Annotated in this window: 53 protein-coding genes and 3 tRNA genes (1 of these 56 only partly in view); 29 read left to right on the top strand and 27 right to left on the bottom strand. The window is 72.1% G+C overall.

The annotated features are described in order from the left end of the window. Positions 1-327 carry the 3' portion of a GTPase Era gene (era, locus tag HTZ82_RS21865; protein WP_375540845.1) on the top strand. Its footprint begins 624 nt before the window's first position, so only the last 327 of its 951 coding nucleotides appear in the window; its start codon lies beyond the left edge, outside the window; its stop codon occupies positions 325-327. 19 nt (positions 328-346) lie between these two features. Here the strand turns inward: era and HTZ82_RS21860 are convergent, their stop codons facing one another. Together HTZ82_RS21860 and HTZ82_RS21855 are read right to left on the bottom strand one after the other, a co-directional pair. After that, a complete protein-coding gene (locus tag HTZ82_RS21860; RefSeq protein ID WP_175411146.1) occupies positions 347-613 on the bottom strand; it encodes a protealysin inhibitor emfourin in 267 nt (88 codons plus the stop codon). Between the two features lie 9 nt (positions 614-622). Further along, positions 623-1690: a M4 family metallopeptidase gene (locus HTZ82_RS21855; RefSeq protein ID WP_175411145.1), complete on the bottom strand. Its 1068-nt coding sequence runs from the start codon at positions 1688-1690 to the stop codon at positions 623-625. Between the two features lie 293 nt (positions 1691-1983). Between HTZ82_RS21855 and leuA the strand changes: the two genes are divergently transcribed. Both leuA and HTZ82_RS21845 read left to right on the top strand, forming a co-directional pair. Continuing rightward, positions 1984-3741 (top strand): 2-isopropylmalate synthase, encoded by a 1758-nt coding sequence (leuA, locus tag HTZ82_RS21850; RefSeq protein ID WP_175411144.1) that lies wholly within the window; start codon positions 1984-1986, stop codon positions 3739-3741. Between the two features lie 180 nt (positions 3742-3921). Continuing rightward, positions 3922-4626: a TerB family tellurite resistance protein gene (locus tag HTZ82_RS21845; protein ID WP_309235618.1), complete on the top strand. Its 705-nt coding sequence runs from the start codon at positions 3922-3924 to the stop codon at positions 4624-4626. Positions 4627-4672: 46 nt separating this feature from the next. Here the strand turns inward: HTZ82_RS21845 and HTZ82_RS21840 are convergent, their stop codons facing one another. Beyond that, positions 4673-6040 carry an FAD-dependent oxidoreductase gene (locus HTZ82_RS21840; protein WP_175411142.1) on the bottom strand — a complete coding sequence of 456 codons (1368 nt, stop codon included), beginning with the start codon at positions 6038-6040 and terminating at the stop codon, positions 4673-4675. 120 nt (positions 6041-6160) lie between these two features. Next, on the bottom strand, positions 6161-6523 hold the full coding sequence (locus HTZ82_RS21835; protein WP_175411141.1) for a DUF1304 domain-containing protein: 363 nt from the start codon (positions 6521-6523) through the stop codon (positions 6161-6163). An 85-nt stretch (positions 6524-6608) separates the two neighbouring features. On the opposite strand from HTZ82_RS21835, the gene recO reads away from it, so the two are divergent. The 4 genes from recO to HTZ82_RS21815 are packed head-to-tail and all read left to right on the top strand — an operon-like array spanning position 6609 to position 9224. After that, positions 6609-7355: a DNA repair protein RecO gene (gene recO, locus HTZ82_RS21830; RefSeq protein WP_175411140.1), complete on the top strand. Its 747-nt coding sequence runs from the start codon at positions 6609-6611 to the stop codon at positions 7353-7355. Between the two features lie 28 nt (positions 7356-7383). After that, positions 7384-8289 carry an isoprenyl transferase gene (locus HTZ82_RS21825; protein ID WP_175411162.1) on the top strand — a complete coding sequence of 302 codons (906 nt, stop codon included), beginning with the start codon at positions 7384-7386 and terminating at the stop codon, positions 8287-8289. 48 nt (positions 8290-8337) lie between these two features. Then, the gene (locus HTZ82_RS21820; RefSeq protein WP_175411139.1) at positions 8338-8880 is read left to right on the top strand and encodes a YcxB family protein; all 543 of its coding nucleotides are present in this window, start codon (positions 8338-8340) and stop codon (positions 8878-8880) included. Further along, complete coding sequence (locus tag HTZ82_RS21815) at positions 8877-9224, top strand: hypothetical protein (protein WP_175411138.1); 348 nt, start codon at positions 8877-8879, stop codon at positions 9222-9224. The genes HTZ82_RS21820 and HTZ82_RS21815 overlap by 4 nt, the downstream gene beginning before the upstream one ends. 61 nt (positions 9225-9285) lie before the next feature. On the opposite strand, the gene HTZ82_RS21810 is transcribed toward HTZ82_RS21815, so the two are convergent. The 4 genes from HTZ82_RS21810 to HTZ82_RS21795 all read right to left on the bottom strand — a co-directional run bounded on the left by HTZ82_RS21810 (position 9286) and on the right by HTZ82_RS21795 (position 12532). Continuing rightward, positions 9286-9708 (bottom strand): transcriptional repressor, encoded by a 423-nt coding sequence (locus tag HTZ82_RS21810; protein WP_309235616.1) that lies wholly within the window; start codon positions 9706-9708, stop codon positions 9286-9288. A gap of 91 nt (positions 9709-9799) precedes the next feature. Beyond that, entirely contained in the window at positions 9800-10693 is an 894-nt protein-coding gene (locus tag HTZ82_RS21805; protein WP_175411136.1) for a metal ABC transporter permease, read from the bottom strand. Between the two features lie 2 nt (positions 10694-10695). After that, a complete protein-coding gene (locus HTZ82_RS21800) occupies positions 10696-11460 on the bottom strand; it encodes a metal ABC transporter ATP-binding protein (protein ID WP_175411135.1) in 765 nt (254 codons plus the stop codon). Between the two features lie 49 nt (positions 11461-11509). Then, on the bottom strand, positions 11510-12532 hold the full coding sequence (locus HTZ82_RS21795; protein WP_175411134.1) for a metal ABC transporter substrate-binding protein: 1023 nt from the start codon (positions 12530-12532) through the stop codon (positions 11510-11512). A 142-nt stretch (positions 12533-12674) separates the two neighbouring features. On the opposite strand from HTZ82_RS21795, the gene HTZ82_RS21790 reads away from it, so the two are divergent. The 5 genes from HTZ82_RS21790 to HTZ82_RS21770 all read left to right on the top strand — a co-directional run bounded on the left by HTZ82_RS21790 (position 12675) and on the right by HTZ82_RS21770 (position 20674). Continuing rightward, a complete protein-coding gene (locus tag HTZ82_RS21790) occupies positions 12675-14057 on the top strand; it encodes a glycine--tRNA ligase (RefSeq protein ID WP_175411133.1) in 1383 nt (460 codons plus the stop codon). Positions 14058-14293: 236 nt separating this feature from the next. After that, a complete protein-coding gene (locus tag HTZ82_RS21785) occupies positions 14294-14479 on the top strand; it encodes a DUF6243 family protein (protein ID WP_175411132.1) in 186 nt (61 codons plus the stop codon). Positions 14480-14574: 95 nt separating this feature from the next. Then, positions 14575-15711: a tRNA dihydrouridine synthase DusB gene (gene dusB / locus HTZ82_RS21780; protein WP_175411131.1), complete on the top strand. Its 1137-nt coding sequence runs from the start codon at positions 14575-14577 to the stop codon at positions 15709-15711. A gap of 591 nt (positions 15712-16302) precedes the next feature. Beyond that, a complete protein-coding gene (gene ppdK / locus HTZ82_RS21775) occupies positions 16303-19014 on the top strand; it encodes a pyruvate, phosphate dikinase (RefSeq protein WP_175411130.1) in 2712 nt (903 codons plus the stop codon). A gap of 625 nt (positions 19015-19639) precedes the next feature. Beyond that, a complete protein-coding gene (locus tag HTZ82_RS21770; RefSeq protein WP_175411129.1) occupies positions 19640-20674 on the top strand; it encodes a helix-turn-helix transcriptional regulator in 1035 nt (344 codons plus the stop codon). On the opposite strand, the gene HTZ82_RS21765 is transcribed toward HTZ82_RS21770, so the two are convergent. Further along, positions 20644-21801, bottom strand: coding sequence for an alkaline phosphatase PhoX (locus HTZ82_RS21765; protein WP_175411128.1), 1158 nt, complete (start codon positions 21799-21801; stop codon positions 20644-20646). The two genes, HTZ82_RS21770 and HTZ82_RS21765, sit on opposite strands and share 31 nt — an antisense overlap. A 326-nt stretch (positions 21802-22127) precedes the next feature. Here HTZ82_RS21765 and HTZ82_RS21760 point away from each other — a divergent pair, with 326 nt between their 5' ends. Then, positions 22128-22556: a VOC family protein gene (locus HTZ82_RS21760; protein ID WP_175411127.1), complete on the top strand. Its 429-nt coding sequence runs from the start codon at positions 22128-22130 to the stop codon at positions 22554-22556. 64 nt (positions 22557-22620) lie between these two features. Here the strand turns inward: HTZ82_RS21760 and nirD are convergent, their stop codons facing one another. Genes nirD through HTZ82_RS21745 form a run of 3 tightly spaced genes read right to left on the bottom strand, consistent with a single transcriptional unit; the run spans position 22621 to position 26652 of the window. Next, a complete protein-coding gene (nirD, locus tag HTZ82_RS21755; protein ID WP_175411126.1) occupies positions 22621-22947 on the bottom strand; it encodes a nitrite reductase small subunit NirD in 327 nt (108 codons plus the stop codon). Continuing rightward, positions 22944-25466 (bottom strand): nitrite reductase large subunit NirB, encoded by a 2523-nt coding sequence (gene nirB / locus HTZ82_RS21750; RefSeq protein ID WP_175411125.1) that lies wholly within the window; start codon positions 25464-25466, stop codon positions 22944-22946. Before nirB ends, nirD begins: the two co-directional genes overlap by 4 nt. Before the next feature lies 1 nt (position 25467). Beyond that, positions 25468-26652: an NAD(P)/FAD-dependent oxidoreductase gene (locus HTZ82_RS21745; RefSeq protein ID WP_175411124.1), complete on the bottom strand. Its 1185-nt coding sequence runs from the start codon at positions 26650-26652 to the stop codon at positions 25468-25470. Between the two features lie 140 nt (positions 26653-26792). Between HTZ82_RS21745 and HTZ82_RS21740 the strand changes: the two genes are divergently transcribed. Continuing rightward, positions 26793-27572 (top strand): TSUP family transporter, encoded by a 780-nt coding sequence (locus HTZ82_RS21740; protein WP_175411123.1) that lies wholly within the window; start codon positions 26793-26795, stop codon positions 27570-27572. A gap of 22 nt (positions 27573-27594) precedes the next feature. Here the strand turns inward: HTZ82_RS21740 and HTZ82_RS21735 are convergent, their stop codons facing one another. Continuing rightward, on the bottom strand, positions 27595-28230 hold the full coding sequence (locus HTZ82_RS21735) for a class F sortase (RefSeq protein ID WP_175411122.1): 636 nt from the start codon (positions 28228-28230) through the stop codon (positions 27595-27597). Between the two features lie 280 nt (positions 28231-28510). After that, positions 28511-29089, bottom strand: coding sequence for a hypothetical protein (locus tag HTZ82_RS21730; RefSeq protein WP_175411121.1), 579 nt, complete (start codon positions 29087-29089; stop codon positions 28511-28513). A 219-nt stretch (positions 29090-29308) separates the two neighbouring features. Here HTZ82_RS21730 and HTZ82_RS21725 point away from each other — a divergent pair, with 219 nt between their 5' ends. The 3 genes from HTZ82_RS21725 (at position 29309) to HTZ82_RS21715 (ending at position 30928) form a co-directional block, all read left to right on the top strand. Beyond that, a complete protein-coding gene (locus HTZ82_RS21725) occupies positions 29309-30007 on the top strand; it encodes an NADPH-dependent FMN reductase (protein WP_175411120.1) in 699 nt (232 codons plus the stop codon). A 97-nt stretch (positions 30008-30104) separates the two neighbouring features. Further along, the gene (cutA, locus tag HTZ82_RS21720; protein ID WP_175411119.1) at positions 30105-30455 is read left to right on the top strand and encodes a divalent-cation tolerance protein CutA; all 351 of its coding nucleotides are present in this window, start codon (positions 30105-30107) and stop codon (positions 30453-30455) included. Then, positions 30452-30928, top strand: coding sequence for a gamma-glutamylcyclotransferase family protein (locus HTZ82_RS21715; RefSeq protein ID WP_175411118.1), 477 nt, complete (start codon positions 30452-30454; stop codon positions 30926-30928). Before cutA ends, HTZ82_RS21715 begins: the two co-directional genes overlap by 4 nt. Here the strand turns inward: HTZ82_RS21715 and HTZ82_RS21710 are convergent. The 3 genes from HTZ82_RS21710 to HTZ82_RS21700 all read right to left on the bottom strand — a co-directional run bounded on the left by HTZ82_RS21710 (position 30888) and on the right by HTZ82_RS21700 (position 34592). After that, positions 30888-32969 (bottom strand): molybdopterin oxidoreductase family protein, encoded by a 2082-nt coding sequence (locus HTZ82_RS21710; RefSeq protein WP_175411117.1) that lies wholly within the window; start codon positions 32967-32969, stop codon positions 30888-30890. The two genes, HTZ82_RS21715 and HTZ82_RS21710, sit on opposite strands and share 41 nt — an antisense overlap. A gap of 122 nt (positions 32970-33091) precedes the next feature. Next, the gene (locus HTZ82_RS21705) at positions 33092-33778 is read right to left on the bottom strand and encodes a vancomycin high temperature exclusion protein (protein WP_175411116.1); all 687 of its coding nucleotides are present in this window, start codon (positions 33776-33778) and stop codon (positions 33092-33094) included. A 61-nt stretch (positions 33779-33839) separates the two neighbouring features. Continuing rightward, positions 33840-34592 (bottom strand): aquaporin, encoded by a 753-nt coding sequence (locus tag HTZ82_RS21700; protein ID WP_217624423.1) that lies wholly within the window; start codon positions 34590-34592, stop codon positions 33840-33842. A 286-nt stretch (positions 34593-34878) separates the two neighbouring features. Between HTZ82_RS21700 and HTZ82_RS21695 the strand changes: the two genes are divergently transcribed. From HTZ82_RS21695 to HTZ82_RS21675, 5 genes are all read left to right on the top strand, one after another. After that, complete coding sequence (locus HTZ82_RS21695; RefSeq protein ID WP_175411115.1) at positions 34879-35652, top strand: sirohydrochlorin chelatase; 774 nt, start codon at positions 34879-34881, stop codon at positions 35650-35652. Positions 35653-35791: 139 nt separating this feature from the next. Continuing rightward, complete coding sequence (locus HTZ82_RS21690; RefSeq protein WP_375540844.1) at positions 35792-37093, top strand: deoxyguanosinetriphosphate triphosphohydrolase; 1302 nt, start codon at positions 35792-35794, stop codon at positions 37091-37093. Positions 37094-37279: 186 nt separating this feature from the next. Further along, on the top strand, positions 37280-38548 hold the full coding sequence (locus tag HTZ82_RS21685) for an FAD-dependent oxidoreductase (protein WP_175411114.1): 1269 nt from the start codon (positions 37280-37282) through the stop codon (positions 38546-38548). Between the two features lie 40 nt (positions 38549-38588). Further along, positions 38589-40481: a DNA primase gene (gene dnaG, locus HTZ82_RS21680; RefSeq protein WP_175411113.1), complete on the top strand. Its 1893-nt coding sequence runs from the start codon at positions 38589-38591 to the stop codon at positions 40479-40481. Positions 40482-40664: 183 nt separating this feature from the next. Continuing rightward, positions 40665-41759 (top strand): RNA polymerase sigma factor, encoded by a 1095-nt coding sequence (locus HTZ82_RS21675; RefSeq protein ID WP_375540846.1) that lies wholly within the window; start codon positions 40665-40667, stop codon positions 41757-41759. A 117-nt stretch (positions 41760-41876) separates the two neighbouring features. Here HTZ82_RS21675 and HTZ82_RS21670 read toward each other — a convergent pair whose 3' ends face one another. From HTZ82_RS21670 to HTZ82_RS21655, 4 genes are all read right to left on the bottom strand, one after another. Beyond that, complete coding sequence (locus tag HTZ82_RS21670) at positions 41877-43811, bottom strand: ABC transporter ATP-binding protein (protein ID WP_175411112.1); 1935 nt, start codon at positions 43809-43811, stop codon at positions 41877-41879. After that, complete coding sequence (locus HTZ82_RS21665; protein WP_175411111.1) at positions 43811-45544, bottom strand: ABC transporter ATP-binding protein; 1734 nt, start codon at positions 45542-45544, stop codon at positions 43811-43813. Before HTZ82_RS21665 ends, HTZ82_RS21670 begins: the two co-directional genes overlap by 1 nt. A 190-nt stretch (positions 45545-45734) precedes the next feature. Then, complete coding sequence (locus HTZ82_RS21660; protein ID WP_175411110.1) at positions 45735-47174, bottom strand: FGGY family carbohydrate kinase; 1440 nt, start codon at positions 47172-47174, stop codon at positions 45735-45737. Positions 47175-47229: 55 nt separating this feature from the next. Continuing rightward, on the bottom strand, positions 47230-47529 hold the full coding sequence (locus HTZ82_RS21655; protein WP_175411109.1) for a YtxH domain-containing protein: 300 nt from the start codon (positions 47527-47529) through the stop codon (positions 47230-47232). A gap of 183 nt (positions 47530-47712) precedes the next feature. Here HTZ82_RS21655 and HTZ82_RS21650 point away from each other — a divergent pair. The 4 genes from HTZ82_RS21650 (at position 47713) to HTZ82_RS21635 (ending at position 48551) form a co-directional block, all read left to right on the top strand. Beyond that, positions 47713-47785, top strand: a tRNA-Asn gene (locus HTZ82_RS21650). 5 nt (positions 47786-47790) lie between these two features. Beyond that, positions 47791-47863, top strand: a tRNA-Asn gene (locus HTZ82_RS21645). Between the two features lie 177 nt (positions 47864-48040). Continuing rightward, positions 48041-48114, top strand: a tRNA-Ile gene (locus HTZ82_RS21640). Positions 48115-48404: 290 nt separating this feature from the next. After that, a complete protein-coding gene (locus HTZ82_RS21635; RefSeq protein WP_254712026.1) occupies positions 48405-48551 on the top strand; it encodes a YqhA family protein in 147 nt (48 codons plus the stop codon). Positions 48552-48599: 48 nt separating this feature from the next. Here HTZ82_RS21635 and HTZ82_RS21630 read toward each other — a convergent pair whose 3' ends face one another. After that, positions 48600-49016 (bottom strand): organic hydroperoxide resistance protein, encoded by a 417-nt coding sequence (locus HTZ82_RS21630; RefSeq protein WP_175411108.1) that lies wholly within the window; start codon positions 49014-49016, stop codon positions 48600-48602. A gap of 119 nt (positions 49017-49135) precedes the next feature. Between HTZ82_RS21630 and HTZ82_RS21625 the strand changes: the two genes are divergently transcribed. Further along, on the top strand, positions 49136-49630 hold the full coding sequence (locus HTZ82_RS21625; RefSeq protein WP_175411107.1) for a MarR family winged helix-turn-helix transcriptional regulator: 495 nt from the start codon (positions 49136-49138) through the stop codon (positions 49628-49630). A 33-nt stretch (positions 49631-49663) separates the two neighbouring features. Here HTZ82_RS21625 and HTZ82_RS21620 read toward each other — a convergent pair whose 3' ends face one another. Both HTZ82_RS21620 and HTZ82_RS21615 read right to left on the bottom strand, forming a co-directional pair. Next, on the bottom strand, positions 49664-51010 hold the full coding sequence (locus HTZ82_RS21620; RefSeq protein WP_175411106.1) for a carboxyl transferase domain-containing protein: 1347 nt from the start codon (positions 51008-51010) through the stop codon (positions 49664-49666). Continuing rightward, entirely contained in the window at positions 51003-52496 is a 1494-nt protein-coding gene (locus HTZ82_RS21615; RefSeq protein WP_175411105.1) for an acyl-CoA synthetase, read from the bottom strand. Before HTZ82_RS21615 ends, HTZ82_RS21620 begins: the two co-directional genes overlap by 8 nt. A 44-nt stretch (positions 52497-52540) precedes the next feature. Here HTZ82_RS21615 and HTZ82_RS32785 point away from each other — a divergent pair, with 44 nt between their 5' ends. Beyond that, entirely contained in the window at positions 52541-52672 is a 132-nt protein-coding gene (locus tag HTZ82_RS32785; RefSeq protein ID WP_302852257.1) for a hypothetical protein, read from the top strand. Between the two features lie 7 nt (positions 52673-52679). Here the strand turns inward: HTZ82_RS32785 and HTZ82_RS21610 are convergent, their stop codons facing one another. Then, the gene (locus HTZ82_RS21610) at positions 52680-53213 is read right to left on the bottom strand and encodes a hypothetical protein (protein ID WP_175411104.1); all 534 of its coding nucleotides are present in this window, start codon (positions 53211-53213) and stop codon (positions 52680-52682) included. Between the two features lie 141 nt (positions 53214-53354). Further along, positions 53355-54398, bottom strand: coding sequence for a rod shape-determining protein (locus HTZ82_RS21605; protein ID WP_175411103.1), 1044 nt, complete (start codon positions 54396-54398; stop codon positions 53355-53357). A gap of 291 nt (positions 54399-54689) precedes the next feature. Between HTZ82_RS21605 and HTZ82_RS21600 the strand changes: the two genes are divergently transcribed. Further along, on the top strand, positions 54690-54938 hold the full coding sequence (locus HTZ82_RS21600) for an SCO4226 family nickel-binding protein (RefSeq protein WP_175411102.1): 249 nt from the start codon (positions 54690-54692) through the stop codon (positions 54936-54938). Here the strand turns inward: HTZ82_RS21600 and HTZ82_RS21595 are convergent. After that, positions 54914-55531 (bottom strand): hypothetical protein, encoded by a 618-nt coding sequence (locus HTZ82_RS21595; protein WP_175411101.1) that lies wholly within the window; start codon positions 55529-55531, stop codon positions 54914-54916. The genes HTZ82_RS21600 and HTZ82_RS21595 overlap by 25 nt on opposite strands. Between the last annotated feature and the right edge of the window lie 278 nt (positions 55532-55809).

Raw genomic sequence — 55809 nt, 5'->3', positions numbered from 1 at the left:
GCCGAGCTGATCCGCGAGGCCGCGCTGGAAGGCGTACGGGACGAGTTGCCGCACTCGATCGCCGTCGTCGTCGAGGAGATGCTGCCCCGCGAGGACCGCCCCGCCGACCGCCCGCTGCTGGACATCCACGCCAACGTCTACATCGAGCGCCCCAGCCAGAAGGGCATCATCATCGGCCCCAAGGGCAAGCGCCTGAAGGAGGTCGGCATCAAGTCCCGCAAACACATCGAGGCACTCCTCGGCACACCGGTCTTCTTGGACCTCCACGTCAAGGTCGCGAAGGACTGGCAGCGGGATCCGAAGCAGTTGCGGAAGCTGGGGTTCTGAGGGTCCGCGCTGAGCGGGCTCACGCGCCTTCCTTCAGGACGCGGGTGATCAGGGTGCGCTGGGCCTCGCTCAGGCGGGGGTCCGCGCAGTACACCGTGCGGCCGTCGACCGTGATCGTGTAGCTGAAGCCGTCCGGGACGCCCATGGGCGGGGCCGGGCGGCCGTCCGCGAGGGCCGCCTCGGCCAGCGCGTGCCACGCGCCCGCGTCGGCCCGGCCCGCCGTGTCCACCACCGCCCGCCGCTCGATTCCCGCGAAGCCGCCCGTGCGCCGTACCTCGATCCGCATGGCCACCGCCTACCCCCTGGTGGGCACGCCCACCGTCGACCAGGCCTTCACCACCGCCTCGTCCTCGGCGCCGCCCTCCCCGTACCGCTCGCGCGCCGCCGCGACCGTCAGCCGGGCGAAGGCCGCGAAGTCCGCCGTCTCCTTGAGCTTGCCGCCCGTCAGCACGTCGTACCAGATCTGGCCCGCCCGCTCCCAGGCATAGCCGCCGAGGGCGGTCGCCAGCAGGTAGAAGGCGTGGTTCGGGATGCCCGAGTTGATGTGCACGCCGCCGTTGTCGCGGCCCGTCTCGACGTAGTCGGCCATCGTCGCGGGCTGCGGGTCCTTGCCGAGCAGATCGTCGTCGTACGCCGTCCCCGGGGCCTTCATCGACCGCAGCGCCACGCCCTCCACGCGCTCCGCGAGCAGGCCCGCGCCGATCAGCCAGTCGGCCTCCCCGGCGGTCTGCCGGAGCGCGTACTGCTTGACCAGCGACCCGATGACGTCCGACACGGACTCGTTCAGCGCGCCCGGCTGGCTGAAGTAGGCGAGGTTCGCGGTGTACTGCGTGACGCCGTGCGCCAGCTCGTGCGCGATCACGTCCACCGGGATGGTGAAGTCCAGGAAGACCTCCCCGTCGCCGTCGCCGAACACCATGCGCTCGCCGTTCCAGAACGCGTTGCCGTAGTCCCGGTCGTAGTGGACGGTCGCGTCCAGCGGCAGCCCCGACCCGTCGACGGAGTCCCGCCCGTACACGTCGAGGAGCAGGTCGAAGGTGGCCCCCAGGCCCGCGTACGCGCGGTTGACCGTGGCGTCCTGCGTGGGGTCGTCGCCCTCGCCGCGCACCTTGCGGCCCGGCAGGCGGGTGCCGTGCTCGGCGTCGAAGACCGTACGGCGCGGCATGCCGGTGGCCACCGGCCGGTCGAGCGTACGGACGCCGGTGACCGTGCTCAGCCGGCGGCCGGTGCGGTGCGCGGAGTCGGAGACGAGGGTGCGGCGGGCGGCTTCGGCGATCGCCGGATCGGAGGCCTGCGCCAGCCGGTCGAGGAGATGGGGCGGCACGATCGTGCAGAACACGGGCGGCGTGGGAGACGAAGTCATGCTTCGCAATGTGGCATTGCGTCACCGCACTGTCACTCCCTGCGGCCAGAATTGACGAAAAGGAGTGATAGGTCACTGTTTGGGTGTTACTCACCAGGAATCCCGCATACTGAAACGGCACCCCCGCCCCCGGCGACACTCGGCTACGCTGCTGCACATCATGCGTTTCGGGCTGCTTCTTCTTAGCTGCCGCGGCGAGGGCCTGTAGTCGTAGGCCGACCCCCTCCCCGCGGAGTCTGGTGCTGCTTCGAACAGTCGGCCGTCCCCTAGTCGGACCCGAGGAGCCCTACGCAATGTCCCAGCCCGTTGGCCGTCGCACGCCCGTCACCAACACGACGCACACGCAGAAGCCGTCCGGCATGCCGATCCACAAGTACCGCGGCTACGAGCAGGTCGACCTGGCCGGCCGCACCTGGCCGGACCGGCGGATCACCAAGGCGCCCCGCTGGCTCTCGACCGACCTGCGCGACGGCAACCAGGCGCTGATCGACCCCATGTCGCCCGCCCGCAAGCGCGAGATGTTCGACCTGCTGGTGCGCATGGGCTACAAGGAGATCGAGGTCGGCTTCCCCTCGTCCGGCGAGACGGACTTCGCGTTCGTCCGTTCGATCATCGAGGACGGCGCGATCCCCGATGACGTGACGATCTCCGTACTGACCCAGGCCCGCGAGGACCTGATCGAGCGGACCGTCGAGTCCCTGCGCGGCGCCCACCGCGCCACGGTGCACCTGTACAACGCGACCGCGCCCGTCTTCCGCCGGGTCGTCTTCCGCGGCTCCAAGGACGACATCAAGCAGATCGCCGTGGACGGCACGCGTCTGGTGATGGAGTACGCCGACAAGATCCTCGGCGACGAGACGGTCTTCGGCTACCAGTACAGCCCCGAGATCTTCACGGACACCGAGCTGGACTTCGCGCTGGAGGTCTGCGAGGGCGTCATGGACGTCTGGCAGCCCGAGGCCGGCCGCGAGATCATCCTCAACCTGCCCGCCACCGTGGAGCGTTCGACGCCGTCCACGCACGCGGACCGCTTCGAGTGGATGTCGCGGAACCTGTCCCGCCGCGAGTTCGTCTGCCTGTCCGTCCACCCGCACAACGACCGCGGTACGGCCGTGGCGGCGGCCGAGCTGGCGATCATGGCCGGCGCCGACCGTATCGAGGGCTGCCTGTTCGGACAGGGCGAGCGCACCGGCAACGTCGACCTGGTCACCCTGGGCATGAACCTGTTCAGCCAGGGCATCGACCCGCAGATCGACTTCTCGCAGATCGACGAGATCCGCCGCACCTCCGAGTACTGCAACCAGATGGAGGTCCACCCGCGCCACCCCTACGCGGGCGACCTGGTCTACACGGCCTTCTCCGGCTCCCACCAGGACGCCATCAAGAAGGGCTTCGACGCCATGGAGGCCGACGCGGCCGCCGCCGGCAAGACCGTCGACGACATCGAGTGGGCCGTCCCGTACCTGCCGATCGACCCCAAGGACGTCGGCCGCTCGTACGAGGCCGTCATCCGCGTCAACTCGCAGTCCGGCAAGGGCGGTATCGCGTACGTCCTGAAGAACGACCACAAGCTGGAACTGCCGCGCCGTATGCAGATCGAGTTCTCGCGGATCATCCAGGCCAAGACCGACGCCGAGGGCGGCGAGGTCACGCCGGGCGAGATCTGGTCGGTCTTCCAGGACGAGTACCTGCCCAACCCGGACAACCCGTGGGGACGCATCCAGCTGCGTTCCGGCCAGACCACGACCGACAAGGACGGTACGGACACCCTGACCGTCGAGGCGGTCGTCGACGGCGCCGACACGGTGCTGACCGGCACCGGCAACGGCCCGATCTCGGCGTTCTTCGACGCCCTGAACACCATCGGCGTCGACGCGCGGCTGCTGGACTACCAGGAGCACACGATGAGCGAGGGCGCGTCCGCGCAGGCCGCCTCGTACATCGAATGCGCCATCGACGGCCGGGTGCTGTGGGGCATCGGCATCGACGCCAACACCACCCGCGCGTCCCTGAAGGCGGTCATCTCCGCGGTCAACCGCTCCGCGCGCTGACCCGGCACCGCACGGCCACCGCACAGGCACCGCACAGTCCTGCGAACCCCGTCCACTCCGTGTGGACGGGGTTCGGCCATGTCCGTGGCGTTCTCATGACGAGGTGCTGACGGCACATCACGGATGTGGCTAACATCACGTGCACGTCGGCAAAGTGGCCGAGGCGTCTGGAGGTGCGACGTGCAGCCAGCACGGGGAACACGCGGATCACATGGCCGAAAACTCCGCATTTGCTCCGTACACACCTCTTGGCACACCGTCGGCGACGGAGAGTTCTTCTGCCCCGGCTGCGGCGGCGACCGCAACTACCGCCGGCGCACCGGCCGCCGCCGCTTCACGGTGCTCGGCGTCCCGCTCGTGCCCCGCGGCGCCGTCGGCCCCGTCGTCGAATGCGCCGCCTGCCACGACCGCTTCGGCCTCGACGCCCTCGACCGCCCCACCACGGCCCGGTTCTCCGCGATGCTCCGCGACGCCGTGCACACCGTCGCCCTCGCCGTGCTCGCCGCCGGCGGCACCTCGTCGCCCACCGTCGTACGGACCGCCGTCTCCGCCGTCCGCGCCGCCGGGTACGAGGACTGCACCGCCGACGGCCTCACCGCGCTGATCGAGGCGCTCGCCGCCGACACCGGCCGGTTCCTCACCGACACCGAAGGGCCCTGCGGCGCCGCCCTCGCCATCGAACTGCACGAGGCGCTCGAACCGCTCTCCCCGCACCTCGCCCCGACGGGCCGCGAATCGATCCTCCTCCAGGGCGCCCGCATCGCCCTCGCGGACGGCGCGTACATCCCCGCCGAGCGCGAGGTGCTCGCCACCGTCGGCAACGCCCTGGCGCTGCACCCCGACGACACCGCACGGCTCATGGAAACGGCCCGCGCCCCGTTCTGAACGAACGGGACACGGGCCGGAAACCGTAGCCGAGCGGGGCCGGGCGTCAGACCTCCACGCCGCTCGCCCGCAGCATCTCCTCGCGCTCCACGATCTTCACGCGCTCACGGCCTTCCGCCTCGCCGCGCGCCCGCTCGGCCGCGTCCAGCCTGTACCAGCCGTCCCACGTCGTGTACGCGACGCCCCTGCCGTCCAGGAACTCCACGACCGCGTCCTCACCCGGCGCGTCCGGCGTGTGCAGCCGGCCCTCGCGGTGGTCCTCCAGGAGGTTCGCGACGGTCTCGTTGGCGTCGCCCTTGGTGTGGCCGATCAGACCGATCGGGCCGCGCCGGATCCAGCCCGTCACATACGTCGACGGGACGTGCTCGCCGCCCTGCACCACACGGCCGCCCTCGTCCGGGACGGTGCCGGAGTCCGCGTCCCACGGCAGCTTCGGCAGCTCCTCGGAGAGGTAGCCGACCGCGCGGTAGACCGCCTGGACGTCCCAGGTGGTGAACTCGCCGGTGCCCTTCACATTGCCGGAGCCGTCCAGCTCGGTGCGCTCGGTGCGCAGCCCCACGACCCTGCCGTCCTCGCCGACGATCTCGGCGGGCGACTCGAAGAAGTGCAGGAACAGCTTGTGCGGCCGGTCGCCGACATCGCGGATCGCCCAGTTCTCCAGGGTCTTGGCGACCATGTCGACCTGCTTGTTGGAGCGCCGCGCCTCGATGGAGCCCTGGTCGTAGTCGATGTCCTCGGGGTTGACGATGACCTCGATGCTCGGCGAGTGGTCCAGCTCGCGCAGCTCCATGGGGCTGAACTTCGCCTGGGCCGGGCCGCGGCGCCCGAAGACGTGGATCTCCAGGGCCTTGTTGGCCTTCAGGCCGTCGTAGACGTTCGGCGGGATCTCGGTCGGCAGCAGCTCGTCCGCCGTCTTCGCGAGGATGCGCGCCACGTCCAGGGCCACGTTGCCGACACCGAGCACGGCGACCTTCTCCGCCTCCAGCGGCCAGGTGCGCGGCACCTCGGGGTGCCCGTCGTACCAGGAGACGAAGTCGGCCGCGCCGTACGAGCCGTCCAGCTCGATGCCCGGGATGTTCAGCGCGCGGTCGGCCTCGGCACCGGTCGAGAAGATCACCGCGTCGTAGAAGGCGCGCAGGTCGTCGAGCGTGATGTCGGACGGGTACGAGACATTGCCGAACAGGCGGATCTGCGGCTTGTCCAGGACCTGGTGGAGGGCCGTGACGATGCCCTTGATCCGCGGGTGGTCCGGGGCGACCCCGTACCGGATCAGACCGAACGGCGCCGGCATCCGCTCGAACAGGTCGATGGAGACACCCGGGTCGGTGGCGGCCTCGGACTTCAGCAGGGCGTCGGCGGCGTAGATGCCGGCCGGGCCGGCACCGACGATCGCGACCCGCAGGGGGCGGGGCATGGCAGGTTCCCTTCGAAAGTCAGCACTTCTCGCCTGCCAGACTCACAAGTTCAGGGGCGGAGCAGTACCCGGTTCAGATCTATGACCACATAAGTATGGCTTATGGGCATCCGACGTCTTTCAGTGGGCTGCCACGACGAAACCCAGCGCGACCAGGGCGGGCACGGTCTGTACGAAGACGATCTTCCGGCTCGCCGTCACGGCACCGTACACGCCCGCCACCGCCACGCACACCAGGAAGAACACCCGCGCCTGGAACCCCACGGGGTCCGCCGCGACGGCACCCCACACCAGACCGGCCGCGAGGAAGCCGTTGTACAGGCCCTGGTTGGCGGCCAGCGCCTTCGTCCGCTCGGCGAGCTCGACCGTCGTACCGAACGAGGCCCGCGCCCTGGGCGTGGTCCACAGGAACATCTCCAGGACCAGGATGTAGACGTGGAGCGCGGCGATGAGGAGGACCAGAACGGTCGCGGTGATCGACATGGCGTAAGCATGTCAGCAAGCGTTCTCCCGCAGCGGAAGCCCCTCCCGCACCGGGCGCCCCGTCCCGTACGGGACAATGGAGCCTATGAGCCTGTTCCGTGATGACGGCGTCGTGCTGCGCACCCAGAAGCTGGGCGAGGCAGACCGGATCATCACGTTCCTCACGCGCGGGCACGGGCGGGTGCGCGCCGTCGCGCGCGGGGTGCGGCGGACCAAGTCGAAGTTCGGGGCCAGGCTCGAACCGTTCTCGCACGTGGACGTCCAGTTCTTCGCGCGCGGCAGCGAACTCGTCGGGCGCGGGCTGCCGCTGTGCACGCAGAGCGAGACCATCGCCCCGTACGGCAGCGGCATCGTCAGCGACTACGACCGCTACACCGCGGGCACCGCCATGCTGGAGACCGCCGAGCGGTTCACCGACCACGAGGGCGAACCGGCCGTCCAGCAGTACCTGCTGCTCGTCGGCGGCCTGCGCACCCTCGCGCGCGGCGAGCACGCCCCGCGCCTCGTCCTGGACGCCTTCCTGCTCCGCTCGCTCGCCGTCAACGGCTACGCCCCGTCCTTCGAGGACTGCGCCCGCTGCGGCATCCACGGGCCGAACCGGTTCTTCTCGGTCGCGGCCGGCGGAGTCGTCTGCGGGGACTGCCGCGTCGCGGGCAGCGTCGTACCCTCTGCGGAGGCCGTCGGTCTGCTCAGCGCGCTGCTGACCGGCGACTGGGAGACGGCGGACGCGTGCGAGCCGCGCCACGTCAGGGAGGGGAGCGGACTGGTGTCCGCGTATCTGCACTGGCACCTGGAGCGCGGGCTGCGCTCGCTCCGCTACGTGGAGAAGTAGAGAACTAGGAGAAGTGAGCCGCATGGCCATCGCACGACGCGGAATCCTCGGGCGCTCCAGGCGCGACTACCGGGACCCCGAGCCGCACCCGTCCGGCGCGCGGCCGCCGAAGCTCCCGGGTGAGCTGGTGCCGGGCCACGTGGCGATCGTCATGGACGGCAACGGCCGCTGGGCCAAGGACCGCGGCCTGCCCCGCACGGAGGGCCACAAGGTCGGCGCCGAGCGTGTCCTCGACGTGCTGCAGGGCGCGATCGAGATGGGCGTCGGGAGCATCTCCCTGTACGCCTTCTCCACCGAGAACTGGCGGCGCTCGCCGGACGAGGTGCGCTTCCTGATGAACTTCAACCGGGACTTCATCCGCAAGACCCGCGACCAGCTCGACGCCCTGGGCATTCGGGTGCGCTGGGTGGGCCGGATGCCCAAGCTGTGGAAGTCGGTGGCCCAGGAGCTCCAGATCGCCCAGGAGCAGACCAAGGACAACGACCGGCTCACGCTGTACTTCTGCATGAACTACGGCGGCCGCGCCGAGATCGCGGACGCGGCGCAGGCCCTGGCGGCGGACGTGAAGGCCGGGAAGCTCGACCCGTCGAAGGTCACCGAGAAGACCTTCGCGAAGTACCTGTACTACGCGGACATGCCGGACGTGGACCTGTTCCTGCGGCCGAGCGGTGAGCAGCGCACCTCCAACTACCTGCTGTGGCAGAGCGCGTACGCCGAGATGGTGTTCCAGGACGTGCTGTGGCCCGACTTCGACCGCCGCGACCTGTGGCGTGCCTGCCTGGAGTACGCCCAGCGCGACCGCCGCTTCGGCGGTGCCGTACCCAACGAGCAGCTCCTCGCGATGGAGACGGCGATGAGGGGCCGTCCCGAGGGCTCCGCCGAGGACGTCGCCGAGGACGTCGCCGAGGGCGCCGCCGGGGGCGCGGCCCGCTGACCGACGCCTTACGATCTTGGCCTGTTCCTGTCACAGAGGAGGGGCCCGATGACGGCAGAGGCGCGGGACGTCCGCGAGGCGGTGGAGCTGGTCTACCGGCCCACCGCCCAGGACGCCACCGAGATGCTCACGGCGCGGATGCGCAGGACTCCGTCGGGACGCCGGCTGCGGTGGCTGCTCTGGTCGAGCGGGGTGGCCGGCGCGCTCCTCGCCGTCGTGATGGCCGCCGGCCCCGGCACGGGCAGTCCGGCGCTGGTGGCGGGAGCCGGCGGGCTCAGCGGCGCGGCCTTCGGCCTGCTGTTCCTGTCGCCGCGCCTCCAGGCGCGCCAGGTCCAGCGGCTGGCCGCGACGCACGGCGAGCACCGCGCCGTGGTGGACGACTCGGCGGTGCGGTGGACGACCTACGCGTCGGAGGTCTCCTGCACCTGGCAGGCGCTGCCCCGGTACACGGAGACGCCCCGGCTCTTCGTGCTGTTCTCCGGCGACCGCGTCGGCCTCAACGTGGCCTGCCTGCCCAAGCGGGGGATCAGCGGCCCGGACGGTGCCGACCGGCTCCGTACCCTCCTCGACCGGAACGCGGAACGGGTATGACACCGCGCGGCTGCCTCGGCGCCCTGTTCTTCGCCCCCGCCCTGTGGCTGGCGCTGCTCAGCCTCGGGGGCACCAATGACCTGGACATGCTGGGCATGGACGGGAACAACGGACCGGTGGTCGTCGTCATGTGCGGGCTCGCCGTCGCGCTCGGTCTCGCCGGTTACGCGTCGCTGGGGTGGCGTTCCGTCGTCGGGGCCGCCATGGCGGTGATCCTCTCGGCGGTCGTCTGCCTGAGCCTGTACATCGTCGCGCCGATCCTGCACTGCTGGTCGTACGACACCGTCGCGACGAACGACGACGGCTCGTACTCCTGTCTCAACCGCGACATGAGCATCCACTAGCGCCCCGGCGGGCCGTGCCGCGCCGCCGGGCTCAGCGCCGCCGGGCTCAGCGCCGCCGGGCTCAGTCCTCCGCGGCAGCGGCCGCGCACTCCGCGCAGGTGCCGAAGATCTCGACCGTGTGGGCCACGTTCACGAAGCCGTGTTCCGCCGCGATGGCCTCGGCCCACTCCTCCACCGCCGGGCCCTCCACCTCGACGGCCTTGCCGCAGCCGCGGCACACCAGGTGGTGGTGGTGCTCACCCGTCGAGCAGCGGCGGTACACCGCCTCGCCGTCGCTGGTGCGCAGTACGTCCACCTCGCCCGCGTCCGCGAGCGACTGCAGCGTGCGGTAGACCGTCGTCAGGCCCACCGAGTCGCCGCGGTGCTTGAGCATGTCGTGCAGCTCCTGCGCACTGCGGAACTCGTCCACCTCGTTCAGCGCCGCCGCCACCGCGGCGCGCTGCCGGGTCGACCGGCCGCGTACGCCGGATCCTGCCGTCGCCACAGGTGCCTCCTTGCCCTCGGCCCGCTCAGTCGTACGTCGGGCCATTCTGCCAGGCCCCTCAGCGGGGCCCGACAGCCGTGACAGCCGTGATTCAGACCCTGACGTCGTCCGCGCCGTCCGGGACGGCTCGCACGCGCCGGTCGTACGCCTCCGCGGCAGCCTCGGCCGCCCGGGCGCGGCGCCGGGCCAGTGGCGCGGCGAGGGCGGTCATCACCACGAACACCGCGATGGCCAGCAGTACGATCGTCGCACCCGGCGGCACCTCCTGGTAGTACGTGACGACGGTGCCGGTCAGCGAGACCGCCGTACCGATCACGACCGCCACCGCGAACGTCGCGCGGAAGCTCCGCGTGAGCTGCTGGGCCGCCGCCACCGGCACCACCATCAGCGCGCTCACCAGCAGCAGCCCGACCACCCGCATGGCGACCGTGACGGTCACCGCCGCGGTCACCGCGACCAGCAGGTTCAGGGTGCGCACCGGCAGCCCGGTCACCCGGGCGAACTCCTCGTCCTGGCTGATCGCGAAGAGCTGCCGGCGCAGCCCCAGCGAGACCGCCACCACGAACGCCGCGAGCAGGCAGATCGCCGTCACGTCCTCCTCCGAGACCGTCGCCAGCGAGCCGAACAGATAGCTGACCAGCTTGGCGTTGGACCCGGTGTCGGAGAGGTTCATCAGCAGCACGCCGCCCGCCATGCCGCCGTAGAACAGCAGCGCGAGCGCGATGTCGCCGCGCGTCCTGCCGTACGTACGGATCAGCTCCATCGCGACCGCGCCGACGACGGAGACCAGCGCGGCCATCCACACCGGGTTGGCCGACAGCAGGAAGCCGAGGCCGACACCGGTCAGGGCGACATGGCCGATCCCGTCGCCCATCAGGGCCTGCCGGCGCTGCACCAGGTGGATCCCGACGGCGGGCGCGGTGATGCCGACCAGCAGGGCGGCGATCAGCGCGCGCTGCATGAAGGGGAGGTCGAGGATTTCCATGGTCAGGTCAGCAGTCCCGTGCGGAGCGGCTCGTCGGCCGCGTGCGGATGTACGTGGTCGTGGCCGGGCAGGGCATGCTGCCCGACGGCCTCGGGCGGCGGCCCGTCGTGGACCACGCAGCCGTCGCGCAGCACGACCGCGCGGTTGATCAGCGGCTCCAGCGGGCCCAGCTCGTGCAGCACCAGCAGCACGGTCGTACCGCCCGCGACCTGCTCCCGCAGGGTCGCCGCGAGCACCTCCTGGCTGGCCAGGTCGACACCCGCCATCGGCTCGTCCATGATCAGCAGCTCGGGCTCGGAGGCCAGCGCCCGCGCGATCAGCACCCGCTGGTGCTGGCCCCCGGAGAGCGCCGACACCGAGTCCTTGGCCCGGTCGGCGAGACCGACCAGCTCGATGGCCCGCTCCACGGCGGCCCGGTCGGCGCGGGACGGCCACCTCAGCTTCGTACGGGACAGCCGGCCCGACGACACGACCTCGCGGACCGTCGCGGGCACCCCGCTCGCGGCGGTGGTGCGCTGCGGTACGTAGCCGACCCGCGCCCAGTCGCGGAACCGGCTCAGGTGGGTGCCGAACAGGGACACCGAGCCGCCGGTGAGCGGCACCTGGCCGATGACCGAGCGGACGGCGGTGGACTTGCCCGAGCCGTTCGCGCCGAGCAGCGACACGACCTCGCCGCGGCGGACGGTGAAGTCCACGCCGCGCAGCACGGGGCGGGCGCCGAGCGCGGCCGTCGCCGCCTCGACCGAGATGACGGGCTCGGTGGTCACCGTGCCTCCAGGGGGTGTGCGGGGCGGGAGGGCCGGGCTGTTCCGCAGGTCACTTGGCGCCGAGCGCCTTCTGCAGCGCGACGAGGTTGGACTCCATGACCTCGATGTAGTCGGCGCCCTTGGACTTCTTCGTGATTCCCTCCAGCGGGTCCAGGACGTCCGTCTTCAGGCCGGTGTCCTTGGCGAGGGTCTTCGCGGTCTTGTCGCTGGCGAGCGTCTCGAAGAAGACGGTGCTGACGTTGTCCTTCTTCGCGACGTCCTGGAGCTGCTTGATGCGGGCGGGGCTGGGCTCGGACTCGGGGTCGAGACCGGCGATGCCCTCCTGGTCGAGCTTGTAGCGCTCGGCGAGGTAGCCGAAGGCGGAGTGCGTGGTGATGAACGTGCGGGTGGTGGTGTTCTTGAGGCCCTGGTCGAACTTGGTGTGCAGGGCGTCGAGCTTCTTCACCAGCTCGTCGGTGTTCTTCTTGTACGCGGCCGCGTTGTCCGGGTCGGCCTTGGCGAGGGAGTCGCCGACGCCCTTGGCGACCTCGGCGTACTTCACCGGGTCCAGCCAGATGTGGGGGTCGGCCCCGGCATCCTCGTGCCCGTGTTCGTCGGCGTGTTCGTCAGCGTGCTCCGCGTGCTCGCTCGCCGTCTCGCCTTCGTGGCCCTCGTGTCCTTCGTGGCCGTCGACCTCGGCGCCGTGGTCTTCGAGGGTGGTGAGGGTGGCCGCGTCGACCTTGTTCTTGACGTCCGCCTGCTGGATCGCGTCGTCGACCGCGGGCTGGATGCCCTTGAGGTAGAGAATGTAGTCGGCCTCACCGAGTTCGCCGACCTGTCGGGCGGTGAGTTCCAGGTCGTGCGGTTCGGCGCCCGGCTTCGTGAGGGTGGTGACGGAGACGTGGTCGCCGCCTATCTGCTCGGCCAGGAACTGCATAGGGTAGAACGACGCCACCACGTCCAGTTTGCCGTCCTTGCCGCTCTTGTCCTTCCCGGTCGCACCCGAGGAGCCGCCGCAGGCGGAGAGGGTGACGAGACCGAGGAGGGCGGCGCCGGTGGCGGCGGTGGCGGATATGGAGCGTCGTACGTTCATGACACTCATTTTCAACTTTTCTGGAAACGATTGTCAACAAGGGTCCCAAGTGGCCTGAGCCACCCACCGATTTGATCCGGAGGGTGCACGCGCCGCTAATCTGAGGCATTCGCTTCGCCGTCGTCGTAATGAAGAGAGCACCGTGGCCGCCGACAAGATCGACACCATCGTCAGCCTGAGCAAGCGCCGTGGCTTCGTCTACCCCTGCAGTGAGATCTACGGCGGCCAGCGCGCCGCCTGGGACTACGGGCCGCTCGGCGTCGAGCTGAAGGAGAACATCAAGCGCCAGTGGTGGCGCTACATGGTCACCTCCCGTGAGGACGTCGTCGGCATCGACTCGTCGGTGATCCTGGCCTCCGAGGTGTGGGAGGCCTCCGGCCACGTCGCGACCTTCACCGACCCGCTCACCGAGTGCACCTCCTGCCACAAGCGCTTCCGCGCGGACCACCTGGAGGAGGCGTACGAGGAGAAGCACGGCCGCCTGCCCGAGAACGGCCTCGCCGACCTGAACTGCCCCAACTGCGGCAACAAGGGCACGTTCACCGAGCCCAAGCAGTTCTCCGGCCTGCTCTCCACCCACCTCGGCCCGACCCAGGACTCCGGCTCCGTCGCCTACCTGCGCCCCGAGACCGCCCAGGGCATCTTCACCAACTTCGGCCAGGTGCAGCAGACCTCGCGCAAGAAGCCGCCGTTCGGCATCGCGCAGATGGGCAAGTCCTTCCGTAACGAGATCACTCCGGGCAACTTCATCTTCCGCACCCGCGAGTTCGAGCAGATGGAGATGGAGTTCTTCGTCAAGCCGGGCGAGGACGAGACGTGGCACGAGTACTGGATGGAGCAGCGCTGGAACTGGTACACCGGCCTGGGTCTCCGTGAGGAGAACATGCGCTGGTACGAGCACCCGAAGGAGAAGCTCTCCCACTACTCGAAGCGCACCGCCGACATCGAGTACCGCTTCCGCTTCGGCGGCAGCGAGTGGGGCGAGCTGGAGGGTGTCGCCAACCGCACCGACTACGACCTCTCGGCCCACGCCAAGGCGTCCGGCACCGACCTGTCGTTCTTCGACCAGGACGCCGGCGAGCGCTGGACCCCGTACGTGATCGAGCCGGCCGCCGGTGTGGGCCGCACCATGCTGGCCTTCCTGCTCGACGCGTACGTCGAGGACGAGGCGCCCAACGCCAAGGGCAAGATGGAGAAGCGCACCTCGCTGCGGCTCGACCACCGCCTCGCCCCCGTCAAGGTCGCGGTCCTGCCGCTCTCCCGCAACCCGGAGCTGTCGCCCAAGGCCAAGGGCCTCGCCGCCGACCTGCGGCAGAACTGGAACATCGAGTTCGACGACGCGGGCGCCATCGGCCGCCGCTACCGTCGCCAGGACGAGATCGGCACGCCGTACTGCGTCACCGTCGACTTCGACACCCTCGAGGACAACGCGGTCACGGTCCGCGAGCGTGACTCGATGAAGCAGGAGCGCGTCTCTCTCGACCAGATCCAGGGCTACCTCGCCGCGCGTCTGATCGGCTGCTGACGTACCACGCCGTACCACGCCGTACCCCGAGAAGCCCCCGGTTCCGCAGCGGAACCGGGGGCTTCTCGGGGTGATGTCGGCGGAAAACCGGATGCCCTGACCGGTGAGGGCGCGCTAGCGTCGCCCTCATGTCCTCCTTCCTCCCGATCTACGAGTGAGAGCGCGCCGGGCCTTCTGACGCCCATGGCGCCCTGCAGAGACCTTTCGGACGACTTCTCACCCTTGAGGGAGACCCCATGGCCAAGAGCCGCAACAACCTGCTCGGCGTGGGCGGGCAGCGCAAGAAGCTGTCCCGCGGCGACCGGGGCCAGAGCTCCGCCCCTCCCCGCGCCGCCGGCAGCACGGCAGACGGCGGTGACGCGAAGCAGGAGCTGCTGCGCAAGATGCGAGAGCGCACCCGTGCGCCGGAGCAGAACAGCTGAACAGCTGACATCGACACCCGACCCTGATGTGTGGGCCCCGGCCGCCGCTTCCGAGGCGGCCGGGGCCCACGCGCACGTACGGGACAATGGGGGGCATGACCGCGTTCAGCCCCCTCTCCATCGGCCCGCACACCGTGCAGCCGCCGGTGGTGCTCGCCCCGATGGCCGGTATCACCAACGCCCCGTTCCGCACCCTCTGCCGGGAGTTCTCCGGCGGCAAGGGGCTGTTCGTGAGCGAGATGATCACGACCCGGGCGCTGGTCGAGCGCAACGAGAAGACCATGCAGCTCATCCACTTCGACGAGACGGAGACGCCCCGGTCGATCCAGCTCTACGGAGTGGACCCGGTCACGGTCGGCAAGGCGGTCCGGATGATCGTGGACGAGGACCTCGCCGACCACATCGACCTGAACTTCGGCTGCCCGGTGCCGAAGGTGACCCGCAAGGGCGGCGGCTCCGCGCTGCCGTACAAGCGGCCGCTGCTGCGGGCGATCCTGCACGAGGCGGTGACCAACGCCGGGGACCTGCCGGTCACGATGAAGATGCGCAAGGGCATCGACGACGACCACATCACGTACCTCGACGCGGGGCGGATCGCCGTCGAGGAGGGCGTGACCGCGATCGCCCTGCACGGGCGCACCGCCGCCCAGCACTACGGCGGCACGGCCGACTGGGACGCCATCGCCCGGCTGAAGGAGCATGTGCCGGAGGTGCCGGTGCTCGGCAACGGCGACATCTGGTCGGCGGACGACGCCCTGCGGATGATGCGCGAGACCGGCTGCGACGGCGTGGTCGTGGGCCGCGGCTGCCTCGGCCGGCCGTGGCTCTTCGGCGACCTCGTGGCCGCCTTCGAGGGCACGGGCACGGCGGCGACGCCGACGCTGCGGCAGGTCGCGGACGTGATGGTGCGCCACGCGCGGCTGCTGGGGGAGTGGATCGGGGACGAGTCGCGGGGCGTCATCGACTTCCGCAAGCACGTGGCCTGGTACCTGAAGGGCTTCGCGGTCGGCTCGGAGATGCGAAAGCGCCTGGCCGTCACGTCGTCCCTGGACGAGCTGCGCGCTCAGTTGAGCGAGCTGGACCTGGACCAGCCGTGGCCCACCGGCGCCGACGGCCCACGCGGCCGGACATCCGGAAACAACCGGGTCGTCCTCCCGGACGGCTGGCTGAAGGACCCGTACGACTGCTCCGCCGTCAGCGCGGAGGCCGAACTGGACACCTCCGGGGGGTGAGGGCGGCACGCCGTCGGTCCGCCCCGAGTCGGCGGACGGAGTCCGCCGCAGCCGTCCCGAAGCCTGTGAGGCCCCTGGGCCGAGCAGTGCGAGGGCGGCGTCGAGGATTGGGTCCCGTACGACTGCTCCGCCGTCAGCGCGGAGGCCGAACTGGACACCTCCGGGGCTGATCCCGGGGCTTCTGGGGGCCCTGAGGGGCCCCTCAGGGCGCGTCCGGATCGTGGGATTCCGGGCCCCGCGACGGCGTGATTCTCGCCACCCTTGATCGGGGTTGCGCTCAGATGAGCGTGTAATGGGCGGGTGTACTTCTCAAATGATGGCACTGAGTGCCACTCATTTTGCGTTCAAGAGTTGAAGGCAAGTGTGCGGGGTGCACGCTCAGATGAGCGGTCTTTGGGGGCTTCTTGACCATGTCGGTTCAAGGGGTGAACCTTCCGCCGCCCTGACAGAAACCGCCGCGTAACTTTCGATCTGCTGGCGGACGGGTGGTTAACCCCCTATGACGGGTAGGCGTACGTACCCAGAAGCCTTCGATCTGGGTATGTTCCTCGCCGTCAGGGCAGCCACGTCGTCCTCGAGGAGTCGAGACCCGTGTCGGAAAACAAAGATCAGAAGTTCGTGTACGACTTCACCGAGGGCAACAAGGACCTCAAGGACCTTCTCGGTGGTAAAGGCGCCAACCTCGCCGAGATGACCAACCTCGGTCTCCCGGTGCCTCCGGGCTTCACGATCACCACCGAAGCGTGCAAGGTCTACCTGGAGAGCGGCTCCGAGCCCGCCGAGCTGCGCGACGAGGTGAGTGCGCACCTCGACGCCCTCGAGCGGAACATGGGCAAGAAGCTCGGCCAGGCCGACAACCCGCTCCTCGTCTCCGTCCGCTCCGGCGCCAAGTTCTCCATGCCGGGCATGATGGACACCGTCCTCAACATCGGACTCTCCGACACGTCCGTCGAGGGCCTGGCCAAGCAGTCCGGCGACGAGCGCTTCGCCTGGGACTCCTACCGCCGCCTCATCCAGATGTTCGGCAAGACCGTCCTCGGTGTCGACGGCGAGCTCTTCGAGGACGCCCTCGACGAGGCGAAGCAGGCCAAGAAGGTCACGGTCGACACCGACCTGGAGGCCGCCGACCTCAAGAAGCTCGTCAAGCACTTCAAGAAGATCGTCAAGGCCGAGGCCGGCCGCGACTTCCCGCAGGACCCGCGCGAGCAGATGGACCTGGCCATCAAGGCCGTCTTCGACTCCTGGAACGGCGACCGCGCCAAGCTGTACCGCCGCCAGGAGCGCATCCCGCACGACCTCGGCACCGCCGTCAACATCTGCTCCATGGTGTTCGGCAACCTCGGCCCCGACTCCGGCACCGGTGTCGCCTTCACCCGCGACCCCGCCTCCGGCCACCAGGGCGTCTACGGCGACTACCTGCAGAACGCCCAGGGCGAGGACGTCGTCGCCGGCATCCGCAACACCGTGCCGCTCGCCGACCTGGAGTCGATCGACAAGAAGTCGTACGACCAGCTCATGGGCATCATGGAGACGCTGGAGAACCACTACAAGGATCTCTGCGACATCGAGTTCACCATCGAGCGCGGCCAGCTCTGGATGCTCCAGACCCGAGTCGGCAAGCGCACCGCCGGTGCCGCCTTCCGGATCGCCACGCAGCTCGTCGACCAGGGCCTCATCGACGAGGCCGAGGCGCTCCAGCGCGTCAACGGCGCGCAGCTCGCCCAGCTCATGTTCCCGCGCTTCGACGAGAACGCGAAGGTGGAGAAGGTCGCGCGCGGTATCGCCGCGTCGCCCGGCGCCGCGGTCGGCAAGGCGGTCTTCGACTCGTACACCGCCGTCAAGTGGTCCCGGTCCGGCGAGAAGGTCATCCTCATCCGCCGGGAGACCAACCCCGACGACCTCGACGGCATGATCGCGGCCGAGGGCATCCTGACCTCGCGCGGCGGCAAGACCTCGCACGCCGCCGTCGTCGCCCGCGGCATGGGCAAGACCTGTGTCTGCGGCGCCGAGGAGCTGGAGGTCGACACCAAGCGCCGCCGTATGACGGTGCCCGGCGGGCACGTCGTGGAGGAGGGCGACGTCGTCTCCATCGACGGCTCCACCGGCAAGGTGTACCTCGGTGAGGTACCCGTCGTACCGTCGCCGGTCGTCGAGTACTTCGAGGGCCGGATGCACGCGGGCGCCGACGACGCCGACGAGCTGGTCCAGGCCGTCCACCGGATCATGGCCTACGCGGACCGCGTCCGCCGGCTGCGGGTGCGCGCCAACGCCGACAACGCCGAGGACGCCCTGCGCGCCCGCCGGTTCGGCGCCCAGGGCATCGGCCTGTGCCGCACCGAGCACATGTTCCTCGGCGACCGCCGCCAGTACGTCGAGCGGCTCATCCTCGCCGACACCGACAGCGAGCGCGAGGAGGCCCTGGAGCAGCTCCTGCCGCTGCAGAAGAGCGACTTCGTCGAGCTGTTCGAGGCGATGGACGGCCTGCCGGTGACGGTCCGCCTCCTGGACCCGCCGCTGCACGAGTTCCTGCCCGACATCACCGAGCTGTCGGTGCGCGTCGCGCTCGCGGAGTCCCGCAAGGAGCCGCACGAGAACGAGCTGCGCCTGCTCCAGGCCGTGCACCGGCTGCACGAGCAGAACCCGATGCTGGGTCTGCGCGGTGTCCGCCTCGGTCTGGTCATCCCCGGCCTGTTCACCATGCAGGTGCGGGCGATCGCCGAGGCCGCGGCCCAGCGGATCGAGGCCAAGGGCGACCCGCGCGCCGAGATCATGATTCCGCTGGTCGGCACGGTGCAGGAGCTGGAGCTGGTCCGCGAGGAGGCCGAGCAGGTCATCGCCGAGGTGCAGCAGCGCACCGGCGTCGAGCTGAAGCTGGCGCTCGGCACCATGATCGAGCTGCCGCGCGCCGCCGTGACCGCCGGGCAGATCGCGGAGGCCGCCGAGTTCTTCTCCTTCGGCACCAACGACCTCACGCAGACCGTGTGGGGCTTCTCGCGGGACGACGTGGAGGCCAGCTTCTTCACGGCGTACCTGGAGAAGGGCATCTTCGGCGTCAGCCCGTTCGAGACGATCGACAAGGACGGCGTGGGCTCGCTGGTGCGCAGCGCGGTCCAGTCCGGGCGGGCGACCCGCCCCGACATCAAGCTCGGCGTCTGCGGCGAGCACGGCGGCGACCCGGAGTCGGTGCACTTCTTCCACGAGGTGGGTCTGGACTACGTGTCCTGCTCGCCGTTCCGGATCCCGGTAGCGCGTCTGGAGGCCGGCCGCGCGGCCGCCCAGTCCTCCGGCAGCGACAGCCGCTGAGCCACCGGCCGTTCGAGTCGACGGCCGCCGATCCGGCGGCTGTCCACCGGCCGCTGACGCGGCCCGCCGTATCCGCGGCGTAACCCCCCGGCCACCGGAGCCGCCGTCTGTCACCCGACCCTCACCGATCGGCGGCGGCTCCGGTACCACGAAACGGGGCGGACACCTTGTGCGGAGGTGTCCGCCCCGTGCTCTTTTGTCCCCGGTCGACTTCCGGCGGAAATGTAAGTTCCTGTTGAATCAAGACCGTTTGAATTCCCGGCAAGTTGAAGTCCGGACTTTTTACGGACGGGTCACATCGCGTCAATTCCCGGGCTTGGTGCCCGCAAACAACGGGCGGAGCGCGGCCACCGGATCCCCACCCGCCGACCGCGCCCCATTACCCCTGCCAGACAGGAGAGCCGCAACCTTTCAGGTCCGCCGCCGGGCGCGAGAAGCCCCCCACGGTCTTCCGACACGCCACCTCGGTCCTGAAGGTTTCCTGTCCGACGGCGTACAGCTTTTCGGTTCAGGGCCGCCGCCCGCGACGCGTTTCAAGTGTGGCTGAAATGCCGTGGTAACAACCTGTGATGGCATGCATACTCATCGGTGGGGGGTGATTGCGGATGCAACAGGTGGGGGTTCAGTGCTTCGTATACATTTCACCGGTGCCGATCTGGCCGGGGTCAGGATGGCGGCCCGGCCCGACGTGCTCTGGGAAACGGTTCTCAGCTTTCACCGTTTGCGGGACCGGCGCGGCGCCCTGGTCTACGGGGAATGGCGCTCCCAAACGCGGACGCGGCTGAACGGGGAAACGCGGCTGCTGGGCGCGCTCGTCCCGGCCCGGGGCTATTTCCCGGACTTCCTGACTCCGCCGCAGGGCCTGCACGGCCTCGACACGGCACTCGAAGCCGTACGGGAGACCCCGCCGGCCCGGCTCCACACCGAACTGGCGCTGCTCGCCGCCGAGCGCCCCGCCGCGGCCCCGCTGCCCTCCTGGACGGCGGCACTCGCGGAGGGCCGCCCGGAGGCCCTCAACCGCCTCCTGGGCGCCCTGCGCGGCTACCACCGGGCGGCCGTCGAGCCGTACTGGACGTACATCCAGGCACGCGTGGAGGCCGATCGGGCCGTGCGCGGCCGGGCGCTGCTCGACGGCGGCGCCGACGAACTGCTCGCCTCCCTGCCGCCGATGCTGCGCTGGCGCGCGCCCGTCCTGGAAGCCGACTACCCGGTCGACCGCGACCTGCGGCTCGACGGACGCGGGCTGCTGCTCCAGCCCTCGTACTTCTGCCGCGGCACCGCCGTGATGTACCGGGACCCGGAGCTGCCGCCGGTCCTCGTCTACCCGGTCACGCACACGGACGCCCCGGCCGCGTCCGGGGAGGTCTGCGGGTCGCCGCTCGGCCGGCTCGTCGGCCACACCCGCTCCGCCGTCCTGCGGGCCATAGGCCACGGCGGCACCACCAGCGAGCTGGCCCGCCGCGCCGGCGTCTCCCTCGCGTCGGCCAGCCAGCACGCGGGCGTCCTGCGCGACGCCGGCCTCGTGGTCACCCTGCGGCAGGGCAGCTCCGTGCTGCACACCCTGACGCCACTGGGCGCCGCCCTGCTGCACGGCGGCGCCCAGCCCGAGCTTCGGGAGCGGCCGCGCCGCTACGCGCGGAACGGCCCCGTCACCTCGTAGGTGATGCCGCCGGACGAGCTGCCGGTCGTGCCGCGCTGGCTGGAGAAGTACAGCCGCTTGCCGTCCGGCGAGAACGCCGGGCCGCAGATCTCGGAGCTCGACTGGCCGTTGATCCGCAGGAACGGCGCCACCACGTCGTCCGGCGTGATCAGGCAGATCTCCATGTTGCCGCCGTCCTCGGCGACGTACAGGTCGCCCGAGGACGCGCCGGTGACGTTGTCGACACCGGTGAGCGGGGCGGTGCCCGACACCAGCGAGTCGTCGTAGGCCAGCTCGTACGTGCTGCTCGCGAGGTTCAGCTGCCAGACGCGGTTGTCGCCCTTGGTGGTGAACCAGACGGTGTCGTTGGCGTAGTGGCAGCCCTCGCCGCCGTTGAACCGCTTCGCGCCGGAGACCTGCTTGCGGGTCGCCGTCGGGGACCCGTCCGGGTCGGGCACGGTCGCCCAGGTGAAGCTGCCGGACGTGCCCGAGCCGGCCTTGAGTACCTGGAGGGTGCCGGACGACAGATCGCCCCAGGTGCTCGGGACGAACCGGTAGAAGCAGCCGTCCGACGCGTCCTCGGTCAGGTACACCACCTTGCGGACCGGGTCGGCGGCGGCCGCCTCGTGGTTGAACCGGCCCATGGCGGCGCGGCGGACGGCGGAGTTCACACCCCACGGGTCGGTCTCGTACACGTACCCCGAGCTGACCTCCTCGCAGGACAGCCAGGTGTTCCACGGCGTCGCGCCGCCCGCGCAGTTGCGGTTGGTGTTGGAGAGGATGCGGTAGGCGCTGGTGATGGTGCCGGACGAGTCGAACCTGATGGCGCTCGCCCCGCCGGTGCTGGAGATCTCCGAGTTGGAGACGTAGATCCAGCCCGAGCCGTCGGCGAAGCACGCGCCGCCGTCGGGGGCGCTGTGCCACTTGTAGGAGGTGGAGCCGACGTTCTGGCCGGAGCGGGCTATGACCCGGCTGGTGAAGCCGGCCGGGAGCTGGATGCCGTTGGCGTCCGCGGCGCCGAGCGCACCGTACGGGCCGGGGCCGGGCTGGGCGGGGGCCGCGTAGGCCGCGCCCTGCATCAGGGTGTAGCCGAAGGCCGCTGCGGTGCCGCCGGCGACCGCTCCACGCAGGAAACTGCGACGTTCCACTGTCACTCCAGAGGGGTGTCGTGACGCCCCGCCGCACCGTGCGGCGACGGGGTCGCGCGATGCCGGAACCTATGAGTCCCGGATTGACGGTGCGTCAACGACCGATGAAGGGGAAGCGGCGTGCGTCGGTCAGCTCTCAAGGAGCTCCTTGAGCGCGGCCGGCCGCTCGCTCCAGACCTCCGGCCGGTGGAGCCCATGCGGACGACGCTGGATCGGAGGACCGGGCGTCGCAACGCGGGAAAAGATCTTCCCGGCCGGCGATGAGTTCTGCCGGGGCCCCCGGTCTACCCCTGCGTAAGCGACACACCGGATGGAGAGAACCCGCCATGACCGCTCAGATGATCTTCGTGAACCTGCCCGTGAAGGACCTGGAGGCGTCCAAGGCCTTCTGGACGAAGCTCGGCTACTCCTTCAACCCGGAGTTCACCGACGAGAACGGCGCCTGTCTGGTCTTCAGCGACACGATCTTCGCGATGCTGCTGACCGAGCCGTTCTTCAAGAGCTTCACGAAGAAGGAGGTGGCGGACGCGTCCACCAGCACCGAGGCCATCATCGCGCTCAGCGCCGAGAGCCGCGCCAAGGTCGACGAGCTCGTCGACGCGGCCCTCGCCAACGGCGGCGCCCCGTCCAACGAGCCCCAGGAGTACGGGGACTGGATGTACGGCCGGTCCTTCCAGGACCCGGACCACCACCTGTGGGAGGTCGTCTGGATGGACGTCGACAAGATGCGTGCGGCACAGCAGTCCGAGGGCTGAGCCTCAGCCCGTCCGGCAGGGCGGGGGCAGCGGCCCCCGCCCCGGAACCCGAGCCGTCCGTCGGCTAGGCCGTCCGTACCGGGTACACCGCCACCGTCACCTCGTCGTCGTCCAGGCACCGCCCCGTCTCCAGGTCGAAGCGCTGCTTCAGCAGCGGCGACGCCACGAACGTCCGGCCGTCCGCCGAGCCGATCAGGCCCCGCGACAGCACCTGGGCGCCCGTGAACGGGTCCCGGTTGTCGATCGCGTACAGCTTCCCCGACCGGTCACGGAACAGTGCCGCCTGCCGGCCGTCCGGCAGCAGGGCCGCCATGCCGCGGCCCGGCGTCAGCGCGTCCATGTCGCACACCGTCAGCCAGCTCCCGTCGACGGGGGAGAGTTCGAGCTTCATCGGGCGGTGACCCCTTCCAGGGTGAGGACCGTCAGGTCGGGCTTGATCTGGTCCCGCTCCGGCATGAACCGCACCGACGGGTCCGGTGTCTCCGGGGCGTTCACGAAGGACACGAACCGGCGCAGCCGCTCCGGGTCCTGAAGCGTCTCGGCCCACTCGTCGCGGTACCGCGCCACATGCCGGGCCATCAGCGCGTCCAGCTCGTCGCCGATGCCCAGAGAGTCCTCGACCACGACCTCCCGTACGTGGTCGAGACCGATCCGCTCCACCCACGGCGCCGTACGCTCCAGGCGCTCCGCCGTGCGGATGTAGTACATGAGGAACCGGTCGATCAGCCGGATCAGCTCGGCGTCGGACAGGTCCTTGGCCAGCAGGTCCGCGTGGCGCGGCGTCGCGCCGCCGTTGCCGCCGACGTACAGGTTCCAGCCGTTGGCCGTGGCGATGACGCCGAAGTCCTTCGACTGGGCCTCCGCGCACTCGCGCTGACAGCCGGACACCGCCGACTTCAGCTTGTGCGGCGCCCGCAGCCCCCGGTAGCGCAGCTCCAGGTCGATCGCCATGCGCACCGAGTCCTGCACGCCGTACCGGCACCAGGTCTGCCCCACGCAGGACTTCACGGTCCGCAGCGCCTTGCCGTACGCGTGCCCCGACTCGAAGCCCGCGTCCACGAGCCGCGCCCAGATCGCCGGGAGCTGCTCGACGCGCGCTCCGAACATGTCGATCCGCTGACCGCCCGTGATCTTCGTGTAGAGCCCGAAGTCCCGGGCCACCTCACCGATCACGATGAGCTTCTCCGGCGTGATCTCACCGCCGGGGATGCGCGGCACGATCGAGTACGAGCCGTTCTTCTGCATGTTGGCGAGGAAGTGGTCGTTGGTGTCCTGCAGCGCCGCCTGCTCGCCCTCCAGGATGTAGCCGTGCGACAGGGACGCCAGGATCGAGGCGACCACCGGCTTGCAGATCTCGCAGCCCTCGCCGCCCCTGGCCGCCTCCCGCCCGTACCGGTCGAGGAGTTCGGCGTACGACGTGATCCGCAGCACCTGCACGATCTCGTACAGCTCCTGGCGCGTCTTGGCGAAGCACCCGCACAGGCCGCCGTCGCCGCTCTTCGGCAGGAGCTGCTGGATGACCTTGACGCAACTGCCGCAGCCCGTACCGGCCTTGGTGCACTTCTTCACCTCGGGCAGCGTGGTGTGCTCGCAGATCGCGCCCTTGGTCACATTGTGGCAGGAGCAGATCACCGCGTCGTCCGGCAGCGCCTCCGGGCCCAGCGCCACCGGCGCGCCCGCGCCCGCCGGCAGCACCAGCTGCTCGGGCGAGACCGGCGGCACCGACCCGGTCAGCGGCCGCAGCATCCCGTACGAGTCGGCGTCGCCGACCAGCACACCGCCCAGCAGCGCGCCCTCCGGCGACACGACCAGCTTCTTGTAGATCCCGGCCCGCGAGTCCGCGTACACGACGTCCAGGCAGCCCTCGGCCGTGCCGTGCGCGTCACCGAACGACGCCACGTCCACGCCCAGCAGCTTCAGCTTCGTCGACAGGTCCGCACCGGTGAACGCCGACTCCTGCCCCGCGATCGTGTCCGCCGCCGTCAGCGCCATCTCGTAGCCCGGCGCCACCAGGCCGTACACGCGGCCGTCCGCCGCGAGCGCGCACTCGCCGATCGCGAACACCGCCGGGTCCGACGTACGGCACTGCTCGTCGACCTTGACGCCGCCGCGCTCCCCGACCTCCAGGCCGCAGTCGCGGGCGAGCTGGTCGCGGGGGCGGACACCGGCCGAGAACACCACCAGGTCCGTGGCGAGCTCGGAGCCGTCCGACAGCCTCATCCCGGTGACCGCGCCGTCCTCACCGACGACGACCTCCTGCGTGCCGACACCGGTGTGGACCTGGAGGCCCATGCCCTCGATGGTGCGCAGCAGCGCCGCGCCGCCGCCCTCGTCGACCTGCACCGGCATCAGCCGGGGCGCGAACTCCACGATGTGCGCGTCCAGGCCGAGGCCCTTGAGCGCGCCCGCCGCCTCCAGGCCCAGCAGACCGCCGCCGACGACCGCGCCGGTCGTCGAGTTCTTCGCGTACTCCTCGATCGCGAGGAGGTCCTCGATCGTGCGGTAGACGAAACAGCCCGTCGCGTCCTTGCCCGGCACGGGAGGCACGAAGGGGTACGAGCCGGTCGCCAGGACCAGCGTGTCGTACGCGAACGTGGCGCCCGACCGAGCCGTCACCGTGCGGGCCGCGCGGTCGACGGCGACCGCCGGGTCGTCGGTGTGCAGCTCGATGCCGTGCTCCGCCATGAAGCCGTCGGGCACCATCGACAGGTCGTCGGGCGTCCTGCCGGAGAAGTACGAGGTGAGCTGGACCCTGTCGTACGCGGGACGGGGCTCCTCGCACAGGACGACCACCCGCGCCCGCTCGGTCGTGCCGCGCTCGGCGAGTGCCTCCAGGAAGCGCTGGCCGACCATGCCGTGGCCGACGAGGACGATGGTGGGCGTGTTCGCAGCCCCGGGCGTGTTCGGCATGTCAGGAGCCTCCGTCATGGGTGAGCAGGTGGAGCAGGGGCGCGTCCGGGAGGGCCTCGTCGCCCTCCCACGCCCGGGCGAGCGTCCCGACCGCACCGAGGTCGCCCAGCAGGACGCCGCCGACCAGGCGGTCGCCGCGGACGACGACCTTCCGGTACGCCCCGCGGGTCGCGTCGGCCAGCTGGACCGTGTCGTCGCCCGGCTGCGGTACCGCGTCGCCGAACGCGGCGAGTTCGAGGGCGTCCAGGCTGAGGCGGGTCAGGGCGCGGGTGCCGCGGTAGGCGGCGGTGCCGCCCGTCAGCAGGTCCGCGAGGACGTCGGCCTGCTCCAGGGCGGCACCCGCCAGGCCGTAGAGCCGGCCGTCGTGCTCGGCGCAGTCACCGACGGCGTGGATGTACGGGTCGGAGGTGCGCAACTCGTCGTCCACGACGATGCCGCGCCGCACGTCCAGGCCCGCCTCCAGGGCGAGGCCCACCCGCGGGCGCACCCCGCACGCCACCACGACGAGGTCCGCGTCCAGCACGAACCCGTCGGCCAGTTCGACGGCCCTGACGGCGCCGTCCTCGACCTTCAGGCCGCGCACCCGGCACTCGGTGTGCACCTCGACCCCGAGGTCGGCGGCCAGGTGGTGGCGGAGCAGTCGCGACGCGTTCGCGTCGAGCTGGCGCTCCATGAGGTGCTCGCCCTGCTGGGCCAGCATCACGTCGGCGCCTCTGGCCGCCAGGGCGCGGGCGGCGGAGACCCCGAGGAGGCCGCCGCCGATCACCACGGCCCGCGCCCCGGGGCGTACCAGCGCGTCCAGGGCCAGACAGTCGTCGAGCGTGCGGAACGCGTGCACCCCTGCGGGCAGCCTGCCGGTGCCGGCCAGGCCGCGCAGGGGCGGCAGCACCGGGTTGGAGCCGGTGGCCAGAACCAGCCGGTCGTATGCGACCCGGGTGCCGTCGTCGCAGTGCACCTCGCGGGCCTCCCGGTCGACGCGGGTGACGCGTACACCGCGCCGCACCGCCGCGCCCCGGGGTGCGGGGAGGGCGATGACCTCGGGCCCGTACCGGCCGGCCAGGACGTCCGCGAGCAGCACCCTGTTGTAGGGGGCGTGCGGCTCCTCGCCGAGCAGGGTGACGGGCAGCCGCTCGGCGAGGCGTGCGCCCGCCGTACCTCCGCCGACCACCACGATCCGTGAACTCATGTCCAGCAGCGTGCGTCGGCGGTGTTACCCGGCGGGATCCCGTTTGTTTCACGGGAGGAAAGCTGACCTCAGCGGGGAGCGGCGGGGGGCGTGAGGGGCTGCCGCCCACGCCCCCGCGCTCGGGTCATAGGGTCATGCGCATGCCGGACATCTCGCTCACCGCCCTCGTGCTGCTCTGCCTCGCCGCGCTCCTGGCGGGCTGGATCGACGCCGTGGTGGGCGGCGGCGGGCTGCTGCTCCTGCCGGCGCTGCTGCTGGGCGTGCCGCAGGTCCCGGCGGCCCAGTGCCTCGGCACCAACAAGGCGGTGGCCATCGTCGGCACGACCGGCGCCGCCGTCACATACGTGCGCAAGGCGCCGGTGCAGGTGTGGACGGCCGTACGGATCGGGCTGGCCGCGCTGGCCGGGTCGATGGGCGGGGCGTTCTTCGCGGCGGGGATCAGCAGCGAGGTGCTGAGGCCGGTCATCCTGGCCGTCCTGGTGGGCGTCGCGGCCTTCGTGCTGCTGCGGCCCTCCTTCGGGACCGGGCACGCGCCCGACGGGCCGGTGCGGCGGGCCCGGGTGGTCACCGCGATCGTGCTGGTGGGCGGCGGGATCGGCTTCTACGACGGGCTGTTCGGGCCGGGCACGGGTACGTTCCTGGTGCTGGCGCTCACGGCGGTACTCCACCTGGACCTGGTGACCGCGTCGGCCACGGCCAAGGTCGTCAACGTGTGCACGAACGCGGGGGCGCTGGCGATGTTCGCGTACCAGGGCAACGTGCTGTGGCGGCTGGCGGCGCTGATGGCCGTGTTCAACCTGGCGGGCGGGACGCTGGGGGCGCGGACGGCGCTGCGGAAGGGCGCGGAGTTCGTGCGCGGGGTGCTGCTGGTGGTCGTGTTCTCGCTGGTGGTGAAGCTGGCGTTCGACCAGTGGGGGTAGGTCGTGTCCGGGGGGCGGTCCGTCACCGGGCGCCGATGAGGTGGGCGTACGCGACGACGTTGCCCTGGTAGCCGCTCTTCGGCGAGAACGCGCCGCCGCAGGTGATCACGCGCAGCTCGGCGCGGTCGGCCCGCCCGTACACCTTGTCGTCGGGGAAGGCGTCGTTGTCGTACACCTCGACCGCGTCGACCGTGAACACCGCCGTGCGCCCGTCGAGCCGGGCGACCTCGATCCGGTCGCCCTTCTTCAGGGAGCCGAGCGCGTAGAAGACGGCCGGGCCCTGGGCGTTGTCGACATGGCCGGCCATGATCGCCGTGCCGAGGGCGCCCGGCGGGGTGCCGTCCTTGTACCAGCCGGCCACGTTGCGGTGGCCGGCGGGCGGGACGTCCAGGCTGCCGTCGGGGCCGAGGCCGAGCCGGATGACCGGGGCGTCGACGCCGATGCGCGGGATGCGGACGCGTACGGGTGCGGAGGCGGGGAGCGGTTCGGCGGCCGCCGACGTGTGCCACCCGGGTCCGGCGGCGAACGCCTCGGCGGCGGACGGGACCGGCGGCGTGACCTCGGCGGAGCCGCTCTGCACCAGCCACAGGCCGACGCACGCCGCCACGGCTATGCCCCAGCCCTTGCTGCGGGCCGGCGACTCGACGGGACTGCTCATGCGGTCGTCCTCCGGTGCGGGGCCCTGGAATCGGGGCCCCCGGACGTCGGTACGGGGTCCCCCCGCCCCCGCCGCCGTCTCGGGGGCCGCGCGGCGGGGGCGGGGAGCTGGTGGGGGCGCGGGGGCCGGGGCTGGACCTGGGGGCCGGTGGCCGGCTCGGTGGCCGGGGGCCGGGACCTTGGGAGTGCCGGTGCCCACGCCCGGGGGCGTCAGCCGCCTGGGCCTGTGAGCTGCTCGGGCGCGTCAGTCGGCGGGGCCGGCCCGTCGGTCGCCCGGTCGGTCAGCCGCCCTGGCCGCCGTTCGCCCGGCGGCGCAGCAGCCACGCGCCACCGCCCGCGGCCGCCAGGAGCACCGCCACGCCGGCCGCGACCCGGGTGGTGTCCGGGCCGACGCTGCCGCCCACGCCGGTCTTCACATGACCGCGCGGCCCGTCGTGCTCCTGGTGGTGGGGCGGCTCGTGGGTGGGGCGGTGGTGCTCGTGCCCGCCGCCACCGCCGTGCTTGACGACCAGGTCGCCGGTGGCGGTCTTGCCGTTGTCGCAGGCCACGCCGATGCCGTAACGGCCCGGCTTGGTGTGCTTCGGGACCTCGAACTGGCCGACCGCGAGCTCCTTGTGCGCGCCGGGCCGCAGCTTGAACTCGCCCGCGCCCAGCGCCTGCGCGTCGCCCACGCCGTGCCCCTTCGGCCCGCACGCCCGGGTGCTGACGGTGACGGTGGTGCCGGGGGAGGCGGTGGACGGGTTCACCTCCAGCGCCCCGAAGTCACCGGCGTACGCCGACGGCGCGGTGAGGGCGGAGAGGGCGCCGAGGCAGACGGCCGCGAGCGCGGTACCGGTCAGCGAGCGGGCAGTGGGGCGCATGGGGGGTCCTCCGGGCAGGCGCTTCGGGCGGGTGTGTCTGACTCCGAGGTAAGGCGCGAGCGCCGCGCTCCGCCTGCTGATGCCCCGTCAGGCAAGCTCGCATCCGGCCGTATCCGCGCAGGTCAGGGCGGTGACACGCGGTCAGGCGGAGGGCGTTCCGAATGGGTGACGTGATCGGCGCTTGACCTCAAGTTTGGTTGAGGTGTGAGGCTCCTGCGCATGGACCTCACCACGCATGAGACGCCCGCGAACCAGCCCGCGCCCGCCACGGAGGCCGCGCCCGCGCCCGCCACGGGGCCCGCGCCCGCCACGGAGCCCGCGGCCGCCACCGCCACGGAGGCCGCGCCCCTGCGGGTCGCCCTCATCCTCGGCAGCAACCGCGAAGGCCGCTTCGGCCCCGTCGTGGCCGACTGGTTCCTCTCCCGGATCCGTGAGCGCGACGACCTCACCGCCGACGTCGTCGACCTCGCCGAGACCGACCTCCCCACCGCCCTCTCCTTCAACCCCGCCCCCGCCGTCCGCGCCGAGCTCGGCAAGGTCAGCCCCCGCCTCGCCGCCGCCGACGCGTTCGTCGTCCTCACCCCCGAGTACAACCACTCCTTCCCCGCCGCCCTCAAGAGCCTCATCGACTGGCACTACCAGGAGTGGCAGGCCAAGCCCGTCGGCTTCGTCTCGTACGGCGGCGTGTCCGGCGGCCTGCGCGCGGTCGAGCAGCTCCGCCAGGTCTTCGCCGAGCTGCACAGCGTGACCGTCCGCGACACGGTCTCCTTCCACAACGCCGGCGCCCTCTTCGCCGACGACGGCACCCCCAAGGACCCCACGGGCCCCGACGCGGCCGCGAAGAAGCTCCTCGACCAGCTCGCCTGGTGGGGCGGCGCGCTGCGCACCGCCCGCACCGCCCACCCCTACGCGGCCTGAGGGCCGTATCGTCGAGCAGGGCACGCACGACGAACCGCCCGGCGGCGCACGGGGCGCACGCCGGGCTGTACGCGGCCCGGTTCGAAGGAGCGACGGCGTGACGAACGAGGCACAGGCCCGGAACACGGCACAGGCACTGACCGTACTGACCACCACCGACGCCGCGGCGAAGGCCGAGGCGCTGGCGAGAAGCGCGGTGGAGGCACGGCTCGCCGCCTGCGCGCAGATCAACGGGCCCGTGACCTCGGTCTACCGCTGGCAGGGTGCCGTCGAGACCGCCGAGGAATGGCAGGTGCTCTTCAAGACCGCCGATGACCGGTACGAGGCGCTGGAGGCGCACATCCGGCGGCACCACGACTACGAAACACCGGAGATCATCGCCGCACCGGTGGTGCGGGGAAGCGCCGGCTACCTGGAGTGGATCGCCGCGGAGACCGACCGGGCATGAGCGAGCTGCCGTTCTTCGTGTACGGGACGCTCCGCCCCGGCGAGCCCAACCACGACCGGTTCCTGAAGGGGCGCACGGCGGCCGAGGAGCCCGCCCGGCTGCCGTGCGCCGTCCTCCACGACGGCCCCGGCTACCCGTACGCCGTGCGCGGCGGCACCGGCGGCACCGGCGGCACCGGCGGCACCGGCGGCACCTGCGGCACCACCCACGTCGTCGGGGAGCTGGTGCACGCCGCGCCCGGCCGGTACGGGGAGCTGCTCTCCGTACTGGACCGCCTGGAGGAGTACCTGGGGCCGGGCCATCCGCTCAATCTGTACGAGCGGGAGGCCTGCGACGTCGTCCGCGTACGGGACGGGGCGACCGTCCGGGCCTGGGTGTACGTCGCGGCGCCCCGCGCCGCGCTCGGCGCGGTCATCGCGGGCGGCGACTGGCTCAGTCCCGGGCCGGTTCCAGACGTACCGCGCACACCTTGAACTCCGGCATCCGCGACGTCGGGTCGAGCGCCGGGTTCGTGAGCGTGTTGGCCCGGCCCTCGCCCGGCCAGTGGAACGGCATGAACACCGTGTCCGGGCGGATCGACGTCGTGATCCGGGCCGGCGCGACCGCCCGCCCGCGCCGCGACACCACCGCGACCCGCTCGCCCTCCGCCACGCCCAGCCGCTCCGCGAGCCGCGGGTGCAGCTCCACGAACGGCTCGGGCGCCGCGGCGGTCAGCTCCGCGACCCGCCGCGTCTGGGCGCCCGACTGGTACTGGGCGACGACCCGGCCCGTCGTCAGGACCACCGGGTACGCCTCGTCCGGCTCCTCGGCGGCCGGCCGGTGCGTGACCGGCACGAACCTGGCCCGCCCGTCCGGTGTCGCGAACCGGTCCAGGAACAGCCGCGGCGTACCCGGGTGCCCGGGGTCGGGGCACGGCCAGAAGACACCGTCCTCCTCCGCGATCCGCCGGTAGCTGATGCCCGAGTAGTCCGCGAGGCCGCCCGCCGACGCGCGGCGCAGCTCCTCGAAGACCTCCTCGGCGTCGGTCGGGAACCCCTTCTCCCAGCCGAGCAGCCCGGCGAGCCCGTGCAGGACCTCCAGATCGCTGCGGACCCCGTCGGGCGGGGTGATCGCCCGGCGGCGCAGCAGCACCCTGCCCTCCAGGTTGGTCATCGTCCCGGTCTCCTCGGCCCACTGCGTCACCGGAAGCACGACGTCCGCGAGCGCCGCCGTCTCCGACAGGACGACGTCCGCGACGGCCAGGAAGTCCAGCGACTTGAGCCGCTCCTCGATGTGCGCGGCGCGCGGCGCGGACACGACCGGGTTGGAGCCCATCAGCAGCAGCGCCTTCACGTCCTGGCCGAGCGCGTCGAGCAGTTCGTACGCGCTGCGCCCGGGTCCTGGCAGCGTCTCCGGGTCGACGCCCCAGACCGCCGCCACGTGGGCGCGGGCGGCCGGGTCGTCGAGCTTGCGGTAGCCGGGGAGCTGGTCGGCCTTCTGACCGTGCTCGCGGCCGCCCTGGCCGTTGCCCTGCCCGGTGAGGCAGCCGTACCCGGACAGCGGGCGGCCGGCGTGGCCGGTGGCCAGGCACAGGTTGATCCAGGCGCCGACCGTGTCGGTGCCCTTGGACTGCTGTTCGGGGCCGCGCGCGGTGAGCACCATGGCGTTCTCGGCGTCGCAGAACATCCGCACCGTCTCGCGCAGCTGCGGCACCGGCACGCCCGTGATCCGCTCGACGAGCGTCGGCCAGTGCGACATGACGGCGGCCCGCGCGTCGGCCCAGCCGGTGGTGCGCTCCTCGATGAACGCCTCGTCCGTGCGCCCCTCCGCGACCACCAGGTGCAGGAGTCCGAGCGCGAGCGCCAGGTCGGTGCCGGGGCGCGGCGCGATGTGCAGGTCGGCCTGCTCGGCGGTGCGGGTGCGGCGCGGGTCGACGACGATCAGTTTGCCGCCGTTCTCCTTCAGCTCCGTGAGGTAGCGCAGCGCCGGGGGCATGGTCTCGGCCAGGTTCGAGCCGACGAGGATCACGCACCCCGTGCGCGGGATGTCCTCCAGCGGGAACGGCAGCCCCCGGTCGACGCCGAACGCCTTGGTGTGCGCGGCCGCCGCGGACGACATGCAGAAACGGCCGTTGTAGTCGATCTGCGAGGTGCCGAGGACCAGCCGGGCGAACTTGCCGAGCGTGTACGCCTTCTCGTTGGTGAGCCCGCCGCCGCCGAACACCCCGACCCCGTCGGGCCCGTGCGTGTCGCGGGTGCGCCGCAGTCCGTCGGCGACGGTCCGCAGTGCCTCCTCCCAGGTGGCCGGTTCGAGCGCGCCTGTGGCGTGGTTTCGGATCAGCGGCCCGGTGAGCCGCACACGGGAGGAGAGCACGGCGGGTGCGGTACGTCCCTTACCGCACAGGGCACCCCGGTTGACGGGGAAGTCCGTGCGCTCCACGACGTCGACCCCGCCCTCCTGGGCGGGCCTGAGGTTCATCCCGCACTGAAGGGCGCAGTACGGGCAGTGCGTGGAGGTGGTGGCGGCGGCGAGCATGCCATCGAGCGTGCGACGTGTGTGTTACGCGCGAGGTCCGGCCGTATTACGCACGAGGTACGTCGGGCTCCGGGCGGCCGGCCGGAAGCCGTGAGCGCCGGGCTGTCGTGGCGCCGTGCGCGTCAGCCCGCCGAGGCGAGGGCCTCGTGGACGCCGCTCTCCTGGCGGCCCAGGAACGTCGGGTCCGGCTGGAACGCCGCGTCGAGCGCCGCCTTGCCGGCCGCCGCCAGCTCCCGTACGCCGCCGTAGTACCAGACGGAGTCGTGCGGCTCGGCGACCCCGACACCGTACGACTCGACGCCTGCCGCCTGGCAGAGGGCGACGGCCCGCCGGATGTGGAAGCCCTGCGTGACGAGGACCGCCCGGTCGACGCCGAAGATCTTCTTGGCGCGGACGCAGGAGTCCCAGGTGTCGAACCCGGCGTAGTCGCTGACGATGCGCGCGTCGGGCACGCCGCGCTCGGTCAGGTACGCGCGCATCGCGTCGGGCTCGTCGTACTCGGCGCGGCTGTTGTCGCCGGTGACGAGGACGACCTTCACCTTCCCGTCGCGATAGAGCGCGGCGGCCGTGTCGAGCCGGTGCGCCAGGTACGGGGTCGGGCGGCCCTTCCACAGCCCGGCGCCGAACACCACGGCGACCTCCCGCGCGGGCACGTCGGCGACGGCACGGAGGCGGCTGTCGGCGGCGGCGTGCATCCAGGTCGCCGGGGCGAGGGCCAGGACGCAGCCGAGCGCGGCGCCCTGCACCAGCCGCCGCTGCTTGCGCCGGGTGTCCGGCACCAGCGTGCGCAACCTGCCCCTGAACCCCATCGACGGACCCCTCCCTGTGGCATGTTCCACCTGCTCCGACGCGTACGGACGGGTGTGCGGTTCAGCAGGACGACTGTGACGTACGAGACGGGGGAGAGGTGCCGGGCGTGGGTGAGGCGCCGAACAGCAGCGCGGCCAGTACGGCACCCAGCAGCCCGCCCAGGAGCTGCGCGGCGATGAACCCGGGCAGCGAGCCGGGCGCGATCCCGGTGAACGAGTCGGTCAGCGAACGCCCCACCGTGGCGGCCGGGTTCGCGAACGACCCGGACGACGTGAACCAGATGGCGGCCCCGATGTACGCGGCCACCGCGAGCGGCGCGAGGCGGGCGCGGCCCAGCCGCTCCAGGCCCACGACCAGCAGGACGAGCCCGGCGGTCGCGACGGTCTCGCCCAGCAGCAGATGGCCGTCCGACCGCACCTGCGTCGACCACGACCAGCCTCCGGCCCGGCCGCCCGGCGCCCGCCCGAACATGGTCTCCGCGAGCAGCGCCCCGGCCGCCGCGCCCACCGGCTGCGCGAGGAGGTAGAGCGCGACCTCACGCCCCGGCACCCGGCTGCCGGCCCGGCGCCGCGACCACCAGGCGCACAGCGTGACCACCGGGTTGAGATGCGCCCCGGAGACCGGCCCGAGCAGGGCGATCAGCAGTCCGAGAGCGATCGCGGAGGCCAGCGAGTTGGCCAGCAGCCGCACCCCCACGTCGTCGCTGAGCGCCGCCGCCTGGATCCCGGACCCCACGACGGCCGCCACCAGCGCCCCCGTACCGACCAGTTCGGCGAGCACCCTGCGGTGCAGCACGTACGTCGTCCCTCCCAAGGAACCCCTCCCCACCCTCTGCGCAGATATCGAAGCTGCAATGGAAAATATATTCCGCGTTTCGAAAGTCGAGTACCGGGTAGGCGCACGCGTTTCGGGCGGACGCCGCGGAGGCGCCCACTGACGTCGCCGGGCCCCGCACGGTGAGCCGACCGAAAACGTCCGTCACCCCCGCGCAACGACCCCGCAACGTGCCCGCGTCAGGATCGACACCGAGGATCCCCACCCGCCACCACCCCTCCCCACCCCACCGCACCCCGCCCCCGACGGAACGAGCAGGCCGCCCATGAGCGCACCCCACCGGCCCCCCGCCCTGGTCGCCGTCGCCCACGGCAGCCGCGACCCCCGGGCCCTGCCCACCGTGTCCGCACTGCTCGACCAGGTCCGCGACCTGCGCCCCGGCCTGCCCGTACGGCTCGGCCACATCGAACTGAACGAGCCGTTGCTCACGGACACGCTGAGCGGTCTGCGGGACGGCACCGACGCCGTCCTGGTCCCGCTCCTCTTCGGCCGCGGCTACCACGTCAAGCACGACATCCCCGGCGCCGCCGACTCCGCCGCACCCCGGATCCGAGTCCGGGTCGCCGCCCCGCTCGGCCCGCACCCGCTGCTCGTGGACGCGCTCCACGACCGGCTCACCGAGGCCGGCTGGCGCACCGGGGCCCGCGCGAGCCGCACCGCCGGGGTCGTGCTGGCCGCCGCCGGATCCCGCGACCCCGACTCCGCCGCGGGCACGCGCCGCCTCGCCGCGCTGCTCAGCGAACGCCTCGGCGGCGTCCCCGTCACGGCGGCCTACGCGTCCGCCGCGTCCCCGACCGTCCCCGAGGCCGTACGGGAACTCACCGCCCGGGGCCGCACGCGGATCGCCGTGGCCTCCTGCTTCACCGCGCCCGGCCTGTTCGCCACGCGCAGCGCCGCGGCGGCGCCCTGGATCGCGGCGGAGCCCATCGGCCCGCACCCGGCGCTCGCCCGGCTCGTCCTGCACCGCTACGACCAGACGGTCGCCGCCTCCCTGACGGCGGCACCGGCACCGGCACCGCGCGCGTACGCGTCCGTCTGACGCACCGCATGCTTCACTCAGGTTTGCGGCGCGATGTCCGTGCCGGGTCACGTCGGCTGACCTGCTTGTCCGGCTGGGGGTCCGGGGGTTATCCCCGGGAAAGCGCAGCACTGTCACCCCGTGCGGTTACCTTCAGTGCATGAACGGCATGGAAGGTACAACCCACGCATACGACGAGGCCTCGACCGAGCGCTGGGCCGCCGAGCCCGACAAGCGCCCCGGCCGCACCGCGTTCCAGCGCGACCGTGCCCGCGTGCTGCACTCCTCCGCGCTGCGCCGCCTCGCCGGCAAGACCCAGGTCGTCACGCCCGGCACCAGGAGCCCCGCCTGGGACGCCAGCCCCCGCACGCGGCTCACGCACTCCCTGGAATGCGCCCAGGTCGGCCGCGAGCTCGGCGCCGCGCTCGGCTGCGACCCCGACCTCGTCGAGGCCGCCTGCCTCTCCCACGACATGGGCCACCCGCCCTTCGGCCACAACGGCGAACAGGCGCTCAACGAATTCGCCAAGGACTGCGGCGGCTTCGAGGGCAACGCCCAGTCGCTGCGCCTGCTCACCCGGATCGAACCCAAGCGGTTCGTCCCCGACCCCGCCGACGGCGAGCCCGTCAGCGTCGGCCTCAACCTCACCCGCGCCGCACTCGACGCCGCCACCAAGTACCCGTGGCCGCGCAGCGCCCACCCCACCGACCCGCACTCGCCGAAGTTCGGCGTGTACGAGGACGACCAGCCGGTCTTCGACTGGGTCCGGCAGGGCGCCCCGGCGGGCCGTACGTGCTTCGAGGCCCAGGTCATGGACTGGTCCGACGACGTGGCGTACTCCGTGCACGACTTCGAGGACGGCCTGCACGCCGGCCACATCGACCCCAACCTCCTCCTCGCCGAGCCCGAGCGCGCCGACATCTGGACCTGCGCCGTCGGCCGCTACGTACCAGCCGGCACCGACCCGCAGGAACTCGCCGAGGCCCTCGACCGGCTCATCGACCAGGACTGGTGGCCGCACGGCTACGACGGCACGGCCATCGCCCAGGCCCGGCTCAAGGACGCCAGCAGCCAGCTCATCGGCCGCTTCTGCCTCGCCGCCGAGGCCGCGACCCGCGAGGCGTACGGCTCCGGGCGCCTCACCCGGTACGGCGCCCGGCTCGTCGTGCCCCGCGAGACGCGCAACGAATGCGCCGTCCTCAAGGCCGTCGCCGACCGGTACGTCATGCAGCGCGCCGAGCAGGAGGCGCTCCGCGCCGACCAGCGCATCGTCCTCGCCGAGCTCGCCGACGCCCTGATGCAGCGCGCCCCCGAGGGCCTGGACCCGCAGTTCCGCGCGCTGTTCGACGCCGCGCCCGGCGACCGCGCCCGCAAACGCGTCGTCGTCGACCAGATCGCGTCCCTCACGGACGCCTCCGCCCGAGCCCTCCACGCCCGGCTCACGGCCCGTCGTGCCGGGTAGGGGGCCCGGCCCCGCGCCCCGCAGTCCCCTTCCACGCCCGGGAGTCCGTTTCCGCGCCCGGTAGTCCCTCTTCCGTGCCCACCCTCCGTGCGGGACCCTCCCTAGGGCGCCACGGCCGCGGCGGAAGCCGTCGCACGGCGTAGCGTGGACAGGGACATACCGTGCATTCCGGGTAGGAGGCGACAAGTGGTCGACGCAGATGAGACCTTCGTCATCGTCGGCGGGGGACTGGCCGGCGCCAAGGCGGCGGAGACGCTGCGCGCCGAGGGATTCCCCGGCCGTGTCATCCTCGTCGGTGACGAACGCGACCACCCCTACGAACGCCCACCGCTCTCCAAGGGCTACCTCACCGGCAAGGAGCCACGCGACAGCGTCTTCGTCCACGAACCCGCCTGGTACGCGCAGGCCGACATCGAACTCCACCTCGGCCAGCCCGTCACCGGCATCGACCGCGACCAGAAGACCGTCCGCCTCGGCGACGGCACCACCCTCCACTACGACAAGCTGCTCCTCGCCACCGGCGCCGAGCCCCGCCGCCTCGACATCCCCGGCACCGGCCTCGCCGGCGTCCACCACCTGCGCCGCCTCGCGCACGCCGACCGGCTCCAGGGCGTCCTGACCACCCTCGGCCGCGACAACGGCCACCTCGTCATCGCGGGCGCCGGCTGGATCGGCCTGGAGGTCGCGGCCGCCGCCCGCGGCTACGGCGCCGAGGTCACCGTCGTCGAACCCTCGCCGACCCCGCTGCACCAGGCCATCGGACCCGAACTCGGCCAGGTCTTCGCCGACCTGCACGCCGAGCACGGCGTCCGCCTCCGGTTCGGCAGCCGCCTCACCGAGATCGTCGGCCAGGACGGCATGGTCCTCGCCGCCCGCACCGACGACGGCGAGGAGCACCCCGCGCACGCCGTGCTCGTCGCGATCGGCGCCGCCCCGCGCACCGCGCTCGCCGAGACCGCCGGGCTCGCCCTCGTCGACCGGGAGCACGGCGGGGGCGTCGCCGTCGACGCCTCCCTGCGCACCTCGGACCCGGACATCTTCGCGGCCGGCGACGTGGCCGCCGTCCACCACCCGCTGCTCGGCCTGCGGCTGCGCGTGGAGCACTGGGCCAACGCCCTGAACGGCGGCCCGGCCGCCGCGCGCGCCATGCTGGGCCAGGACGTCTCTTACGACCGGATCCCGTACTTCTTCACCGACCAGTACGACCTGGGCATGGAGTACTCGGGCTGGGCGCCCCCCGGCTCGTACGACCAGGTCGTGCTGCGCGGCGACGTCGCCAAGCGGCAGTTCATCGCCTTCTGGCTGAAGGACCGGCGCGTCCTGGCAGGGATGAACGTGAACGTGTGGGACGTCACAGGACCGATCCAGGACCTCATCCGCTCCGGCGCCCACGTGGACCCGGACGCCCTCTCGGACCCCGGAACGCCCCTGGCCTCCGTCCCGCACGAGGAGTGAACCGGGCTGGAGGGGCCCGTCCGCCTCGTAGAATCTCCGCGTGGCAGGCAGGATCAACGATGACGACGTGAAGGCGGTGCGGGACGCCGTCCCGATCGATGCCGTCGTGTCCGAGTACCTCCAGCTGCGCAACGCCGGCGGCGGCAACCTCAAGGGTCTGTGCCCCTTCCACGACGAGAAGTCCCCCTCCTTCCAGGTCAGCCCCAGCAAGGGTCTCTTCCACTGCTTCGGCTGCCAGGAGGGCGGGGACACCATCGCCTTCGTCATGAAGATCGACCACCTCTCCTTCTCGGAGACGGTCGAACGGCTCGCCGCCCGCGCCGGCATCACCCTCCGGTACGAGGAGGGCGGCTACAACCCCACGCACCAGCGCGGCGAGCGCATCCGCCTGATCGAGGCGCACAAGGCCGCCGCCCAGTACTACGCGGAGCAGCTCGACGGCGCCGAGGCCGAGATCGGGCGCCGCTTCCTCGCCGAGCGCGGCTTCGACCAGGCCGCCGCCCGGCACTTCGGCGTCGGCTACAGCCCCGCCGGATGGGACCACCTCACCCGCTACCTGCGCGGCAAGGGCTTCTCGGACAAGGAGCTGATCCTCTCCGGACTCTCCCAGGACGGCCGCCGCGGCCCCATCGACCGCTTCCGCGGCCGCCTGATGTGGCCCATCCGCGACGTCGGCGGCGATGTCGTCGGCTTCGGCGCGCGCCGGCTCCGCGACGACGACAACGGGCCCAAGTACCTGAACACGCCCGAGACCCCCGTCTACCGCAAGTCGCAGGTCCTGTACGGCATCGACCTGGCGAAGAAGGACATCGCCAAGTCCAGCCGCGCCGTGGTCGTCGAGGGTTACACGGACGTCATGGCCTGCCACCTCGCCGGCGTGACGACGGCCATCGCCACCTGCGGCACCGCCTTCGGCGGCGACCACATCAAGATCCTCCGCCGGCTGCTGATGGACAACGGCTCGGCCCGCGTCATCTTCACCTTCGACGGCGACGCGGCCGGCCAGAAAGCCGCCCTGCGCGCCTTCGAGGACGACCAGAAGTTCGCCGCCGAGACGTACATCGCCATCGCGCCCGACGGCATGGACCCCTGCGAGCTGCGGCTGGTCAAGGGCGACGAGGCGGTGCAGGAGCTGGTCGAGCCGCGCACCCCGCTGTTCGAGTTCGCGCTGCGCCAGATCGTGAACCGGTACGACCTGGAGACCCCGGCCGGCCGCGCCGCCGCGCTGGACGAGGCGGCCCCCATCGTGGCCCGCATCAAGAACGTCGCCTCGCAGCACGAGGTGGCGGTGGAACTGGCGGGCATGCTCGGCATCCTGGACACCCAGTTCGTGGTGAAACGCGTCGCGCAACTGGCCCGCTGGTCCCGGGAGAACCAGGGCAAGCAGTCTCCGAGGGCGACAGCCCCCTACCGGACGGCCCCCTCCACGCCGGCCTTCTCGGGCCCCGCCCTGAACCTGCGCAGCCCGGCGCACCGCACGGAACGCGAACTGCTGAAGCTGGCGCTCCAGTACCCGGCGCTGGTGTCCCCGGCCTTCGACGCGTACGGCGCCGACGAGTTCACGGCCCCGCCGTACGCCGCCGTCCGCCGGACGATCGCCGAGGCGGGCGGCGCCGCGCAGGGCGTGGACAACACCCCGGACTACCTGGCCCGCGTCCGTGAGGCCGCCCCGGACGACACACTCCGCGCCCTGGTGACGGAACTGGCCGTCGAGGCCGTCCTGGCCCGCACGGTCGACGAGACCTACGCGGGCGAGCAGCTGGTCCAGGTCCGCCTCCGCGCCGTCGACCGCCGCGTCCGCGAGGTCCAGGGCACCCTCACCCGCCTCGGCACCCACGCCGCCCCCGACCACCTGGCCGCCGTCCAGAACGAACTCTGGGTCCTCCAGCAGTACGCCCAGTCCCTCCGCAACCAAGGCGCCACCGCCCTCTGACCCCTGATCCTCCTGCCGGGCAGCGGAACCGGCGGAACCGGCGGAACCGGCCCCCGCACCGGTAACCGCGCGGTCACGCACCGGCTCAAAAAGTGGGCGCACGCCCCTCGTGGCAGCGATGTGTCGTACCCCACACTGGGGTGCGGTGCGTGAGACCGCCGCCCCCGATCCGGCAGCGATCACCTGGAGGTCGCCCCCGTGCAGACCCAGACCGTGAGCCCCGCCGTCACCCTCCCGAAGCAGCCCGAACCGCCGCTGCCCGACGGCCTACCGGAGTTGCTGGAGCTGCCCGAGCCCCCGCCCGGGCGTGCCACGGCCGCGGGTGCCACCACCGGCCCGACCGGCACCACCGGCAGCGCCGGCCCCTCTTCGGACCTGTTCCGCCAGTACCTCCGCGAGATCGGCCGCATCCCCCTCCTCACCGCCGCCGAGGAAGTCGAACTGGCCCGCCGCGTCGAAGCCGGCCTCTTCGCCGAGGCGAAACTCGCCTGCACCCCCGCCCCCGACCTCGACTCCCAGCTCGCCGTCGACCTGGACACCCTCGTCGTCATGGGCCGCATGGCCAAGCGCCGCCTCATCGAGGCGAACCTGCGCCTCGTCGTCTCCGTCGCCAAGCGCTACGTCGGCCGCGGCCTGACCATGCTCGACCTGGTCCAGGAGGGCAACCTGGGCCTGATCAGGGCCGTCGAGAAGTTCGACTACGCCCGCGGCTACAAGTTCTCGACGTACGCCACCTGGTGGATCCGCCAGGCGATGTCCCGGGCCCTCGCCGACCAGGCCCGGACCATCCGCGTCCCCGTCCATGTCGTCGAGCTGATCAACCGCGTCATCCGCGTCCAGCGGCGGATGCTCCAGGAGCACGGCCAGGAGCCCACCGCCGAGGAAGTCGCCGCCCACCTCGACCTGCCGCCCGAACGCATCGGCGAGGTCCTGAGGCTCGCCCAGGAACCGGTGTCCCTGCACGCCCCCGTCGGCGAGGAGGACGACGTCGCCCTCGGCGACCTCATCGAGGACGGCGACGCCGCGTCCCCCGTGGAGTCCGCCGCGTTCCTGCTGCTGCGGGAGCACCTGGAAGCGGTCCTGTCCACGCTCGGGGAACGCGAACGCAAGGTCGTGCAGCTCCGCTACGGCCTGGCCGACGGCCGGCCCCGCACCCTGGAGGAGATAGGACGCATCTTCGGCGTGACACGCGAACGCATCCGCCAGATCGAGTCCAAGACCCTCAGCAAACTGCGGGACCACACCTTCGCCGACCAGCTCCGCGGATACCTCGACTGACCCCGCGTCGCCCCGGACCAGGACGACGGCGCTACCTCCCGGCCTCACGCTCCTCGCCGTCCCGCTTCTCGAAGGCGGCACCGAACGCGACGCCGAACGTACGGTCAGTCGACAAGGTCAGTCGACCTCGGCCACCGCCTGCGCGAACTGCGCCGCGTACAGGCGCGCGTACGTGCCCTCCGCCGCCAACAGCTCCGCGTGCGTGCCCTGCTCGACGATGGAACCGTCCTCCATCACCAGGATCACGTCGGCGTCGCGGATCGTCGACAGCCGATGCGCGATCACGAAGCTCGTCCGCCCGTGGGCGAGCCGCGCCATCGCCTTCTGGATCAGCACCTCCGTCCTCGTGTCCACCGAGCTCGTCGCCTCGTCGAGCACCAGGATCACCGGATCCGACAGGAACGCCCGGGCAATGGTGATCAGCTGCTTCTCACCCGCGCTGACGCCCGCGCCCTCGTCGTCGATGACCGTGTCGTACCCGTCGGGCAGCGTGCGGATGAACCGGTCGGCGTGCGCGGCCCGCGCGGCCGCCTCGATCTCCGCCCGCGTCACCTCGCGCCCCGGCGCCGCGCCGTACGCGATGTTCTCCGCGATCGTCCCGCCGAACAGCCAGGTGTCCTGGAGCACCATGCCGATGCCCGACCGCAGCTCCTCGCGCGACATCCGGCCCACATCGACCCCGTCGAGCAGGATCCTGCCGCCCGTCACCTCGTAGAACCGCATCAGCAGGTTCACCAGAGTCGTCTTGCCTGCGCCCGTCGGACCGACGATCGCCACCGTCTGACCCGGCCTCACCTCCACCGACAGATCCTCGATCAGCGGCTTCTCCGGGTCGTAGCGGAACGACACCCGGTCCAGCGTCACCGCGCCGCGCACCTCCGCCGGCCGCTCCAGCGCCGGCGACTCCGGCTGCTCGTCCGCGTCCAGCAGCTCGAACACCCGCTCCGCCGACGCCACCCCGGACTGCACCAGGTTCGCCATCGACGCGACCTGCGTCAGCGGCATCGAGAACTGCCGCGAGTACTGGATGAACGCCTGCACATCACCGATGGACAGCGTGCCCGACGCCACCCGCAGCCCGCCGACCACCGCGACCAGCACATAGTTGATGTTCGACACGAAGAACATCAGCGGCTGCATCAGCCCGCTGTTGAACTGCGCCCGGAACCCCGCCTCGTACAGCTCCTCGTTGTGCTCACGGAACTCGGCCGCGGCCTCCTCCTGCCGGCCGAAGACCTTCACCAGGGTGTGCCCCGTGAACATCTCCTCGACATGGCCGCTCACCCTGCCCGTCGCCCCCCACTGCGCCACGAACTGCGGCTGCGAACGCTTGCCGACCCAGGCCGCCACGACCACCGACAGCGGCACCGTCACCAGCGCCACCAGCGCCAGCAGCGGCGAGATCCAGAACATCATCACCAGCACACCCACGATGGTCAGCGCCGAGTTGATGAGCTGCCCCATCGTCTGCTGCATGGTCTGGCCGATGTTGTCGATGTCGTTCGTCGCCCGGCTCAGCACCTCACCGCGCTTCGCCCGGTCGAAGTACGCCAGCGGAAGCCGCTCCAGCTTCGCCTGGACATCCTCCCGCAGCCGGTACACGGTCCGGTTGATCACCCGCACCGACAGCCGCGTCGACACCAGCATCAGCAGCCCCGCCGCCACGTACACCACGAGCACCAGCAGCAGCACGTCCCGTACGGCCCCGAAGTCGATGCCGAGCCCGGGCGTGAAGTCCACGCCCGACAGCATGTCCGCGAGCCCGTCGTCGCCCCGCGCCCGCAGCGCCTCCAGCACCTCCGCCTTCGTACGGCCCTCGTCCATCCCGCGCCCCACGACGCCGGCGAACACCAGGTCCGTCGCCCGGCCGAGGATCATCGGCCCCACGACCGACAGCGCGACGCTCGCCACGCCCGCCAGGAGCATCAGCCACAGCGTGGCCCGCTCCGGCGCCAGCTGCCGCAGCAGCCGCTTGAACGATCCCTTGAAGTCCATGGACCGGTCGCCGGGTCCGCCCCCGGCCGCCATCATCCGTCCACCCGGACCGGCCATCAGGCAGCCTCCGCCTCGGTCAGCTGGGAGAGCACGATCTCCCGGTACGTCTCATTGGTCTGCATCAGTTCGTGGTGCCGGCCCGTCCCCACCACGCGGCCCTCGTCGAGGACCACGATCCGGTCCGCGTCCCGGATGGTCGCCACGCGCTGCGCCACGATCACCACCGTCGCCTCGGCCGTCTCCCGCGCCAGCGCCGCCCGCAGCAGCGCGTCCGTCTCGTAGTCCAGCGCCGAGAACGAGTCGTCGAAGAGATAGATCTCCGGCCGCTGCACCAGCGTCCGCGCGATCGCCAGCCGCTGCCGCTGCCCGCCCGACACATTCGTACCGCCCTGGTTGACCGGCGCGTTCAGGCCGCCCTCCAGGGCCCGCACGAAGTCGGCGGCCTGGGCCACCTCCAGCGCGTGCCACAGCTCGTCGTCGGTCGCGTCGGGCCGCCCGTACCGCAGGTTCGTCGCCACCGTCCCGGAGAAGAGGTACGGCTTCTGCGGGACCAGTCCCACCGTCCGCGCCGTCAGCGCCGGATCGAGGTCCCGTACGTCCACCCCGTCGACGAGGACCTCGCCGCCCGTCGCGTCGAACAGCCGCGGCACCAGGCCCAGCAGCGTGGACTTGCCACTGCCCGTCGACCCGATCACCGCCGTGGTCTCACCCGGCCGCGCCACCAGGTCGACCGCGCGCAGCACCGGCTCCTCCGCGCCCGGGTAGCGGAAGTCCGCGCCCCGTATCTCCAGATGCCCGTGGCGCGTCAGCTCCCGCACCGGCGCCACCGGCGGCAGCACACTGGTCTCCGTCCGCAGCACGTCCTCGATGCGCTCGGCGCACACCTCCGCACGCGGCACCATCATGAACATGAACGTGGCCATCATCACGGCCATCACGATCTGCATCAGATAGGCCAGGAACGCCGTCAGCGCACCGATCTGCATGTCACCGCTGTCGATCCGGTGGGCACCGAACCAGACGACCGCGACACTGGACACGTTCACAACAGTCATCACCGTCGGGAACATCAGCGCCATCAGCCGGCCCGCCGCCATCGACATGTCCGTCAGCCGGTCGTTGCCGCCCTTGAACCGCTCCCTTTCATAGCCGTCCCGGACGAACGCGCGAATGACCCGGTTGCCGGTGATCTGCTCGCGCAGCACGCGGTTCACATCGTCGAGCCGCTCCTGCATCGACCGGAACAGCGGCCGCATCCGCCGGACGATCAGCGACACGGAGACGCCGAGCACCGGCACCACCGCCAGCAGCACCCCGGACAGCGGCACGTCCTGCCCCAGCGCCAGGACGACACCGCCCACGCACATGATCGGCGCCGACACCATCAGCGTGAACGCCATGAGGACCAGCATCTGCACCTGCTGGACGTCATTGGTGGTGCGGGTGATCAGCGAGGGCGCCCCGAACAGACCCACCTCGCGCGCCGAGAACGACTGCACCCGCCCGTAGATCGCCGCCCGCACGTCCCGCCCGAGCGCCGCCGCCGTCCGCGCCCCGTAATAGACCGCGCCGACGTTCCCGGCGACCTGCACCAGCGACACGGCGATCATGAGACCGCCGAACCGCAGGATGTAGCCGGTGTCCCCCCGCACGACACCGTTGTCGATGATGTCGGCGTTCAGCGTCGGCAGATAGAGCGTCGCGCACGTCTGCACCAGCTGGAGCGCCACCAGCAGCGCTATGGGCCGTTTGTACGGCCCCAGATGATTGCGTAGAAGTTGAATGAGCACGGGTCCCACTATCACCCGCGCCCCTGACTGGGACGACCGGGTTTTCCACAGACCCGGCCTGCGGTACGACGAATCACCCGGGTGCCGCTCGTGACCCGCCGCCGCCCGCGCCGGCCTGCGGCGCCGGCGCCCACGCGGTGGCGCTCCACGCGATGGCGCCCCACCCGACGGCGCCCCACGCGATGGCGGCCTACGCGGTGAACGCCCCCGGATGCAGCTGGTCCCGCGTTGCCGCGTACTGCTGCCGCACCGCCTGCCCCACCGGGATCTCGTCGCCCGGTTCGAAGACCTGCATCGCCGCGGACTGCCACGCCGGCGGAGTGTGCGGCGCCGACGACCCCTGCGCCACGCCGAGCGCCCACGCCGCCTGCCGCGCCGCACCGAGTGCCGCGTAGTCCGCGGGCTGCGGCACCACGACCTGCGCCCCGAAGATCGCCGGCGCGGCCGCCTGCACCGCCGGCAGCCCGGCGGCCGCCCCCAGCAGGAACACCCGGTGCACCGCGACGCCGCGCCGCCGCAGCACGTCCATCGCGTCGGCGAGCGAGCACAACATGCCCTCGAACGCCGCCCGCGCCAGGTGCTCCGGCTTCATCGACTCACGCCGCAGCCCGCTCAGCGTCCCCGCCGTGTGCGGCAGCCGCGGCGTCCGCTCACCCTCCAGGTACGGCAGCAGCACAAGACCCGACGCGCCCGGCGTCGACTTCAGCGCCAGCGCCGACAGCTCCTCCAGGCTCTCCACACCCAGCAGCTCCGCCGTACCGCGCAGCGCCCGCACCGCGTTCGAGGTGTGGACCACCGGCAGATGCGTCCCCGCCGCGTCCGCGAACGCCGTGGTCAGCCCCTGCGGATCCGCCAGCGCCTCGTGATGCACCGCCATCACCGAACCCGACGCCCCCAGCGACACCACGGCATCGCCCAGACCGAGCCCGAGACCCAGCGCCGCCGCCATGGTCTCGCCCGTACCGGCCGAGATCAGCAACCCCTCCGGCGTCATGCCCGCGGCCTCCGCCGGCCCGAGCACCTCGGGCAGCGCCGCCTGGTGCCCGAGCGCCAGCTCCACCAGGTCGGGCCGGTACGAGCCGGAGGCCGGCGACCAGTAGCCGGTGCCCGACGCGCCCCCGCGGTCCGTGGTCCGGCGCGCGGGCCGCCCCAGGAGCTGCCACACGAGCCAGTCGTGCGGCTGGAGCACCACGGCCACCCGCCGCGCCGCCTCCGGGTCGGTCCGCGCCAGCCACCGCAGCTTCGCCACCGGCTGCGCCGCCTGCGGTACGCAGCCCACCGCCTCCGCCCAGGCCTGCCGGCCGCCCAGGGCCTCGATCAGATCCGCGGCGGCGACCTGCGCCCGCTTGTCGTTGCCCACCAGCGCGGCCCGCACCGGGGCGCCCTCGCGGTCCAGCGGCACGACCCCGTGCTGCTGCGCCGATACGCCGATGGCCTGCACTCCTTCGAGGAGCCCGCCCGTCGCCGCCTCACCGAGCGACAGCAGCCACGCCTGCGGATCGACCTCCGTGGCCTTCGGCTCGACGGGATGGGCGGCGTAGCCCTGACGCAGAACGGCGCCCGTGTCCGTGTCGCAGACGACGATGCGCGTGAAACCCGACGAACTGTCCAACCCGGCGACTATCCCCATGGGAGAAGATTCTGCCGCACTCCACCCGGTATCCGACCCGCCCGTCGCGGCCGCCTCAGGTGTTGCTGGTGCCCCAGTCGTCCTCGACGCCCTGGCCACGGTCGCGGAACGCGCGCATCCGCTCGCCGACCGACTCCGGCATCCGGTCGCCGACCTTCTCACTCACCGCGTTGTACGCCCGCCCGGCCACCTCCCGGCCGGTCTGCGCCGCGGTTTCGGCGGCGTTGCGCACGGCGGGGTTCTCCGAGAGCTGCCGCGCCGACTTCCGGAGCTGTTCGTACCGCTCCCGTCCCGCCCTGGTTCCCAGGACGTACCCGACGGCCAGTCCGATGACGAACGTGAGCTTGTACCGCATGGCTGCCACCCTTCCGTAGGTCTCGGTGCCGTCCGCCCGCCCCGTGTGGGCCGGGGGTCGCCCGGGCAGGCCGGGGGGATACCGATTGGCGGAGCACCCCCCTGCTTGCGCTAATGTATGTGTCGCAGCGAGCGAGCGCCGCCCGGAACGCACCGGGTGGGTACGTTCGGTGCAACGCAGCAATCCCCTGTAGCTCAATTGGCAGAGCAGCCGGCTGTTAACCGGCAGGTTACTGGTTCGAGTCCAGTCGGGGGAGCGCGATCCCCTGTAGCTCAATTGGCAGAGCATTCGGCTGTTAACCGGAGGGTTGCTGGTTCGAGTCCAGCCGGGGGAGCGGTGACGAGAGAGGACCCTCCCGGGTCCTCTCTTTGTTTTTCCCGGCTGATCCGGAACCGCGCGAGGGCATCGGCAGTCCTCAAGGGTGTGCGTTGCCGACCATCCGGAGCAGGAGATCGTATGAGCGGCTATGCTGCGGCAGACGGCGCGCACAAATGTGCGCGACGCGCCGCACGGGGCGGTAGCTCAGCCGGTTAGAGCAGCGGACTCATAATCCGTCGGCCGTGGGTTCGAGTCCCACCCGCCCCACCGTCCGCCAGAGGTGCAGAAACCTTCTGACCTGCGGACAGGCGAGTGTGACGGCCCTCACGGGAAACGTGGGGGCCCTCACTGTATCCGGGGTCGCAATCCAGCCATGGAACCACTTCGGCGGGTCGCTCCGCTTCACCCCATCGGCGGCCCTTCGTCCTTTTCATCCCAACGAGTGGCCCGAATTCAGATTTTCCTCCGGCTTCGCAGAAGAATGACGCATCCCCACGTCGCCGGAGGTGCTGTTGTCCCGCTCCGTCCCGCCCGCCTCTCCCACGTCGCCGTCCCCGATGACGACGCTCGGATACGCCCTCTTCGCCACGCGCTGGCTCCAGGCGCCGCTGTACTTCGGCCTCGTGGCCGCGCAGGGCGTGTACGTCTACAAGTTCTTCAACGAGCTCTGGTGTCTGAGCGGCGCCGCCCCCGCGTACGGATGAGGGGCCCGGACCTTCGTACGGTCCGGGCCCCTCGCGCGTACGGGACGGTCACTCGATGACGAGCTGCACGTCCAGGTTGCCGCGCGTCGCCTTGGAGTAGGGGCAGTACGCGTGGGTCTTCTCCAGCAGCTCGCGCCCGGCCTCGCCCTGGAGGTGCTCCGGGAGCTCCACGCGCATCACGACCGCGAGGCGGAAGCCGTCGTCGGCCTCGTCCTTGCCGATGCTGACCTCGGCGGTCACCGATGCGTCCTTGACGTCGATCTTCTCCTGGCGGCCTATCGCACCCATCGCGCTGGCGAAGCAGGCCGCGTAGCCGGCGGCGAAGAGCTGCTCCGGGTTGGTGCCCTGGCCGTTGCCGCCGAGGGACTTCGGGAAGCCGAGCGGCAGGTCGATCTGGCCGTCGGAGCTGACGGCGCGGCCCTCGCGCCCGTTGGCGGTGGCGGCGGCGGTGTACAGGGCGTTCATGGGTCCGTCCTTCGTGTGGTCTCACGCGGTGTGGTGTGTGGTGCCGACATTATTTGTAGCGCACAATTCAGTTGTGCACAACTCAATCGGTCGCAGTCGTCCCGCGTTAGCCTGGGAGCATGGACAAGCCCGGCACCCCGCGGGACGAGGAGTTCCTCCGCCTCGACCACCAGATCTGCTTCTCGCTGCACGCCGCCACCCGAGCCTTCAACGGCGTCTACCGGGTGGTGCTCAAGGAGCTGGCGCTGACCTATCCGCAGTACCTCGTGATGCTGGTGCTGTGGGAGCACGGCGAACTGCCCGTCAAGCGCATCGGTGAGCTGCTGCGCCTGGACTCCGGCACCCTCTCGCCCCTGCTGAAGCGGCTGGAGGCGGCCGGGTACGTCGAGCGGCGGCGCAGCGCCGAGGACGAGCGGTCGGTGACCGTGCGCCTCACCGCCGACGGCGCCGCCCTGCGGGAGCGGGCCAAGCGGCTGCCGCGCCGCATGGCGGACGTCACCGGGATGAGCCTCGACGAGATCCGCGACCTGCGCGGCCGCCTCAACGCTCTGACGACCGCCCTGGACGCGGCCGTGGACTCCGCCGCCGCCGACCTGGCGCACCAGCACCAGTGACGACGGCGGACGGGCACGTGATGTGGCGGGGCGTCAGCTCCTTCGTACGATGCCCCTGACCAGTCCGAGGTCCAGCAGGTCCTGCGGCCGCAGCCGCAACTGGTCGGCTGTGTGGGGCGCCTGGTCCTGGGGGCGCTTCAATATCGCCGCCGCCGGCTCCGGGGCGATCACCGAGAAGTAACTGTTCGGCGTGGCCCATGTGTTGTCCGGCGCGGCCAGCGCCAGGGCACCGCCCGAGCCGCCCTCGCCCACGACCAGCGTCGTCACCGGCACCCGCGCCCCCGCGACCGCCGCGAACACGTCCGCGATGGCCGCGCCCGCGCCCGTACGCTCCGCCTCCGCGTCGTTCGCCGCGCCCGGCGTGTCCACGAGCGTCAGCACCGGAAGCCCGAGCCGGTCCGCGAGCCGCACCACACGCGCCGCCGTCCGGTACCCGGCCGGCCGCGTCGCCGTGCCGCACTGCGCCACGTACGCGACCCCGTACCCGTCCCGGAGCCCGACGCCGCACAGCATCCCCGGGTCCGTACCGCCGCACCGGTCACCCGTCAGCGGCAGGCGCCGCGCGAAGTACGCGTCCAGGTACGCCTCCGCGCGCGGCCGCCCCGGCTCCCGGGCCCGCCGCACCGCGTCCCAGCCGGTCTCCGGCAGCGCGTCGCCGCCCAGCGCGTCCGGCGGCGGAACCGGCCCCGCCGCCGGTCTGGCCAGCGCCGTCAGCCAGTGCCCCAGCACCGTACGCAGCTCGCCCGGCGGCACCACCGCGTCGACCTGGCCCGCCGCGAGCTGCCCCTCGGCCGTGTACGCCGCCGGGTCCGCGTCCGCGGGACGCACCCGCGACCCGGCGAAGCCGATCTGCGCCCCCGGCAGCGCCAGCAGGACGTCGGCGCCCGCGCCCACCGTGGCCCAGCCGCCGCCCGTCGCCGGGTCCCGAAGCACCGTGACGTGCGGCACGCCTGCCTCGCGCAGCAGCACCGACTCGCGCGCCACCCGCTGGAGCTGCGTGAGCGCCACCATGCCCTCCTGCATGCGGCTGCCGCCCGTCGCGACCAGCGACACCAGCGGGACACGCCGCTCCCGCGCGAGCCCGTACGCCGCGCAGATCCGGTCGCCGGTGCTGCGGCCCAGCGACCCGCCCAGGAAGCCGAACTCGAAGGCCAGCACGGCGCACGGCACCCCGGCGACCTCCGCCTCGCCGTACACCACCGACTCGTCCTCGCCGGTGCGCTCCGCCGCGCGGGCGCGGGACGCTCCGTACCCCTCCCAGTCCAGCGGGCCGTCCGGCCGCGCCGGGCCCTCCGGCGGGCGCGCCCTGTGCTCGGTGAACGACTCCGCCACCAGGGCGATCGCCGCGCGGGCCGTCAGCCTCGCCGCCGCCTCAGCCATGGAGCGCCCGCTTCATGACCTTGCCCATGTCGTTACGGGGCAGCGCCTCCAGGTAGCGGACGGCACGCGGCCGCTTGTGCGGCGCGAGCTGCGCCGAGACGTGGTCCGCCAGCTCGTCCGCCGTCGGCGGCGCCCCTGGATCCGCGGGCACGACCCACGCCACGATCCGCTCGCCCAGGTCCGCGTCCGGCTCTCCGGTCACGGCGGCCTCCCGCACCGCCGGGTGGTCGAGGAGCGCGTTCTCGATCTCACCGGCGCCGATCTTGTGGCCGCCGCTCTTGATGAGGTCCGTCGCCTTGCGCCCCACGAGCCGTACCGACCCGTCCGCGTCCCGGACGGCCATGTCCCCGGTGCGGAACCAGTCCCCGTCGAACGCGGCCGCCGTCGCGTCGGGCCGGTTCAGGTACTCCGTGAACAGGTTCGGGCCGCGCACCTGCACCTCGCCGACCGTCTCCCCGTCGTACGCGGCGATCGGCGTGCCGTCCTCCTCGACCAGCCGCAGCTCGACCCCGCGCAGCGGCAGCCCGACGGAGCCGGGGCGCTCGGGCTCGGCCCCGGGCCGGACGCTGTCGGAGGCACCGGGGTCCACCCCCACGGAGCACAGCATCAGCGTTTCCGTCATGCCGTAGCGCTCGACGACCCGGCGGCCCGTCGCCGCCGTGATCCGTTCGTGGTCGGGCAGCGGCAGCGCGGCCGACCCGGACACCAGCAGCCGCGCGCCCGCGAGGGCCTTGGCCAGCTCCGGGTCCGTGTCGAGGGCCTCCGCGATGCGGTGGTACATGGTCGGGACGCCGAACAGCATGGTGCCGCCGGCGGCCAGTTCGCGCCGTACGCCGTCCGTGGAGAACCTGCCCAGGTGCCGGACGCAGCCGCCCCGGCGCAGTGGGCCGAGTATGCCCAGGACCAGGCCGTGGACGTGGAACAGCGGCAGCGCGTGCACCAGGACGTCCTCCGCCGTCCACGCCCAGGCGTCCGCGAGCGCGTCGAGCGTCGCCGCGACGGCCCTGCGGGGCAGGACGGCGCCCTTGGGCGGGCCGGTCGTGCCGGACGTGTAGACGACCAGGGCGGCGGCGTCCGGGCCGGGTTCGGCGGGCAGAGGCCCCGGTGCGGCCGCCGCGCCCGCGGTGGCGGTGACGTCGACGCGGGGGAGCGCGGCGAGGGGCGCCGGGAGTGCGTCGCCGGGTGCCGCGAGCACCAGGTCCGGTGCGCTGTCGGTGACGATGTGCGTCAGCTCCCGCTCGCCGGTCCTCGGGTTGAGCGGCACGGCCGGGACGCCCGCGAGCAGCGCGGTCACCACGGCCACGGCGGTCTCGGCGGTCGGCGCGGCCCACACGGCGACCCGCCGGGCGCCGGCCAGACGCGGGGCCAGGACGGCCGCGGCGGCGCGGAGTTCGCCGTACGTGAGGGCGCGCTCCCCGAACCGCAGAGCGGGCCGTGGGTCGTCGTGGTCCGGTCCGGCGGTGAGGGCCGGAAAGAGGGAACTCACGGGTCGTCGTCCTCCTCGCATCGCACTGCACGGTCTGTACCGCCATGGTCGCAGCCCGCACCGACAACGCGTCGGGCGGGCCGTCGGGCGGTCACCAGGCCGCCACAGGCCCCGCCGAGGCGCGCGCTGCGCCCCGCCGGGGCCTGTGGCTCTTCGTACAGCTCGGGTACGGCTGAGTCCGGCTCAGTGCTTGAGGTGGAACGTCAGCAGCGCGGCCTCGGCGCCGTTGTGCTCGGTGGGCGTGATGGTGACGTGGCCTCCGGTGCCGCTGAACGTGCCCGTGCCGCCGGTGACGGCGAACGTCGTGGCCGTCTCCAGGTTCGAGGCCTCCTCGCCGCCCGCGAAGACGAGGTTGCCCTTGTCGGTGAGCCGTACGGTGCAGTCGAGCAGGAAGCTGCCGCCCTCCAGGAACTGGATCCGCGTGAGCGAGTCACCGACCAGGGTGCCGTTCATGAACGCGGGGTCCTCCAGCAGCACGGTGTCGCCGGGGTCCGTCTCGGTGAAGCTGCCGAAGACCGGGTACTCGTGTACGAGGACGACCTTCAGCACCTTGGCGTGCTTGTCGCCGCCGCCCGCCGCGGCGGACGCGGCGGACGTGGCGGCTGTGGCCGTCGAGGCCGGTGCGAGGAATCCGGCGAAGAGCAGGGCGAACACCGCACCGGCCGCGAGGATCAGCCTCTGGGGCGAGCGGGGGCGGCGAAGTTCCTTCGGAACCATGGGTTTCCTTCCTCCATCGCGATCGGCCGCATGACCGATTCATGCGAACTCGATCCACTGTGCGAGCTTCGTACGCTTTGGCGGATCGCGATACGCGAAGGGCCCCCTGAGGGGCCCATCGGGGGGATGCGGTTCACCCGCTCACTCGGCGTCGGCCAGCGGGTCCAGGGTCAGCGGTTCGATACGGCCTTCCATCATCTCGCCCAGCCCCAGGACGGCGCAGACGTCCGGCCGTTCGGCGATCCGGACGGGCATGCCCGTGGCGTCGCGCAGCATCTGGTCCAGGCCCGGGAGGCGGGCGCTGCCGCCGACCATCGTGATCCCGCGCTCGGCGAGGTCCGCGACCAGGTCCGGCGGGCAGTCGCGCAGCACCTTGCCGATGCCGTCCAGGACGGCGGTCAGCGGGGTGTGGATGGCCTGGCGTACGGCGGCGGTGTCCACGAGTACGGAGCGCGCCAGACCCGTCGCCACGTCGCGGCCGTGGATCTCGGTGGAGGCCGGCCCCTGGGAGGTGAGGCCGTTGCCGTGCAGGGCCAGTTGGAGGGGGCGTACGGACTGGCTGGGCAGCATCAGCTCGTGCTGGTGGCGCAGGTACTGGATGACCGCGTGGTCGATGGCGTTGCCGCCGACCGGGATGCGCTCGGCCGTGACGATCGAGCCGAGCGACAGCACGGCGACCTGGGTGGTGGCCGCACCGCACACGATGATCATCGTCGCGGTGGGCTGCGCCACCGGCAGCCCGCAGCCGACGGCGGCGGCGATCAGCGTGTCCACGAGCTCCACACGGCGGGCGCCGAGGCCGACCATCGTCTCGATGGTGGCGCGCTGCGCGAGCGGGTCGCTGTCGTGCGGGGTGCAGGCGGCGGCGCGCAGCATGGGCTTGCGGCGCAACTGGCGGCGGAGCTTCTCGCCCAGGAGGCTGCGCAGCATCCGCTGGGCCATGTCGATGTCGACGACGCTGCCGCCGGACACGGGGCGCACGACGCGGATGTAGTCGGGGGTGCGGCCGGTCATCTTCTCGGCGAACGCGCCGACCGCGATGAGTCCGCCGGTACGGGTGTTCACGGCGGCGACGCTCGGTTCGTCGACGACGAGCCCCGCCCCTCTGACGAAGACCCGGGTCCTGGCGGCCCCGAGGTCGACGGCGACATGGCAGCGGCGCAGCTGCTCAAGACTGACGGTCACGGCGGATCCTCCCGGGAGCGGTACGTGTCTGCATCGTGCGGCCGCGCGGGCCCCCGCGCGCGCTGGGCTGCGCCGCTCGGGGGTACGGAGCTGACGGGGCGCCAGAGGTCCGGCTCCGCCGACCCGGCGCGGGGCCCGTTCTGCGGAGCTACGCGCGCGTGGAATCCGGCGCTACGTGTGCGTGGAATCCGGCGCGACGCGCGCGGGGAACCGGAGGACGATGGAACCGGGAGGGGCCGAAGGGCCGAACGGCCGGAGGACCTGACGACCGGGGGACGGAGGTGTGCTGCCATGGGCACGTTCATGGATGTCCACCACAACATGAAGGGCATCACCGAGGGCCGGCTACGGGAGGCCCACCAGGCGGATCTCGCCCATGAGAAGGCGGAGGGAGTCCATTTCGAGCGGGCGTGGGCGGACCCCGAGGCGGGGGTCGTGTACTGCCTCTCATCCGGCCCGTCGGCCGACGCCGTGCAGCGGGTCCACGAGAAGGCCGGGCACCGCGCCGACGAGATTCACGAGGTGCCGATCGAGGTGTGAGGCCGGTCCACGCGGTCCACGAGCCGCTGGAGCAGCCCCCAGGTGAAGTCCGCGACGCACGCCGTCCCGTCCGGGAGTGTGATCGCGAGCCGCGACCGGGTCGGGGCGTCGCCCTGCAGCGGACGTGCCGGAGGGAAGGCCCGGGCCACCTCGTCGACGGTGCACGACCAGGGCCGCAGGTCGTCCCGGGTGCGCAGGGCGGGTACGGGGGCGCCGGGCGCCCGGACCAGCCACTCGTTCCACACCGCGCCGCCCCCGGCCGCCGCCAGCACCTCGAAGAGGAGGTCCGGCCACAGCGGCAGCCGCCACCGCAGCACGTCGCATTCCAGGTCGCCGACCGTGCGGCGGCTCCGTGACGCGGGCTCGCCCAGCACCGAGCGGTAGCGGGCGAGGGAGCCGCGGGCGCGCGGCGAGCGCACCATGGCCTGCCAGCGGCGGTTCGCCTCGCGCATGTCGCCCGCCGTGGCGCCCAGGCTGCGGCGGGCCTCGTCGACGAGGGCCGGCTGGTGGTCGGCCATGCGGCGCAGCAGGACGAGCTGGAAGTCACGCGGGCCGAAGGGGGCGGCGGGGGCGGCGGGGGCTCCGGGCGTCATGCGGCCATCCTGTACCTCCGTGCACCCGTCTGCGTCCCTTGTCCGCTCCGTGCTGAAATATCGAACCGGCACACCGGGGAAGGCGCTTTCCGCACAGGATCCTCACATGTGCTCCAGTCTCCGGGGCCGGTCCGCCGCATAATCTGCGGGCGCCATGGATTACTGCCACCAGTGTCAGCGGCACCTCAACGGAGCTCTGGCCTGCGCCGGATGCGGTACGCCGGTCGAGGAACTGCGGCGCGACGCCTCCCAGACATCCGCGGCGGACCAGGTCTTCG

The sequence above is a fragment of the Streptomyces sp. TRM64462 genome (genome assembly GCF_013362995.1).
Lineage (GTDB): Bacteria > Actinomycetota > Actinomycetes > Streptomycetales > Streptomycetaceae > Streptomyces.
The sequence above is the reverse complement of the archived record's forward strand: the minus strand, read 5'-3'. Positions and strand labels throughout refer to the sequence as shown.

Bases quoted from the DNA above. Each gene is read 5' to 3' on its own strand.
- HTZ82_RS21715 (WP_175411118.1), top strand. From the start codon at position 30,452: ATGAGCGAGCTGCCGTTCTTCGTGTACGGGACGCTCCGCCCCGGCGAG.
- HTZ82_RS21730 (WP_175411121.1), bottom strand. From the start codon at position 29,089: ATGCGCCCCACTGCCCGCTCGCTGACCGGTACCGCGCTCGCGGCCGTC.
- recO (WP_175411140.1), top strand. From the start codon at position 6,609: ATGAGCCTGTTCCGTGATGACGGCGTCGTGCTGCGCACCCAGAAGCTG.
- HTZ82_RS21670 (WP_175411112.1), bottom strand. From the start codon at position 43,811: ATGGCCGGTCCGGGTGGACGGATGATGGCGGCCGGGGGCGGACCCGGC.
- HTZ82_RS21705 (WP_175411116.1), bottom strand. From the start codon at position 33,778: ATGGGGTTCAGGGGCAGGTTGCGCACGCTGGTGCCGGACACCCGGCGC.
- HTZ82_RS21595 (WP_175411101.1), bottom strand. From the start codon at position 55,531: ATGACGCCCGGAGCCCCCGCCGCCCCCGCCGCCCCCTTCGGCCCGCGT.
- HTZ82_RS21635 (WP_254712026.1), top strand. From the start codon at position 48,405: ATGACGACGCTCGGATACGCCCTCTTCGCCACGCGCTGGCTCCAGGCG.
- HTZ82_RS21745 (WP_175411124.1), bottom strand. From the start codon at position 26,652: ATGAGTTCACGGATCGTGGTGGTCGGCGGAGGTACGGCGGGCGCACGC.
- HTZ82_RS21725 (WP_175411120.1), top strand. From the start codon at position 29,309: ATGGACCTCACCACGCATGAGACGCCCGCGAACCAGCCCGCGCCCGCC.
- HTZ82_RS21740 (WP_175411123.1), top strand. From the start codon at position 26,793: ATGCCGGACATCTCGCTCACCGCCCTCGTGCTGCTCTGCCTCGCCGCG.
- HTZ82_RS21840 (WP_175411142.1), bottom strand. From the start codon at position 6,040: ATGCCCCGCCCCCTGCGGGTCGCGATCGTCGGTGCCGGCCCGGCCGGC.
- HTZ82_RS21710 (WP_175411117.1), bottom strand. From the start codon at position 32,969: ATGCTCGCCGCCGCCACCACCTCCACGCACTGCCCGTACTGCGCCCTT.
- HTZ82_RS21655 (WP_175411109.1), bottom strand. From the start codon at position 47,529: ATGCGGTACAAGCTCACGTTCGTCATCGGACTGGCCGTCGGGTACGTC.
- HTZ82_RS21625 (WP_175411107.1), top strand. From the start codon at position 49,136: ATGGACAAGCCCGGCACCCCGCGGGACGAGGAGTTCCTCCGCCTCGAC.
- HTZ82_RS21820 (WP_175411139.1), top strand. From the start codon at position 8,338: ATGACGGCAGAGGCGCGGGACGTCCGCGAGGCGGTGGAGCTGGTCTAC.
- HTZ82_RS21760 (WP_175411127.1), top strand. From the start codon at position 22,128: ATGACCGCTCAGATGATCTTCGTGAACCTGCCCGTGAAGGACCTGGAG.
- HTZ82_RS21795 (WP_175411134.1), bottom strand. From the start codon at position 12,532: ATGAACGTACGACGCTCCATATCCGCCACCGCCGCCACCGGCGCCGCC.
- HTZ82_RS21610 (WP_175411104.1), bottom strand. From the start codon at position 53,213: ATGGTTCCGAAGGAACTTCGCCGCCCCCGCTCGCCCCAGAGGCTGATC.
- HTZ82_RS21695 (WP_175411115.1), top strand. From the start codon at position 34,879: ATGAGCGCACCCCACCGGCCCCCCGCCCTGGTCGCCGTCGCCCACGGC.
- HTZ82_RS21805 (WP_175411136.1), bottom strand. From the start codon at position 10,693: ATGGAAATCCTCGACCTCCCCTTCATGCAGCGCGCGCTGATCGCCGCC.
- nirD (WP_175411126.1), bottom strand. From the start codon at position 22,947: ATGAAGCTCGAACTCTCCCCCGTCGACGGGAGCTGGCTGACGGTGTGC.
- HTZ82_RS21660 (WP_175411110.1), bottom strand. From the start codon at position 47,174: ATGGGGATAGTCGCCGGGTTGGACAGTTCGTCGGGTTTCACGCGCATC.
- HTZ82_RS21835 (WP_175411141.1), bottom strand. From the start codon at position 6,523: ATGTCGATCACCGCGACCGTTCTGGTCCTCCTCATCGCCGCGCTCCAC.
- HTZ82_RS21620 (WP_175411106.1), bottom strand. From the start codon at position 51,010: ATGGCTGAGGCGGCGGCGAGGCTGACGGCCCGCGCGGCGATCGCCCTG.
- HTZ82_RS32785 (WP_302852257.1), top strand. From the start codon at position 52,541: ATGGTCGCAGCCCGCACCGACAACGCGTCGGGCGGGCCGTCGGGCGGT.
- HTZ82_RS21735 (WP_175411122.1), bottom strand. From the start codon at position 28,230: ATGAGCAGTCCCGTCGAGTCGCCGGCCCGCAGCAAGGGCTGGGGCATA.
- HTZ82_RS21815 (WP_175411138.1), top strand. From the start codon at position 8,877: ATGACACCGCGCGGCTGCCTCGGCGCCCTGTTCTTCGCCCCCGCCCTG.
- HTZ82_RS21630 (WP_175411108.1), bottom strand. From the start codon at position 49,016: ATGAACGCCCTGTACACCGCCGCCGCCACCGCCAACGGGCGCGAGGGC.
- HTZ82_RS21860 (WP_175411146.1), bottom strand. From the start codon at position 613: ATGCGGATCGAGGTACGGCGCACGGGCGGCTTCGCGGGAATCGAGCGG.
- HTZ82_RS21690 (WP_375540844.1), top strand. From the start codon at position 35,792: ATGAACGGCATGGAAGGTACAACCCACGCATACGACGAGGCCTCGACC.
- HTZ82_RS21785 (WP_175411132.1), top strand. From the start codon at position 14,294: ATGGCCAAGAGCCGCAACAACCTGCTCGGCGTGGGCGGGCAGCGCAAG.
- leuA (WP_175411144.1), top strand. From the start codon at position 1,984: ATGTCCCAGCCCGTTGGCCGTCGCACGCCCGTCACCAACACGACGCAC.
- HTZ82_RS21855 (WP_175411145.1), bottom strand. From the start codon at position 1,690: ATGACTTCGTCTCCCACGCCGCCCGTGTTCTGCACGATCGTGCCGCCC.
- nirB (WP_175411125.1), bottom strand. From the start codon at position 25,466: ATGCCGAACACGCCCGGGGCTGCGAACACGCCCACCATCGTCCTCGTC.
- HTZ82_RS21600 (WP_175411102.1), top strand. From the start codon at position 54,690: ATGGGCACGTTCATGGATGTCCACCACAACATGAAGGGCATCACCGAG.
- dusB (WP_175411131.1), top strand. From the start codon at position 14,575: ATGACCGCGTTCAGCCCCCTCTCCATCGGCCCGCACACCGTGCAGCCG.